Annotated in this window: 45 protein-coding genes, 6 tRNA genes, 1 pseudogene and 1 riboswitch (1 of these 53 cut by a window edge); of the genes and pseudogenes, 22 read left to right on the top strand and 30 right to left on the bottom strand. The window is 69.5% G+C overall.

The window, feature by feature from the left end:
• Positions 1-651: the 3' end of a PrsW family intramembrane metalloprotease gene (locus tag OOK40_RS15135; RefSeq protein ID WP_266480976.1), read on the top strand. Its footprint begins 684 nt before the window's first position; 651 of the gene's 1,335 nt are visible here — the last part of the coding sequence; the start codon falls outside the window, past its left edge; it ends in the stop codon at positions 649-651.
• Between the two features lie 186 nt (positions 652-837).
• On the opposite strand, the gene OOK40_RS15130 is transcribed toward OOK40_RS15135, so the two are convergent.
• From OOK40_RS15130 to OOK40_RS15100, 7 genes are all read right to left on the bottom strand, one after another.
• Positions 838-1,887, bottom strand: coding sequence for a M23 family metallopeptidase (locus OOK40_RS15130; RefSeq protein ID WP_266480974.1), 1,050 nt, complete (start codon positions 1,885-1,887; stop codon positions 838-840).
• Positions 1,888-1,898: 11 nt separating this feature from the next.
• Positions 1,899-2,055: riboswitch (cyclic di-AMP (ydaO/yuaA leader) on the bottom strand.
• A gap of 304 nt (positions 2,056-2,359) precedes the next feature.
• Positions 2,360-3,523, bottom strand: a complete 1,164-nt coding sequence (locus OOK40_RS15125) for a PP2C family protein-serine/threonine phosphatase (protein WP_266480971.1) — start codon at positions 3,521-3,523, stop codon at positions 2,360-2,362.
• 165 nt (positions 3,524-3,688) lie between these two features.
• Positions 3,689-3,762, bottom strand: a tRNA-Met gene (locus OOK40_RS15120).
• Positions 3,763-3,812: 50 nt separating this feature from the next.
• Positions 3,813-5,036 carry a hypothetical protein gene (locus tag OOK40_RS15115; RefSeq protein WP_266480969.1) on the bottom strand — a complete coding sequence of 408 codons (1,224 nt, stop codon included), beginning with the start codon at positions 5,034-5,036 and terminating at the stop codon, positions 3,813-3,815.
• A gap of 305 nt (positions 5,037-5,341) precedes the next feature.
• The gene (locus OOK40_RS15110) at positions 5,342-6,580 is read right to left on the bottom strand and encodes an RNA polymerase sigma factor (RefSeq protein ID WP_266480967.1); all 1,239 of its coding nucleotides are present in this window, start codon (positions 6,578-6,580) and stop codon (positions 5,342-5,344) included.
• Entirely contained in the window at positions 6,577-6,990 is a 414-nt protein-coding gene (locus tag OOK40_RS15105) for a YciI family protein (RefSeq protein ID WP_266480965.1), read from the bottom strand. The genes OOK40_RS15110 and OOK40_RS15105 overlap by 4 nt, the downstream gene beginning before the upstream one ends.
• Positions 6,991-7,349: 359 nt before the next feature.
• On the bottom strand, positions 7,350-8,081 hold the full coding sequence (locus OOK40_RS15100) for a 2OG-Fe(II) oxygenase (RefSeq protein ID WP_266480962.1): 732 nt from the start codon (positions 8,079-8,081) through the stop codon (positions 7,350-7,352).
• A 287-nt stretch (positions 8,082-8,368) separates the two neighbouring features.
• Here OOK40_RS15100 and OOK40_RS15095 point away from each other — a divergent pair, with 287 nt between their 5' ends.
• From OOK40_RS15095 to OOK40_RS15060, 8 genes are all read left to right on the top strand, one after another.
• A complete protein-coding gene (locus OOK40_RS15095; protein WP_266480960.1) occupies positions 8,369-9,307 on the top strand; it encodes an N-acetylmuramoyl-L-alanine amidase in 939 nt (312 codons plus the stop codon).
• A gap of 249 nt (positions 9,308-9,556) precedes the next feature.
• The gene (locus OOK40_RS15090) at positions 9,557-10,783 is read left to right on the top strand and encodes a hypothetical protein (RefSeq protein WP_266480957.1); all 1,227 of its coding nucleotides are present in this window, start codon (positions 9,557-9,559) and stop codon (positions 10,781-10,783) included.
• Between the two features lie 121 nt (positions 10,784-10,904).
• Entirely contained in the window at positions 10,905-12,476 is a 1,572-nt protein-coding gene (locus OOK40_RS15085; RefSeq protein ID WP_266480955.1) for a LuxR family transcriptional regulator, read from the top strand.
• 103 nt (positions 12,477-12,579) lie between these two features.
• Positions 12,580-12,777: a hypothetical protein gene (locus OOK40_RS15080; protein WP_266480952.1), complete on the top strand. Its 198-nt coding sequence runs from the start codon at positions 12,580-12,582 to the stop codon at positions 12,775-12,777.
• 31 nt (positions 12,778-12,808) lie between these two features.
• Positions 12,809-14,251 (top strand): DUF2252 domain-containing protein, encoded by a 1,443-nt coding sequence (locus OOK40_RS15075; protein WP_266480950.1) that lies wholly within the window; start codon positions 12,809-12,811, stop codon positions 14,249-14,251.
• Between the two features lie 116 nt (positions 14,252-14,367).
• Positions 14,368-14,787 carry an SHOCT domain-containing protein gene (locus OOK40_RS15070; protein WP_266480948.1) on the top strand — a complete coding sequence of 140 codons (420 nt, stop codon included), beginning with the start codon at positions 14,368-14,370 and terminating at the stop codon, positions 14,785-14,787.
• Positions 14,788-14,840: 53 nt separating this feature from the next.
• Positions 14,841-15,254, top strand: a complete 414-nt coding sequence (locus OOK40_RS15065) for a hypothetical protein (RefSeq protein ID WP_266480946.1) — start codon at positions 14,841-14,843, stop codon at positions 15,252-15,254.
• 236 nt (positions 15,255-15,490) lie between these two features.
• Complete coding sequence (locus OOK40_RS15060) at positions 15,491-16,330, top strand: DUF4394 domain-containing protein (protein WP_266480944.1); 840 nt, start codon at positions 15,491-15,493, stop codon at positions 16,328-16,330.
• A gap of 403 nt (positions 16,331-16,733) precedes the next feature.
• Here the strand turns inward: OOK40_RS15060 and OOK40_RS15055 are convergent, their stop codons facing one another.
• Both OOK40_RS15055 and OOK40_RS15050 read right to left on the bottom strand, forming a co-directional pair.
• On the bottom strand, positions 16,734-17,477 hold the full coding sequence (locus tag OOK40_RS15055; protein ID WP_266480942.1) for a hypothetical protein: 744 nt from the start codon (positions 17,475-17,477) through the stop codon (positions 16,734-16,736).
• Positions 17,474-18,862 (bottom strand): nitrous oxide reductase family maturation protein NosD, encoded by a 1,389-nt coding sequence (locus OOK40_RS15050; RefSeq protein ID WP_266480935.1) that lies wholly within the window; start codon positions 18,860-18,862, stop codon positions 17,474-17,476. Before OOK40_RS15050 ends, OOK40_RS15055 begins: the two co-directional genes overlap by 4 nt.
• 401 nt (positions 18,863-19,263) lie before the next feature.
• On the opposite strand from OOK40_RS15050, the gene OOK40_RS15045 reads away from it, so the two are divergent.
• On the top strand, positions 19,264-20,187 hold the full coding sequence (locus tag OOK40_RS15045; protein WP_266480934.1) for a Dyp-type peroxidase: 924 nt from the start codon (positions 19,264-19,266) through the stop codon (positions 20,185-20,187).
• Between the two features lie 77 nt (positions 20,188-20,264).
• On the opposite strand, the gene OOK40_RS15040 is transcribed toward OOK40_RS15045, so the two are convergent.
• On the bottom strand, positions 20,265-22,460 hold the full coding sequence (locus OOK40_RS15040; protein WP_266480933.1) for an SdrD B-like domain-containing protein: 2,196 nt from the start codon (positions 22,458-22,460) through the stop codon (positions 20,265-20,267).
• 351 nt (positions 22,461-22,811) lie between these two features.
• Between OOK40_RS15040 and OOK40_RS15035 the strand changes: the two are divergent.
• Positions 22,812-23,072 (top strand): annotated as a pseudogene (locus OOK40_RS15035) (site-specific integrase); the annotation flags it as partial.
• Between the two features lie 34 nt (positions 23,073-23,106).
• Here OOK40_RS15035 and OOK40_RS15030 read toward each other — a convergent pair.
• From OOK40_RS15030 to OOK40_RS14980, 11 genes are all read right to left on the bottom strand, one after another.
• Positions 23,107-23,179 (bottom strand) — tRNA-Lys (locus OOK40_RS15030).
• Between the two features lie 88 nt (positions 23,180-23,267).
• Positions 23,268-24,830, bottom strand: coding sequence for an amino acid permease (locus tag OOK40_RS15025; protein WP_266480932.1), 1,563 nt, complete (start codon positions 24,828-24,830; stop codon positions 23,268-23,270).
• 48 nt (positions 24,831-24,878) lie between these two features.
• Entirely contained in the window at positions 24,879-25,223 is a 345-nt protein-coding gene (locus tag OOK40_RS15020; RefSeq protein WP_266480931.1) for a VCBS repeat-containing protein, read from the bottom strand.
• Positions 25,220-25,369: a hypothetical protein gene (locus OOK40_RS15015; RefSeq protein WP_266480929.1), complete on the bottom strand. Its 150-nt coding sequence runs from the start codon at positions 25,367-25,369 to the stop codon at positions 25,220-25,222. Before OOK40_RS15015 ends, OOK40_RS15020 begins: the two co-directional genes overlap by 4 nt.
• Positions 25,370-25,470: 101 nt before the next feature.
• Positions 25,471-28,521: an FG-GAP-like repeat-containing protein gene (locus tag OOK40_RS15010; protein ID WP_266480928.1), complete on the bottom strand. Its 3,051-nt coding sequence runs from the start codon at positions 28,519-28,521 to the stop codon at positions 25,471-25,473.
• 56 nt (positions 28,522-28,577) lie between these two features.
• A complete protein-coding gene (locus tag OOK40_RS15005) occupies positions 28,578-31,583 on the bottom strand; it encodes an FG-GAP-like repeat-containing protein (protein ID WP_266480927.1) in 3,006 nt (1,001 codons plus the stop codon).
• A gap of 300 nt (positions 31,584-31,883) precedes the next feature.
• Positions 31,884-34,127: a DEAD/DEAH box helicase gene (locus OOK40_RS15000; protein ID WP_266480925.1), complete on the bottom strand. Its 2,244-nt coding sequence runs from the start codon at positions 34,125-34,127 to the stop codon at positions 31,884-31,886.
• A gap of 229 nt (positions 34,128-34,356) precedes the next feature.
• Positions 34,357-34,833: a hypothetical protein gene (locus OOK40_RS14995; RefSeq protein ID WP_266480923.1), complete on the bottom strand. Its 477-nt coding sequence runs from the start codon at positions 34,831-34,833 to the stop codon at positions 34,357-34,359.
• A gap of 158 nt (positions 34,834-34,991) precedes the next feature.
• On the bottom strand, positions 34,992-35,174 hold the full coding sequence (locus OOK40_RS14990; protein WP_266480920.1) for a hypothetical protein: 183 nt from the start codon (positions 35,172-35,174) through the stop codon (positions 34,992-34,994).
• Entirely contained in the window at positions 35,171-35,671 is a 501-nt protein-coding gene (locus OOK40_RS14985) for a CrcB family protein (RefSeq protein ID WP_266480916.1), read from the bottom strand. The genes OOK40_RS14990 and OOK40_RS14985 overlap by 4 nt, the downstream gene beginning before the upstream one ends.
• A complete protein-coding gene (locus tag OOK40_RS14980) occupies positions 35,668-36,018 on the bottom strand; it encodes a metallopeptidase family protein (protein ID WP_266480914.1) in 351 nt (116 codons plus the stop codon). Before OOK40_RS14980 ends, OOK40_RS14985 begins: the two co-directional genes overlap by 4 nt.
• A gap of 74 nt (positions 36,019-36,092) precedes the next feature.
• On the opposite strand from OOK40_RS14980, the gene OOK40_RS14975 reads away from it, so the two are divergent.
• The 8 genes from OOK40_RS14975 (at position 36,093) to OOK40_RS14940 (ending at position 45,245) form a co-directional block, all read left to right on the top strand.
• Positions 36,093-37,688, top strand: a complete 1,596-nt coding sequence (locus tag OOK40_RS14975; RefSeq protein ID WP_266480912.1) for a metallophosphoesterase — start codon at positions 36,093-36,095, stop codon at positions 37,686-37,688.
• A gap of 114 nt (positions 37,689-37,802) precedes the next feature.
• Positions 37,803-37,875, top strand: a tRNA-Glu gene (locus tag OOK40_RS14970).
• A gap of 39 nt (positions 37,876-37,914) precedes the next feature.
• Positions 37,915-37,989: transfer RNA gene (locus OOK40_RS14965), tRNA-Asp, on the top strand.
• Positions 37,990-38,011: 22 nt separating this feature from the next.
• Positions 38,012-38,085, top strand: a tRNA-Phe gene (locus tag OOK40_RS14960).
• A gap of 154 nt (positions 38,086-38,239) precedes the next feature.
• A complete protein-coding gene (locus OOK40_RS14955) occupies positions 38,240-40,333 on the top strand; it encodes a LamG domain-containing protein (RefSeq protein ID WP_266480911.1) in 2,094 nt (697 codons plus the stop codon).
• A gap of 187 nt (positions 40,334-40,520) precedes the next feature.
• Positions 40,521-44,438 carry an ATP-dependent RNA helicase HrpA gene (gene hrpA, locus OOK40_RS14950; RefSeq protein ID WP_266480909.1) on the top strand — a complete coding sequence of 1,306 codons (3,918 nt, stop codon included), beginning with the start codon at positions 40,521-40,523 and terminating at the stop codon, positions 44,436-44,438.
• 119 nt (positions 44,439-44,557) lie between these two features.
• Positions 44,558-44,632 (top strand) — tRNA-Asp (locus tag OOK40_RS14945).
• 430 nt (positions 44,633-45,062) lie between these two features.
• The gene (locus OOK40_RS14940; protein ID WP_266480908.1) at positions 45,063-45,245 is read left to right on the top strand and encodes a DUF6274 family protein; all 183 of its coding nucleotides are present in this window, start codon (positions 45,063-45,065) and stop codon (positions 45,243-45,245) included.
• 371 nt (positions 45,246-45,616) lie between these two features.
• On the opposite strand, the gene bldC is transcribed toward OOK40_RS14940, so the two are convergent.
• Together bldC and OOK40_RS14930 are read right to left on the bottom strand one after the other, a co-directional pair.
• The gene (gene bldC / locus OOK40_RS14935) at positions 45,617-45,823 is read right to left on the bottom strand and encodes a developmental transcriptional regulator BldC (protein ID WP_003949541.1); all 207 of its coding nucleotides are present in this window, start codon (positions 45,821-45,823) and stop codon (positions 45,617-45,619) included.
• Between the two features lie 486 nt (positions 45,824-46,309).
• Entirely contained in the window at positions 46,310-47,149 is an 840-nt protein-coding gene (locus OOK40_RS14930; RefSeq protein WP_266480905.1) for a hypothetical protein, read from the bottom strand.
• A gap of 155 nt (positions 47,150-47,304) precedes the next feature.
• Here OOK40_RS14930 and OOK40_RS14925 point away from each other — a divergent pair, with 155 nt between their 5' ends.
• Both OOK40_RS14925 and OOK40_RS14920 read left to right on the top strand, forming a co-directional pair.
• On the top strand, positions 47,305-48,387 hold the full coding sequence (locus tag OOK40_RS14925; RefSeq protein WP_266480902.1) for a Glu/Leu/Phe/Val dehydrogenase dimerization domain-containing protein: 1,083 nt from the start codon (positions 47,305-47,307) through the stop codon (positions 48,385-48,387).
• A gap of 280 nt (positions 48,388-48,667) precedes the next feature.
• Positions 48,668-48,922, top strand: coding sequence for a DUF3073 domain-containing protein (locus OOK40_RS14920; RefSeq protein ID WP_005315345.1), 255 nt, complete (start codon positions 48,668-48,670; stop codon positions 48,920-48,922).
• Between the two features lie 75 nt (positions 48,923-48,997).
• Here the strand turns inward: OOK40_RS14920 and purM are convergent, their stop codons facing one another.
• From purM to purS, 7 genes are all read right to left on the bottom strand, one after another.
• Positions 48,998-50,092 (bottom strand): phosphoribosylformylglycinamidine cyclo-ligase, encoded by a 1,095-nt coding sequence (gene purM / locus OOK40_RS14915; protein WP_266480897.1) that lies wholly within the window; start codon positions 50,090-50,092, stop codon positions 48,998-49,000.
• Between the two features lie 31 nt (positions 50,093-50,123).
• Entirely contained in the window at positions 50,124-51,641 is a 1,518-nt protein-coding gene (gene purF / locus OOK40_RS14910; RefSeq protein ID WP_266480893.1) for an amidophosphoribosyltransferase, read from the bottom strand.
• Between the two features lie 304 nt (positions 51,642-51,945).
• Positions 51,946-52,770, bottom strand: a complete 825-nt coding sequence (locus OOK40_RS14905) for an META domain-containing protein (RefSeq protein WP_266481747.1) — start codon at positions 52,768-52,770, stop codon at positions 51,946-51,948.
• 66 nt (positions 52,771-52,836) lie between these two features.
• Entirely contained in the window at positions 52,837-53,628 is a 792-nt protein-coding gene (locus tag OOK40_RS14900) for a maleylpyruvate isomerase family mycothiol-dependent enzyme (protein ID WP_266480891.1), read from the bottom strand.
• Between the two features lie 95 nt (positions 53,629-53,723).
• Positions 53,724-55,973: a phosphoribosylformylglycinamidine synthase subunit PurL gene (purL, locus tag OOK40_RS14895; RefSeq protein ID WP_266480888.1), complete on the bottom strand. Its 2,250-nt coding sequence runs from the start codon at positions 55,971-55,973 to the stop codon at positions 53,724-53,726.
• Positions 55,974-56,064: 91 nt separating this feature from the next.
• Positions 56,065-56,745: a phosphoribosylformylglycinamidine synthase subunit PurQ gene (gene purQ, locus OOK40_RS14890; protein WP_266480885.1), complete on the bottom strand. Its 681-nt coding sequence runs from the start codon at positions 56,743-56,745 to the stop codon at positions 56,065-56,067.
• A complete protein-coding gene (gene purS, locus OOK40_RS14885) occupies positions 56,742-56,987 on the bottom strand; it encodes a phosphoribosylformylglycinamidine synthase subunit PurS (RefSeq protein WP_266480883.1) in 246 nt (81 codons plus the stop codon). The genes purQ and purS overlap by 4 nt, the downstream gene beginning before the upstream one ends.
• Before the next feature lie 292 nt (positions 56,988-57,279).
• Here purS and OOK40_RS14880 point away from each other — a divergent pair, with 292 nt between their 5' ends.
• On the top strand, positions 57,280-57,615 hold the full coding sequence (locus OOK40_RS14880) for an Lsr2 family protein (protein ID WP_266480880.1): 336 nt from the start codon (positions 57,280-57,282) through the stop codon (positions 57,613-57,615).
• Positions 57,616-57,671: the final 56 nt, after the last annotated feature.

Here is a 57,671-nt window from a genome sequence, read left to right as displayed (position 1 = left end):
GTACGTGTGGTCATGTCGCCGTTCGCGCATCCGCTCTTCACCGTGCTCACGGGCATCGGCTTCGGGATCGCGGCGCTCGCCGCACGGCGCCAGCGGTTCCGGCGGATCGCGCTGCCGCTGCTGGGCCTCGCCCTCGCGATGGGCATGCACGCGCTGTGGAACGGCTCGGCGTCGCTCTTCGGCCCGTTCGGCTTCTACGCGGTGTACGGGGCGTTCATGGTCCCGGTCTTCGGGCTGCTGACCTGGCTCACGATCTGGACCCGGCAGCGCGAACTGCGCACGATATCCACCGAACTGCCCGCATACGCGGCGGCCGGCTGGCTGACGGCCGACGAGCCGCGCGCGCTCTCCTCGATGCGGGCGCGCACGATGGCCCGCGACATCGCCCGCCGTACGCACGGACCGGCCGCGGCCCACGCCGTCTCGGAGTACGAGCGGTTCGCGACGACCTTGGCCTTTCTACGCCACCGGGCTCACCGCGGAACGGCGGGCCCGGACTTCATGGAGCGCGAGCAGGAGCTGCTGCACCACCTGTGGCAGCGCAAGGAAGTCGCGTCTCCCGCGCTGACCTACGCGGCACGGGCAACGGGCCGGGTACGGACCCCGCCCCCGCACCGCGACTACGGCGGCTACAACCCGTACCGCTCCTAGGCCGGTCCGGCCTGTTCCGTCCGCATGCCGTACGCGACCGGGGGCATAGGGACCGGCAGCCCTGGCGTCGGGGGGTGAGCGCCAGAACTGCCGGCGTTCAGGGGAGTGCGGAGCACTGCGCACATAGGGGCATCCGCAGGACGCCCCCTCGTGCCGAGCGGCGGCGCGAGGGGGCGCACGGAGAAATCAGACGGTCAGGCCCTTGTCCCGCAGCCAGGCCATCGGGTCGATCCCGGTCCCGCCCGCAGTGTGGACCTCGAGGTGCAGATGCGCGCCGGTCACATTGCCGGTCGCACCCACGCGCCCGATCGTCTCGCCCGTCGTCACCTTCTGGCCGACGCTGACCGAGATCGAGGACTGGTGGGCATACCAGATCTCCGTGCCGTCCTCGAGCTCCAGCACCGTGCGGTAGCCGTAAGACCCGGACCAGCCCGCCGACTTGACGGTGCCGCTGTGCACGGCCTTGAGGGGCGTGCCCGTCGGGGCCGCGAAGTCCAGGCCGGTGTGGTAGCCCGAGGACCACATCGATCCGGCCTCGCCGAAGGTGGAGGTGATCGTGTACGAGGAGGTCGGCAGCGCGTAGCTCGCGGCGAGTTTGGCGAGGCGCTCGGCCTCCGCCTTCTCCGCCGCGGCCTTCTCGGCCGCGAGCTTCGCCGCCTCGGCCTCGGCCTCCGCCGCGGTCTGCTGAGCCTTCGCCTCCGCCGCTGCCTTCTCGGCCGCGAGCTTCTCCGCGGCCGCCTTGGCCTCGGCGTCCGCCTCGGCCCGCTGCTGATCGGCCTGCTGGAGGATGCGGGCGCGCAGCGCCTCACCGGCGGAGCCCTGCGCCTCGGCCTCGGAGCCGGTTCCGGTGTCAGCGGCGAGCGTCGCCGAGGTGAGCGGAGAGGTGTTCCCGGTGTCGGCGTCCGAGGAGTCGTCGGACATGAACGAGCCGACGCCGGGAAGGGACTTGGCGTCGGGCAGGTTGTCCGCGATCGAGTCGGGGAGCGATATGGAGACCGGCGGCTTGCTCTGCGCGGTGGCCATGCCGCCCGCGCCGACCGCGGCGATCACACCGACCCCGAGCACCGTGGAGCTGCGGGCGAGTCCGCCGCGCTGCTTCATCACACGGTGCCGGCCGCGCACCGGACGGACGGAGTCCTCGGTGGGGTTCCATTCCTCCCATGCCCGCTCTGCCACCTCGTCGCCGAAGAAGTCAGTTTCGAAGGGTGCTGTCGGGGCAGGTTTGTTGGACGCCACTGAGGCGTGCTCCTTTCCTTCCTTCTCGCCTACCGGGTTAGCTGACGGGTTCGGAGCAGGAAGGTCTCCTACGGGCGCTTCCGCCGCGGACAAGAGCGGCAAAAGGTGCCCGATTCACCCCAATTGGTGGTTCCCCGGTTCCCTTGCGGGATTCGGCGCGTGCGCACGGTGCCGCCTCTTGCGACGACTGGGACGACCGCGCTGCGTTATCGAACGTTAATAGACACCGGGGCCCGATTCCAAGCTGTTCCGACTGATCATTAACAACATCGCCGGGACTTAACCGGACACAAGCGCCCGGAGTGGGGTGAGTTGATCGCCCCTCATGCACCATCCGCCATCTCCCGCCACCTGACAGTGCATCAAATGTTATGCGGAGGGGTGCCTCTCGATTACGTACCGTGCCCATCCGTACAGCCGACGGCCGGCGTCCGGCTTCACAGCGCCGCACGACGCCGAGCCGCCAGAGCCTTCACTCGCCGCCCTGGTCCCCGCCGTCCCGCCCGCCCCCGCCGATCACGGGCACGGTCCTGCGGCGCTCCTGCTGCCCCTCCGCGGGGCGGCTGACCGCAAGCAGCGCCATGTCGTCCGTCGTGCCGCCACCCGTATGGCGTCGTACGTCGTCCACCAAGGCGTCCAGCAGCTCCTCGGGCCCGGGGAACAGCCGCCCCGCCAGCCGCCGGCCGGGGTCGTAGAAAACGCCGCTCGCGTCGCGCGCCTCGGACAGCCCGTCCGTATAGAGAAGGAGCGTGGCCCCGGGGGGCAGCCGGTGCGCGTCGGAGCGGTCCGGCCAGATCCCGAGACCCATACCGAGCGGCAGCGCAGCCTGGGTCGGCTCCAGGATGTTCACGTTCCCGTCCGCGTACAGCAGGAGCGGCTCCGGATGGCCCCGGTTCACGATCCGTACGACGCGATCACCGCGCGGGATCTCGGCCAGTACGGCGGTGGTGAACCCCTCGACCGCGTCCAGGTTGTGCCGCGCGCCCTCGCGCACCAGTGCCCGCTCCAGCCGCGCGGCGACGCCTTCCAGCGAGCTCTCCTGCTCTGCAGCCTCCCGGAACGCCCCGATGACCACGGCCACCGCCTCGACCGCCTGCATCCCCTTGCCCCGTACGTCCCCGACGACCAGCCGCACCCCGAAGGGCGTGTCCTGTACGGCGAAGAGGTCGCCGCCGATGAACGCGTCCGCCTGCGCCGCCTCGTACCGCGCGGCGACGTGCAGCCCCCCGATCCGCTCCGGGGGCGTCGGCAGCACGGCGCGCTGCGCGGTTTCGGCGATCACCCGGGCCGACGCGAGGCGCTGGCTGCCGAGCCGTACGACTCGGTTGATCAGCAGCGCGAGGCCCGCGACGGTGATCACAGTGGTCAGCTCGGTGAACGCCGTGATCTGCGAGAGGGTGTGGTTGTAGAAATGCAGCCCGGTCACGCCGAGGATCGCCGCGATACCGACCAGCAGGGTGCCCACCCAGGTGAAGATGGGAGCCGCGATCAGCGGTGCGGCCGCGAACAGCGGGACCGCGGTGAACCGGGGCGGCGTCGCGAGGTCGAAGATCGCGCCGCCGACGATCATCAGGGCGGGCAGCAGGCGGACGAATCCGCGGGAGATGTCCGCTCCGCCCTGCTCTCGCTCGGCCAAGGGTGCTCTCCTGCCCGGTCCCCACACGGCTGCGGTACCGCGCCCTTCCCAGGCTGGCCGTAGCCGCGCCGGGCGGCGAGTCGCCGTCGGCCAACCGGGCGATGCTCGGAGCCCGTACACGACAGTGGCCCGGCACTCTGTCGAGTGCCGGGCCACTGTCGTCAGTAGCGGGGACAGGATTTGAACCTGCGACCTCTGGGTTATGAGCCCAGCGAGCTACCGAGCTGCTCCACCCCGCGTCGGTGAACACCACCTTACGCCATCCGGAGCAAGATCAAATCCATTTTGTTCAGCGGCGTCGCAGACGCAGTGCGGTGAGGGCTCCGCCGGCCGCGATCAGGGCGGCAGCGGCAAGGGCCGCGTACCGGGTGGAGCCGGAAGATCCGGTGTTGGCGAGGGCGCCGGTGGTGGTGACGGGGGTGTTACCGCCGGCCACCGCCGTGGCCAAGGAGGACGGGGTCACAGAGGGCGTGGCGGAAGCGGTCGCGGACGGCGTCGCTGAGGGCGTCGCGCTCGGCTGGGTGGTGCCGCGCTCGGGGGCGACGGTGATCCTGCCCTCGGCCCCCAGGAACGGATGGGTGTTGCCCTCGGTGAGCCCGGTCGTCGCGCGCAGCGTGAGCTTGACCGGCTTCTGGATGCCCTTGAAGTCGATGACGCTCACGCGAAGCCTGGTGCGCTTGTAGATGTGGCTCTTGCTGACGTCCGCCGGCTGCCACTTCTCCTCGCCCTTGAACTTCTTGACCTTGGTGTACTTGCCGTCCTCGCCCAGCTCCTCGATCACCAGCTCGGGGATCTTCACCGTGGAGCCGGGCTCCTCGGCGACCTCCAGGACGGTCCTCAGGTCGGAGTCGAAGGTCACCCCGCCCTTGAGCTGGTGGACGATGTCGACGGTGCCCGCCGTGCCGGGCTTGATGGGAGCGTTCTCGTCGGTCTCGAGCATCAAGGAGGCGGGCCCTGTGTTGATCTTCGGGCTGGCCTCGAAGACCAGGGTGTCGTCCTGCTCGCGCTTGGTGTTCTCGGCGAGGTCGTCGGCCAGAAACTTCAGATTGCCATTGTTGGAGGGGTAGTTCTTGCCGAGGCCGACGGAGACCTTCCAGCTCAGCTCGCCCTTGGCGGGCACCGAGAAGGAGGCGCTCTTGCCCTTCGCGGCCGGGTAGAACACGCCCTGCGCGCCTGTGCCCTCCTGGCTGACGAACTCGTCGGTCGCCGGGGCGTTCACCGGCTGCACGTCGAAGACGACGTGCGAGGCCGCGATGGGGCTCGCGCCGTCCGTGTCCCCGATCAGCCACGGCTGGAAGTCCACCGGCTTGTCCGCGGAGTTCTTCACGGTGAACGTGAACGTCTCGCTCGCCCCGCCCCGGGTCAGCGGCCCGGTCGGCGCCGGAGTGCCCAGCTCGATGGTGAGGGGCTTCTGGGGGGCCACCGGGGCGGCGTGGGCGCTGAGCGGGACAAGCGTGGTGCCGACGGCGGCGGCGACAGTGAGCGCGGCGGCGGAGGCGAAGCGAGCGGACATGGTGGACTCCCCCCAAGGAATCGACTAGGGGCCTGACTGCCGCTGGATGGGCAGCAGTCGGCCGAGAGACCAGCGCGACAGAGCGCGCCGCGGCAGGCGGTGGTACGGGATGAGAGAGCTCGCGTGGCGAGCCGCATCAGAACTCGCCTTCCGTCCGGCCCTGTTCGGTACCGGCTTGCGGCGATGTGCTCATCCTCACCGCTGAAGATCAGCCGGGCAATCCCCGTACTGTCACCACTCTGCAACAGCGAACGGAAGCCGGAAATCCGCCTCTGACCTGCGGGTTGTCCAGAGGCACGGGGAAGCTACTTCGGGGGCAGCAGCCGGGCCGCCCGCATCTGGAGGTAGCGCGTCTCCGGGACGCTGAGGGTGCGCCGGGCCGCCAACTGGTAGGCGGCCCTGGCTCCTTCGGCATCCCCCGCCTTCTCCAGCAGATGCGCCCGCACGGCGTCCAGCCGGTGATGCCCCGCCAACCGGTCCTCCAGCTCGGCCACTTCGGCGAGCCCGGCCTCGGGACCGTGCACCATGGCGACGGCCACGGCACGGCCCAGCTCGGCCATCGGCTCGGGAGCACGGCGTACGAGCAGGTCGTACAGCGCGAGAATCTGCGGCCAGTCGGTGTCCTGCGCACGCGCCGCCTCGTCGTGCAGGGCCGCGATCGCCGCCTGCAGCTGGTACGCCCCCGCCGGTCCCTCCGACAGCGCCTCCTCCACCAGCGCGGTCCCCTCGGCGATCGCCTTCGCGTCCCACAGACCCCGGTCCTGCTCGTCGAGCGGGACGAGCTCGCCGTGCGGTCCGGTGCGCGCGGCGCTGCGGGCGTCGGTGAGCAGCATCAGGGCGAGCAGCCCGGTCACCGTCCCGTCGCTGGGCAGCAGTCTGCGCACGGCCCGGGTCAGCCGGATCGCCTCACCGGCGAGGTCGGCGCGGTGCAGATCGCGGCCGGAGGTCGCCGTATAGCCCTCGTTGAAGATCAGGTAGAGCACCTGCAGCACGGCGGCGAGCCGCTGATCGCGGTCCTCGGGCCCCGGCTGTCGGAACGCCACGCCCTTGATCTTCTGCTTGGCCCTGCTGATGCGCTGCGCCATCGTCACCTCGGGCACGAGATGGGCGCGGGCGATCTCGGCCGTCGTCAGACCGCCGACCGCGCGCAGGGTGAGCGCGATCTGGGCGGCCGGCGTGAGTGCGGGGTGGCAGCACAGGAAGAGCAGCGTGAGCGTGTCGTCGTCGGAGGGCGCGCGGCTCTCCCCGGGCGCGGGCGCGGTGAACGCGTCCCTGGGGGTGAGCGCGGCGACGGTCTCCTCGCGTCTGCGCCGGGCCTCCTCGCTGCGCAGGGCTTCCGTGAGACGGCGGGAGGCGACCTTGATCAGCCACCCGCGCGGATTGTCGGGGAGCCCCGACTCGGGCCACTGCTGCGCGGCCGCGAGCAGCGCCTCCTGTACGGAGTCCTCGGCGAGGTCGAAGTGCCCGTACCGCCGCACCAGCGCACCGAGGACCTGCGGCGCGTGCAGGCGCAGCAGGTCCTCGATGCCGGACCCACGTCTCACAGATCGCCTCCCTCGTCGAGGATCGGCCGGATGATCACCGGGTAGGCGGGCGTCCCCTCGGGCACGGGGCAGGTCGCGACCCGCGCGGCGATCTCGGTGACCCGTTCCAGGCTCTCGCAGTCGAGCACCCAGTAGCCGGCGAGCAGTTCCTTGGTCTCGCTGTAGGGCCCGTCGGTGATCACGGGCCGCCCGTCCTCGCCGAGGCTGACGAACCGGGTCTTGGCGGGCTCGGCGAGCCCCTGGCCGTCGACGAGCTCACCGGACTCGGAGAGATCGTTGTTGACCTCGCCCATGAAGGCGAACATCGCCTGCAGTTCCTTCTCGCTCCAGCCCGGGCTGGCGCCGGACGCCTGACCGCGCATCGCCTCGTAGTCGTCCTGCGTGCCCTGGATCATCACCAGATACTTCATGACGTGCTCCTTCGGATGCGTCGCCGCCCCTGGTGGGCAACTCTCACAGGGGACGTCGCAGCCGATGCCGGATTCTCGACACCGCGCGGAGAATTCTTTCGAACCACTCGTCGGGAGCACGCGCACAGGCGGGGCCGCCGACGGGACGTGTGTCCGCCGCCCGCCGTGGGAGGGACCGTCGGGCTCGGGTCTACTCGCGGGCTGGCTACCGTCGGGCCGTGATGCCCGAATGAGCGTTTGCCGATGCGGCGGCCCCTCCAGGGATCCTGAGGAGACCTCGGATGTACCGGTAAAGACGTGGCGTACCGCCCGGCGGTTGCAGGCGCGGTCCGATCTGGCCGGTGCGGCAGCGGGCCCCGTCAGGCCGCGTCGTGGAAGACCAGGCCGAGCGTGCGCCTGCGGCCCGAGCGGACGGTGCTCACGCCGTGCCGCATGGGTCCGGCCGACCAGCCGCGCGCCGAGCGCACCGGCCGGTCGCGGGTGGTGAAGACCAGACCGTGGCCCTGGGGCAGCGTGGTCGACGAGCCCCGGGACTGGGCGCGCGGACGCTGCTCGACCATCAGGAATTCGCCGCCGCTGTAGTCGGTCCCGGGGGCGTCCAGGCCGATGACGACCTGGAGCGGGAAGACCGCGTCGCCGAACACGTCCCGGTGCAGGGCGTTCCAGTCGCCGGGTCCGTAGCGCAGCAGGATCTGGGCCGACCTGGACTGTCCCGCGTCATGGCACATGCCCAGCCACTCCTCCAGCAAGTCGGGCCACGGCGCGGGCCGGCGCAGCTTCCCGGCCCAGTCGCGGGCGATCGGCAGCAGACGCGGGTAGAACGCCTCGCGCAGCTCCCGTACCAGGTCCGGCAGCGGATGGGCGAAGTAGCGGTACTGGCCCGAGCCGAAGCGGTGGCGAGCCATGTCGACGGTCGAGCGGAAGCGCTCTTCGTCGTCGTACAGCGCGGCGAACGCCCGGCACTCGGCGGGGTTGAGGATCCGCGGGGTGAGCGCGCTGCCGTACTCGTTCAGCTCGTCGGCGATGCGGTGCCAGTCGCCCGCGCCCACACGCTCGCTCGCACGGCTCGCGGGCAGGGTTGTCGGGGTCATGGTTCGTTCCTCCGTCGGTTACGTAGAGCCTGCGCCGGCCGCGGAGTAGTTTCCGGCGGAATTCGGACGTCGTTTTCGCGAGCACTGCGTCGCGGACCACCGTCGCCAGAGCGGCGGGCGCGTTGGGTCGGCCTGCCGGCGCAGAAGCTCACCACGCCACAGGGCCAATGACGCACAGAAACTGACGCGAAATCAGATGGCGTGGAATCGCCAGTCAGGCGTAACGGCCGCCGGAACAGGGGATCCCGCGAGAGAACGGCACGGCGCAGCTCCTGATGGGAGGACCCATGGCCTGGTATCCCGGCGCCACCAAGTACGAGCTCCAGCCCGAGTCCGACGGTCAACCGGCCATCCGGCCGACGCAGTTCATCGTCCACTCGATCATCGCCCCCTGGACGACGAGGCGTATCTACGAGTACTGGCGCGACAGTTCGAACCTCGAGTCCCACTTCGGCCTCGGATACGCGGGCGATCTCGGCCAGTACATCGGCACGGAGACCCGCGCCGACGCCAACTACCAGGCCAACCGCCGCCCCGACGGGACCGGTGCCGTGTCGGTCGAGACCGCCAGCAACACCAGCGGGACCGACCCGTGGACGGACGAGCAGGTCGCCCAGCTCATCCGCGTCGGCGTATGGCTGCACCAGCACCACGGCGTCCCGCTCAGGATCTGCCGCACCCATGACGACCCCGGCTACGGCTACCACCGCCTCCACGCCGAGTGGGCCGTATCCGGCACCGCCTGCCCCGGCGACGCCCGCGTGAAGCAGTTCCGCGAGGTCGTGTTCCCCGGGATCGTCGCCCGCGCCATCGACACCGACCCGCCCCAGGAGCCGGACATGCCCATCGCGAAGCTGTACGAAGCGAACGCCATCGACGTCGAGCTGCCGTCCGGGGACTGGGTCCCTCTCGCCTTCAAGGACGCCGTCATCCACGCCGGGCCGCGCACCCTGATCGGCCCGGTGTACGTCCAGCTCACCATCACGGGCGCCCCCGCCGGCAGCCGCATAGACGGGCGGTTCTACGCCACCGACGCCGACGGCTCCGGCAAGTCCGGATACGGCGACATCACCATCACGGGCGGCTCGGGCGGCCACCAGTTCCTCCACAACGCCGACGTGCCCGAGGGCAAGCACCTGCGGTTCGAGGTGTGTGTCACCACTCCCGACGGCAGCACGGCTCTCCTCACCCACCGTCTCGTCACCGGCGACTACCTGGCCGCCTGACAGAGGGGACCGGGCTCCCGCGATTCGCTCGTTCGGCCGGTCCGGACGTGCTGTACCCGGGGACATGGGCGGAAATGGACCAGAGGCGTCAGCCCCATGACGCTCATGTCCCTGACGCTGGAGCTACGGATGACGAGCCCGCCGGAACCACCTCAGGAACCACCTCAGGAACCAGCGAGCCCTGCGAGCGAGGGCGCTCCAAAGGGTGGTGGACGGGTTGGCTCCACGGCCGGACGGATCACCAGGAAGGTGTCTTCGGCCGTCCTCATCGTCCTCACGTGCATCCTCGTCCCGCTGTCCGTACTGACGGTCTGGGTGCACGACATCGCGCTCGACACCGACCGGTACGTCGAAACGGTCGCTCCCCTGGCGAGCAATAAGGCGATCGAGGACGCCGCGGTGAACCGCGCGGTCCAGGCGGTGAACGTCCGTTTCGACGCCAAGCAGTTCACCACCAATGTCGCGGACTGGCTCCAGTCGCAGGGGCTGCCTCCCGCCGCCGCGACCGCCGTCAAGGGCTTCGCTCCACAGCTGGAATCGGCCGTGGACAGTGCGGTCGAGAAGATTGCCCGCCGCTTCGTCGAAAGCGACAGGTTCGAGACGATCTGGACCGACGTCAACCGCGCCGGCCACTCGGCCGTCGTCCACGCGCTCACCGGCAAGGGGCGAGGGGCCGTCGGCGTCGAGGAAGGGACCGTCACCCTCAGCGTCGGCACGGTCGTGGAGACCGTCAAGAAGGACCTCGTCGACGCGGGACTGCAGCCGGCCTCGAAGATTCCCGACGTCAACAAGACCCTGGTCCTCTTCAAGTCCGACAAGCTCGCCAAGATCCAGGACGCCGCACACGCGCTCGATGTGCTCGGCAACTGGATGCCGATCATCACTGTGCTTCTCGGCGCGGCAGGTGTGCTGCTCGCCCATCACCGCAGACGCGCCCTGGCCAAGACCGCTCTCGGTGCCGCCGTGGCCTGCCTGATCGTGGCCATCGCCCTGGTGATCGCCCGTCGTTACTACCTCGACCACCTGCCCAATCAGGTGCAGTCCGATGCCGCCGCCGCGGCGATCTTCGACACCCTCCTGCGCTTCCTTCGCGTCACCCTGCGCACGGTGATCGTGCTCGGCGTGATCGTCGCTCTCGGCGCCTATCTGATCGGACCCGGGCGGCTGGCCCGAGCCGTGCGGGACACGGCCGAGCGCACCGCCGACTCCGTGGCCCGCTGGGGCGGCACCCACGGAGTGAACACCGGCCCGGTGGGCACCTGGACGAACAAGTACCGCCACTGGATCACCGTCGGGGTGCTTCTCCTGCTGGCCCTGATTTTCGCCCTGTGGAACCACCCGACCGTGGCGACCGTGCTGCTCCTCGTACTGATCCTGCTCGCGGTCCTCGCCGTGATCTCCCTGCTGGCCGCGACGGGCCGCAACCGGGCGGCCTCCGGCGCGGGCGGCGGTGATCCCCTGCCTGGCGATCACTAACCGCCGCTGTGAAGATTGACGTGTTCTTACGAGTGCCGTCGGCACGATGTCCGACCGCGCCGGCCGGCACGCTCCGTACGGTCGGCAGGACAAGGCAGCCGACAGCCAGAGGGTGGTTGCCATGCCCCCCAACTCCACAGGGTCACAGCTGACTCCGGCCGGCGACCCCCTGTTGGCCGCGAAATTCTCCGTACCCGTGATTCCCGGGACGTTCGTACGCCGCAAGCGCCTGCTGGACCGTCTCACCGAGGGAACGGCGGGACCGCTCACCCTGATCACAGGCCCCGCCGGCGCCGGGAAGACCGTGCTCGCCGCCTCCTGGGCGGCCAGGGCGGCAGCAGCGCACCCCGTCGTGTGGCTGACCCTGGAGGACGACGACAGCGCTCCCGGCGTGTTCTGGACCTACGTCCTCGAAGCCTTCAGACATCACCCGGTGACACTGCAGGCCGCCGTGGGCTCCCCTGCCCGCGCCGACAGCGTGGATCGTTCCCTGCTGGTCCGTTTCGCCTCCGCGCTGGCCCGGCTGCCCGAGCCGGTGGTTCTCGTACTCGACGGCCTCGACCGGGTACCCGACCGCGAGGTGGCCTCGGGCCTGAACTTCGTCCTGCGGCACGCGGGGCCGCAGCTGCGCCTGGTGCTGATCAGCCGGGTCGACCCGCTGCTCCCCCTGCACCGCCATCGCGCCGAGGGCAGCATCTGCGAGATCCGCGGCGCCGACCTGGCGTTCACCCGCCACGAGACCGCGACACTGCTGCGGCGGCACGGCCTCGTCCCGTCGGCGGAGACCGCCGACACCCTCACCCGGCGGACCGAGGGCTGGGCCGCCGGACTGCGGCTGTGTGCCCTGGCCATGCAGCAGACCGACGATCCGGCCGGCTTCGCCCGCTCGTTCGCCCTGTCCCAGAGTGCCGTTGCCGACTATCTGCTCGCCGAGGTCGTCGACGCCCAGCCCGCCGCCACCCAGGACCTGCTGGTGCGTACGAGCATCCTGGACCGGGTGCACCCTCGGCTGGCGAACCTGCTGACCGGACGCGAGGACGCCGAGGGGATCCTGGCCGCCCTCACCCACGCCAACGCCTTCGTGGAGCCGATCGGCAACACCCCCTGGTGCCGCTTCCACCCGCTGTTCGCCGAGGTTCTCCAGGCGTATCTGCGCAGCCATCAGCCGGGCCTCGAACCGAAGCTGCACCGGCTCGCGGCCCGCTGGTTCGCCGAAACCGGCCTGATCGTCGAGGCCGCGGAACACGCGGCCGCCTCAGGGGACTGGGAGCATGCCGCCTCCCTGGTCCTCGACCACGTCGCCCTCTGCGGCCCGCTCAACGGCCCGGACACCCACCGGATGGAACGGCTCTTCGCGGGCATGCCCGCCGACATCCCCGAAGCCTCCCCCTGGCTCCGGCAGCTGCTCGCACACCGGCCCGAGCCGGTCGACGGCCACCCGCCCGAGCTGGTCAACGGCGTGCCGCACCCGGACGGCGGCCCCGCGCACCCGGCTCCCGTCGAGACGCTCAGCGACCGCGAATGCGATGTGCTGCGGCAGGCGGCACAGATGATGTCGACCGAAGAGATCGCCACAGAGCTGTACGTATCCGTCAATACGGTCAAGACTCATCTCAGGAGCATCTACCGCAAGTTGTCAGTTTCCCGGCGCCGCGACGCGGTCCGCCGGGCAAAGGAGTTCCACCTGCTCTGAGCGGCGACGGCGCGCTCACCTTCTCCGGGTGATGCCGCGCCCCTCGCATCTCGGACAGCATGCAGGAAAGACGATCCCCCGAGGACCGATGGGGAGTGCGGGCATGCGTTACGAGTTCCGCGTCACCGGCCGCCTGTCGAGGCCCATCGCAGAGAGCTTCCCCGAGCTGGAGGAGGCCGCCGCCGCGCCGCAGACGCTGCTCTTCGGCCCCGTCACCGACGAGGCGCATCTGTACGGACTGCTCATGCGCTTCCAGGACTTGGGCCTGCACATGGTGGAGATGCGCCGACTGCCGGACTGACCGGTTCCCCCAGAGCGGCAAGGAGTGCGCGATGACAGCCACGACACCGGGCCCGCAGACGACACAGGGCCCCCGTACGACACCGGGCGAACACCTGACACCCCAAGAGCGGGCCGCCATCGGCAAGGCCGCCCGCGCCCGGGTTCCACGATCCAGCCATGCCGAGTTCGATCCGCCGTCGGACCGGACCGGACCCGTCGAGATCATCGAGCGCCAGTCCGCCACGCGCGTCCCGGAGCTCGTGCCCATCCGCTACGGCCGGATGACGGAATCACCGTTCCGCTTCTATCGCGGCGCCGCCGCGATCATGGCCTCCGACCTGGGCGCCGCGCCCCACACCGGGATCTACTCCCAGCTCTGCGGGGACGCACACCTGCTGAACTTCCGGCTGCTCGCCTCCCCCGAACGGCATCTGGTCTTCGACATCAACGACTTCGACGAGACGCTGCCGGGCCCGTGGGAGTGGGACGTCAAACGGCTCACGGCCAGTCTCGTGATCGCCGGCCGCGCCAACGGCTTCTCGGCCAAGCATCGCGGCAGCGTCGTACGGGGCACGGTGCGGGCGTACCGGGACGCGATGCGCGGCTTCGCCGGGATCGGCAACCTCGATGTCTGGTACACCCAGGCCGACACCGAGCAGCTCCGCGGGCTCATGCCCGAGTCGCTGGGCAAGAACGCCCGCGAAAGGATGTCCGAGGCACTGACCACCGCCCGCACCCGCGACGCTCAGCAGGCGTTCAGGAAGCTCACGAGCGTCGTCGACGGCAACCGCCGGATCACGGCCGACCCGCCGTTGATCGTGCCGCTGCAGGATCTGCTCCCCGACGTCGAGCGCCATGTGCTGGAGCAGGAGCTACGTCTGCTCATCCAGCGGTACGGCACCACCCTCCCGTCCGACCGGCGGCATCTGCTCGAGCAGTTCCGGATGGTCGACATCGCCCGCAAGGTGGTCGGAGTCGGCAGCGTGGGCACCCGCTGCTGGGTGCTGCTCATGCTCGGCAGGGACGACGAGGACCCGCTGCTGCTGCAGGCCAAGGAGGCCGACCAGTCGGTGCTCGCCCCATACGCCGGTGTCGGCCAGTACGAGAACCAGGGCGAGCGCGTGGTGTCCGGACAGCGGCTCATGCAGGCCGCCGGCGACATCTTCCTCGGCTGGGAGCACGTCACGGGCATGGACGGTCTGCAGCGCGACTTCTACGTCCGCCAGCTGCGCGACTGGAAGGGCATCGCCCGGCCCGAGCTCATGGACGCGAACCAGATGGAGTTCTTCGGCACGCTCTGCGGTATCACGCTGGCCCGCGCCCACGCCCGCTCCGGCGACCGGATCGCCATCGCCGCCTACCTCGGGAGCAACGACTCCTTCGACCGGGCGCTGGCGGAGTTCGCCGAGCTCTACGCCGACCAGAACGAGCGCGATTTCCAGGCCCTGACCGATGCTGTGCGCACGGGACGGGTCACCGCGGAGACCGTCTGATCCGGGTCGGCAAGTCCTACGGATTCACCCGTGACGGGTGAGGGCTCGCGGGGGGAAACGAGGAGTCTGGAAACAAGCGGACCCCTGGGGTCCGAAAGCGAGGCAGGAGGAGAGCTATGGCTGGCGATCTGGTCCTGGCGTACGACTATCCCGTGCTGGGCGCCTTCTGGACCGTGATGTGGATCTTCCTCTGGATCATCTGGCTGATGCTCCTGTTCCGGATCATCATCGACATCTTCCGTGACCACGAGATGAGCGGATGGGCCAAGACGGCATGGCTGCTCTTCGTGCTGATCATCCCGTTCCTCGGCGTCCTGGTGTACGTGATCGCCCGGGGCAACCAGATGGGCAAGCGCGAAATCCGGCACGCGCAGGAACAGCAGGCAGCCGTGGACACCTACATCCGGGAGACGGCCGGCGATGCCGGGGGCGCCAAGAGCCAGGCGGACGAACTCGCCAAGCTGTCCGAGCTCAAGGCCAAGGGCGATCTGTCCGAGGCCGAGTTCCAGGCGGCCAAGGAAAAGATCCTGCACTGACCCCCTCCGGAGTACGTGACCGATCTCAGAAGTACGGGAGTAGAGGAAACGTCATGACACAGACAACTCACCGCTCCGAGGGAGCACAGGCGGCAGCCGGCGGGCTCGTGGTGTTCGCCGCGGTCATGCTGATCATCACCGGTGTCATGGACCTCTTCCGAGGCATCATGGGCATCGCCGAGGACGACATCTTCGTACGGACACCGAACTACACGTTCCAGTACGACGTGACCGGCTGGGGCTGGTTCCACCTGATCCTCGGAGCCGTAGCCATCCTCGTGGGTCTGAGCCTGTTCAGAGCCCCGCTCTGGGCACGGATCATCGGCATCGCGGTCGCGGGAATGCTCATCATCGCGAACTTCCTGTCGCTGCCGTACTACCCGATCTGGTCGGTCATCTGTATCGCCCTGTACGCGTTCGTCATCTGGGCGCTGTGCGTCGTGAAGCGGGACACGATGACCGGCTGACGGCGGGCGCGGGAGCGGACGACGCCCTGCGACAACAGCCGGGAACGACGCGGCGCCCCGACCGGTGAGGACCGGTCGGGGCGCCGCGTTTGCGGGTAGGCCGCCTCCGAGGGCGGCAACACGGCCGTCTATGCCGCCGTATGGCCGTACTCGATGTGCCCGGGGGATGGCTGGCTGTTTTCGTCGTAGGGGTGGCGCCCCGGCTGAGCGGGCGCCTCGACTCCGTTGGAGATTTCATGCGCAAGGCAGTCCTCGCGGTGGCGCTCACCGCTGCCCTGTCCACCGCCGCTCCCGCCCTGGCCGCTGACCCCGACCTCGGTGACGGCCGCCAAGGTCTGAAGGTGACCGGGCTGACCAGCGACCAGCTTCTGGTGCAGTTCCGCACCAGCAGACCCGGCTCGGTCACCTCGATCGGAACCGTCACCGGCCTGCAGGGCGACACAGCTCTGGTCGGTATCGACTACCGCGTCCAGAACGGCCTGCTCTACGGCGTCGGCAACGCCGGCGGCGTCTACACCATCGATACCTCGAACGCCGTGGCGACTAAGGTGTCCCAGCTGAGCATCGCCCTTCAAGGCGCCTTCTTCGGGGTGGACTTCAACCCGGCCGCGGACCGGCTGCGGATCATCAGCGACACCGGGCAGAACCTGCGCCACAACGTCAACGTCGCCATCGGCGGAACGGTCCCCGACACCGACCTCACCAACCCACCTGCCGTTGGACCGGCCCTCGGCGTGACCGGGGCCGCCTACACCAACAACGATCTCGACACGGCAACAGCCACCAGCCTGTTCGACATCGACACCACCAACGATCGCGTCTCGCTGCAGTCCCCGGCCAACTCCGGCACCCTCGCCCCCACCGGAAGCCTCGGCGTGGACGCCGGGCCCAGCGCCGGCTTCGACATCTACTTCTCGTCCAAGGTGGCCAGCAACCGAGGCTTCGCCGCCCTCGCCACCAACGGCTCCTACCGCTTCTACGAGGTCAACCCGCTCACCGGGGCGGCCACCGACGCCGGCGCCTTCCCCTCCAACCGCCAGGTCTTCGACGTCGCCCTTCCCCTCAATCAGTGGTAGTCCGCCCCATCGGCACCGGGTGAGGCGTAACCGCACGCACGGCAACTCACCCGGTGTTCCGCCCGCCCGCACAGAACCTACGCGGCCGCTCAGGTCGAGCTGGAGTCCGACCGCAGTGCACGATCCGTCCCATGCCGCCGAAGGCCTGACACACAGCGAGCCCCGGTCTGTCTGCGTTCCCCATCGCGGACAGGCCGGGGCTCCTCCGCGTCTTGATCGTTAGCCACTCGGGCCGACAGCCGGGCCGGCAAACGCCCGAATCGGGCTGCGCAACGAGATCAGCCCCAGGTCAGATGTGTTCTGACCTGGGGCTCAGCTGTAGGCCGTGTGGGACTCGAACCCACTGAAGGGCCCTTCAATGTCACCGCCGCCTGCTCGTCCCAGTCTGCGGCAGATACGTCTACTACTTCGCAGCGGAGAGCTTCGCCACCAGCCACCCAGTGCCGGCGCCCAGCCGAGCCGAGAAGCGGCGCAGTCCGCCGTCCGCGTCGATCCAGTAGCGGGTACGGCCCGCTGTGGTGCGGCCCGCACCCGGGGAGGGCTCTTGGGACGTGGTGGTGGACGGGCCCGCGAAGACCGTGACGGGGACTCCTCCTACTTCCTCGTGCCGGAGGCTCCGTGCCCCGCTGTGGAGCAGCAGTTGGGCGTTGTCCGGTCGGTCGGCGGCCAGATTGAGCAGCAGGAGCAGGGCGGTGTCGATGGTGGACGTCTTCGCGGTGAGCGCGCGTTGGGTCCAGCCGTCGCGGGGTGGGTGCGGGGGAAGGGGGCCCGGCCAGTTGCGCTGGACGGAGACGGTGGTCCGGTCCCAGCGCAGTAGGTGACGACCGTGTTCCAGGACACCACCGTTGCCCTGGAGGATGGCGAGTCCCGTTGAGTGGCGCCAGTCGAGGCGGCCGGTGAGCCGAGCGGAGTGCCCTTGGACCGGGATGTCGGCTGTGACCTGGGCGGTGCCGCGCCGGTAGTTGGTGAACCGGGTGAGAGCGAGCAGTTCGGCTTGCCGGGCGGTCAGTGCGGGGGCGCTGGTGGCGGAGGCCGGGGCGGATGGCTTTTCCTGGGTGCAGGCCGTGCCGCCGAGCAGGGTCAGGAGAGTCAGCGCGATGCAATAGGCCGAAACGGCCGGCGAGGTGCGTCGGCGCGGGGGTCTCATCGGACGGTCACACCTTGGCGGGGACGTACGGCGAGCAGATCCGGGCCGGGGAGCGGCACGCGGTCGGGGTCGACGTCACCGGGCAGGCGGACGGCGGGGGTGGCGGGTGCGGATTGCGCGTGCGGGAGTTGCGGCTGGGCGGAGGGCGGGGCGACATCCAGGAAGGGAATCCCGGCCGGTGGCGGGGCGGTGCGTGGGCGCGGCGCCGTGGCGGAGGTCCTGCTGTTTCCCCCAGGACAGGGAGCGGTGTGCGGAAGGTCTTCCGGAAGGGTGCGGTGCAGGGTGTTTCCGCGCAGGCAGTTGCCTTGGCCCGGGGCTCGGGCGGAAGCCTGGTAGGAGATGTCGACCGCGTTCGCGGACAGGTTGTTGTCCTCCAGCCGGTTGTCCAGGGGAGGTACGTCCTCGTGGGAGGCGAGAACGATGCCGGCGCGCGAGTTTCCGCTGACGCGGTTACGCAGCAGTGCGTTGTGCTGCCCGCCGGCGATACCGATTCCGATCCCGAAGCCTCCGTCGGCCTGCTCGGGTGTGTCGGGGGCGTTGTTGTCGGCGACCAGATTGCCGGCGACCACGCCGCCCGTTTGGGGTACGTAGGCCTCCTGGTAGTCGGTGTTGACCGTCAGTCCGACCCGGTTGTGGGCGAAGCGGTTGTGCAGCACCCAGACGGGTCCGCTGGCGTTGGTGCCCTCGTAGCCGACGGCGTTGTGTTCAGCGATGTTGTCCTGGACAAGTACGTGGCAGGGTTTGCACTGGCCCACGTAGAGGCCGGAGTCGGCGCTGCCCGAGGCGTAGTTGCGCTCCAGTACGCCGTGCCGGGCGTTGAACGCGTAGATGCCGTACAGGCCGTTGGCGTGGGCGGTGACATAGCGGACCCGGAAGCCGTCGAGGGGAGGGAAGCGGGCCGGGTCGAGGTGCTGGTAGCCATCGCTCCCGCGGGCCAGTCCGCCGTCGGCGTCGCTCATGCCGGTCACCAGCACGCCGTTGAGGAGGTGGTTGCGAACGGTCAGGTTCTCCACCGAGACGCCCGCGGCGGTGACCACCACGCCGTTGGAGCGCCTGCCCTCGCCGTCGATGACCACGCGGTTGCGGTCGGTGCCGCGCAGCACCACACGGTCGGTGCGCACTGTGACGCTCTCGTGGTACACGCCGGGTGAGACGAGCACCAGGTCGCCGGGGCGGGCCCTGTCGAGGGCGGCGTTGATCGTGGCCGCCTGCCCCGGTACCCGGATGGTGGCGGAACCGGTCGAGCGGGCGGGGCCGTTGCCGTGGCCGGCGGTACTGGTGGACGCTCCCGAGCAGCCGCCGCACAGGAGCACGGTGACCAGCACGCAGCCGAGCGTCGCAGCGCGCCAACTGCCCCCTGCCGGGCGGACGATGTGCGGGGTCATGCGAGGTTTCTTCCGATCCATAAGGACACCGGATCCTAGCTTAAAGTAGTCGAGTGACCACAGAACGTACTCACTTGGGCGAATCAGGCACGGAACAGGGGCTGTCGCGGCGCCGGGTGCTTGTGAGGGCATCGGCAGCCACGGCGGCTGCCGGGATCGCCGGGTATGCGGTCGCCGCGCGGCAACTGCCCACCGATCTCCCGGCCGACGGGTCGCAGGGGGGAGCAGCGTCGGAAGGCTCCCCTGCCGGAGCGCGGTCCGCACCGGGCATCACGGCCGTGTCCGCCCGGGGCAGTCGTCAGGCCGGAGTGGACCGCCCGGTGCAACCCCAGCAGCATTTGGCCCTGTCGGTCCACGACCTGCCCGGCGTGGGCCAACCGGCCGCTGCGGATGCCGGCTTCGTGAGCCGGAACACGCATCTGGTCGCCGGGCTGGGCACCCGTGCCCTCGCGCTGACGCAGAGGGGCGATGCGGCCCTCGGCGGGCTCCCGCCGGGGGACCTGACCGTCACCGTCGGGGTGGGCCCGCGGGTCGTCGCCGCCGTGGACAGGGGCCTGCCCGGGGCGGTCGAACTGCCCGCCTTCGCACGGGAGGAGATGACGGACGCGGCCCGGAGCGGCGACCTGATGGTCCAGGTCTGTGCGTCCGACCCCCAGGTGGTGACCCTGGCTGATGGCGCTCTGAGAACCTGGCTCCGGGAACGCTCGGCGGCTCCGCGCTGGGAGCAGTACGGTTTCCGGTCCCCCGCGCCCCGCGACCGGCCCGGGCCGGTGCGCAATCTGCTGGGGTTCCTGGACGGCATGACAGTGCCGCGCACCCCCCAGGAGCTGGCCCGTGAGGTGTGGCTGCCGGCCCCGGACAGGGTGCGGGGCGGCACCGTCGCGGTGGTGCGACGCCTGAGACTGGACGTGGCACGCTTCCTCGCCCAGGACCTCGACCGGCAGGAACGGGCGATCGGGCGGCGCCGCGAGGACGGTGCGCCGCTCAGCGGCGGCGGCCCGGACGCTCCCCTGGACCTGGGCGCGAAGTCCGCGCAGGGCCGGTACCTGGTCCCGGCGCTGGCACACGCGCGGCGTGCCCACCCCAACGCCACGGGCAGCGGGCTGATGCTGCGGCGCGGCTACAGCTACGCCAACGGGCCGGACGACCGGGGACTGCTGTTCATCTGCTTCCAGCGTGAGCTGCGCACCTTCGTGGCCACACAACAACGGCTGGACGACGGGGACGAACTGTCCGGTTTCGCCACGGCCACCGCCTCCGGCACCTTCCTGGTGCTGCCGGGCTTCTCGGCCGCACGTCCCCTCGGCGCCTCGCTGTTCTCCTGAACTCGGGGAAGGCCAAAGGGCCCGGGCCCCGCTCGTAGCGGCGCGGCCCGGACCCTCCGGTCGGCTGGGGCGGGCGGTCAGGTGCCTGCCCACATGCCGGCGTCCAGATCGTGGTCGACCGTTCCCGGGGGTCCGGTCGTCACCCTCGCCACGGCGGTCGGGGAGGACACGTTGCCGCCGGTCGGCTCGGCGTCGGAGTTGGTCGCCGGGTCGGACCCCGTGGTGGGCGTCCACTTGAGTTTGCTGATGTCCCTGAACTTGAACGGGAGCGTGCTGGTGTTGGCGGTGGTCTTGTCGAATTCCACCGTGTAGTCGGTGTTCGGCTGGAGTCCGTCGCGGTGGTCGAAGTAGTACTCGCCCTTGGCGTTCGTCTTCTTGGTGGCGACGACATTGCCCGCTGCGTCCCGCAGGGTGACCGTCACTCCGGGGAAGCCAAGGGATTCGTAGCCGTCACTGTTCTGGCTGCCGCCGCCATCGTCGACCCACACGCGGTTGCCGATCTGTACCGGTGGCTCGTCACACAGCAGTTCAAGGTCGCCGAGGCCGTGGGCCTTGGCGAAGCCGCCGTCGTTGGCGTAGACGACGCCGAATCCCTGCTGGGAGGGATCGGCGCCGCGGCTGCCCGTCGTACGGTCGAACCATCCGATTCCGCCGGACTGGATGGTACGCACCGGGTCCATGACAGTGCTGGCGATCGTGTCCTGCTGCAGCGGCAGCGCCAGCGCGCCCTGCGCGGTCTCCCGGTGGATGGTCCCGCTGTACCAGTTGTCCCCGGTGAAGAACTCGCTGCCGGCGCGCGGGCAGTCGGCGCTGCCCTCCCAGTGGTAGGTGCCGTCGGACTTGCGGCACACCTTGTTGATGTCGCCGCCGGTGTTGCCGTTTTCCAGCGCCATGCCGGTGGCCGGGTTGGCGTTGGGCATCATCAGACCGGACTGGTCGCCGTACCGGTCACGGAAGCCGAGGACCAGGCCTCCGTCGCGCTCCACCTCGATGTCGCTGAGCATGGGCTGCGGATATGCCTGGATTCCCGTCGGGAACTGCGTCAGGTCGTCCTTCGTCCAGGGCTTCCAGTTGCCCGGGGTGGGGTCGACGGCCGGGTCGCGGGGGAAGTTCAGCGGTGCGTTGACGATCGGCGCAGCACCGAAGGTGCCGGTGGCGGGGTTGTACGTCCACACCACGGCCCGCAGATCGTTCACGTTCTGGGTGCTCTCGGCGGAGCAGACGCCTCCGACGTAGAGCACGCCGTCCCGTACCCCAAGACCCATCGGCCGCCAGTCGCCGGCCGGGGTGCAGGCGGTGTCCGGGATCTTGACCGGCGCCCGCTTGGGGGCGATCGCCGATACCAGTGTGGCGTCGTAGGTGTAGAGGTTGCCGTCGTTCATGTTGACGACGTACAGCTCCGAGCCGTCCGAGGAGATTTCGATGTCTCCGAGGGACTCCTTGCCGGGCACGTTGGAGAAGGGTGCGTCCACGCGGTCGGCCTGATTGTGCGGCGTGCCTCCCGCTGACGGAACGTCGGCGAACACTCCCGTGACGCCGGTGTTCCGGTCGGTGACATAGATCGCGCCCTGGCCGTTGGGGCCGTATTCGGTGTGACGCTTGGCGTAGGCCCCGGAGAAGATCCGCTTGTCCTTCTTGCGGTACGCGAGCCCGTAGAGGGCTCCGGTGTCCGGTACGTGGGCGATCGGCTTCGGATTCGTGTTGTTGCCCAGGGTGTCGCCCCGGGAGTTGTACGGGAAGGTGACCAGGGTCTTGCTGCCCGGATTGGTCGCCGCCTGCTGGCAGGCCGTGGCGAGGGTGGGGTTGTCCTGGCAGTAGTCGTCCGGGGTCCACACGCCCAGGTTGAGCGTGGTGTCCTTGCCCTTCCTCAGGTCCACGTAATTGAGGTGGGAGGAGAGTCCGGAGCCCGCGAACGCCGGATGGAGGAATCCCGTGCCGGTGGCCGGGTCGTACTTGTTCGGCCAGTCGGTCAGCTCGATGCGGTACCTGCCCTCCGAGTCGAGCCAGTCGTCGAAGTCGATGGTGACGGTTCCGTCCGGGCCGACCGGGTAGAACCGCTCCTCTCCCGAGTCGTCGCTGGTGATCCGAATCGTCGCCCCGGCCAGGGCCGTCTGGATCTGCGGGTTGAGATCTCCCTTGGCCGCATACTCCCTGAACACATTGACGGTCAGCTTGCCCTCGCCGGTATCGGCCGAAGCAGGCGCCGCCGGAGCCAGCAGGGCGCCGGCGCAACTCAGCGCCAACACCGCCTGCCAGGTTGCTCGTCTGATCACGTAATTCCCATCCTTGCCTCGCAGTCGCCATGGAGCAGCGCCTTGAGCAGGTTCGGCCCGTGGCGCCGGGTGTGCGGTGGGTGTCGGCATCAGAAACGCAGGTCAGGTCTCGCTCTCCACGCCGGGACATGAGCCCTGGCGTAACGCGACCACTCGCGCCCCATTAGCACAAACTAGCTCAGAGTAACCATTCGAATATGTACTGTGACTACCGACGAATGGGTGACACGGACTCGGGCCGGTACGTCCACGGGGCGCGGCCATCCGCCGTCCCGCGTCAGCAGCGGTCGCCGCCGCCCAACAGTCCGGGATACGAAACCCGTCACGACCGGACCGTCCCGCGTTCCGTACCTGTCAGCGGGCGGCACCTCCACACGATCAAGGAGACGCTGCGGCACTCCACGATCACCCTGACGTCAGACACGTACACGAGCCTGCTGCCCGAGTTCGACAAAGCCGCGGCGGAAGCCGCCGCCACGGTTGGTGCCCCGTGCGCGAAAGGCCGCCTCCGCAGCGGCTGCTGCCGGGCCGTCCGCTCACGCATCGCTCACGCATGAGGCCGGAAACGACGAAGCGCCCCGACCGGCCGAAGCCAGTCGAGGCGCTAAGTAGCAGGTCAGAGGGGTTAACCCCTCGCTGCCGCAGGTAGGCCGTGTGGGACTCGAACCCACAACCAACGGATTAAAAGTCCGCTGCTCTGCCAATTGAGCTAACGGCCCTCGGCACAACATCCCTGAGCATAGCCGGACGGGACCGGTGAGCCGATCGGGTATCGGATCACCGGCCCCGTCGAGGTGCCGCGGCAGGTCACCGACGGGACGTCTCGCGGGCGATGGTCCGGGGGTGGTTGCGGTTGAGGAACCAGTGGCGGGCCGAGGCCAGCCACCAGGCCGCGGCGAAGCCCAGGACGGCCAGCACTGCGACCGGGGCGTAGTTGAACGTCTCCCAGGTGACCGGGGAGACCTGCGGAAGCATGAAGAGCACGGTGATCACCGCGACCCAGATCACCGCCACGATGCCGATCGGGCGGGACCAGCGGCCCAGGTGCCAGGGGCCGCGTTCGAAGCTGTCTCCGCGCAGCAGCCGCAGCAGGGTGGGGATGACGTAGGCGATGTAGAGGCCGATGACCGCGATCGAGGTCACAGCGGCGTACGCGGTGACATTGATCAGATACGGCAGACCGAGGACCAGCGCCCCGATCGCCGCGAGCCAGACCGCTGCGACGGGCGTCCGGGTCCGGGGGCTGACGGTGTGCCAGACGTTCGAGAACGGCAGGGCGCCGTCCCTGGAGAAGGCGTAGATCATGCGGCTGTTCGCGGTGACGGACGCCATACCGCAGAAGAGCTGCGCTCCGATGACGACCAGGAGCAGCAGCTTCCCGGCGGTCGCGCCGAGAGCGTCCAGCAGGATCTGGGCCGGCGGCGCTCCCGTCGGAGAGGTGAGGGCTCCTTCGTACGACTGGATGGCGAAGGTGAAGCCGAGCAGCAGGACGAAGCCTGCGATCCACGAGGTCCAGATGGACTGGACGATGCCGCGCGGTCCTGCGGTCGCGGCGTCGTGGGTCTCCTCGGTCATGTGGGCCGAGGCGTCGTAGCCGGTGAAGGTGTACTGGGCCATCAGCAGTCCGATGAGGACGACGTAGATGCCGCTGCCCCAGCCGGTGTTGTTGACGAACTTCGTGAACACGAAGGACGCGGACTGGTGCGAGTCGGGCGCGAAGGTGAGCGCACCGACGATCAACGCGACGCCCAGCACATGCCACCAGACGCTGACGTTGTTGAGGATCGCGACGATGCGTACCCCGAAGGTGTTGAGGAGGCCGTGCAGCATCAGGATCGCGGCGAACAGCAGGATCGTCCGGCCCGGTGTGACCTCGAAGTCGAACTGGAGATTGAGGTACGCGCCGAGGAAGGAGGCGGCGCCGAAGTCGATGCCCGCTGTGACGGCGACTTGGCCGAGGACGTTGAACCAGCCCGTGAACCAGGCCCAGGCGGCCGCGGTACGTGGCGGTGCCAGCCGGTGGGCCCAGAAGTACAGGCCCGCGGAGGTCGGGTACGCCGAGCAGATCTCGGCCATCGCCAGGCCGACGAACAGGGTCATCAGGCCGACGGCGACCCAGCCCCAGGTGATCACGGCCGGGCCGCCGGTGTTCATGCCGAAGAGGTAGAGGGTGAGACAGCCGGAGAGGACCGAGATGATCGTGAAGGAGACGGCGTAGTTGGAGAACGCCGACATCCGGCGGGCGAGGACCTGGGTGTAGCCGAGCTGGGCCAGGCGCTCCTCGTCGGAGCCCGCGGAGGGTGGTGTGAGGGCGGCTTCGGGAACGGGTGCTGTTGGCGGGGGGCCTCCCGCAGTGGTGTCATCTGTCATGCCCCCAGCAATTCCCTTGCCGGGGGCACCACATGCGCCACCTGTGGCCTAAAACAGCGCCCGGTAGTACTGCCAGCCTCTTCCGATCTGTTCCGTGGAGCCGAACGAGCCCCTGCCGTCGCCCCGGTTGCGCAGCAGCTTGCCGTTCGTATCGCGGGAGAGTAGATCGCCCACACCGTCGCCCGTGATGTCACCGACCGCGATGATGTCCGTGCGCCCCGCGCCCCAGTTGCTGAAAACCAGTGTCCGCGGCTTGAACGAGCCCGTCCCCGTCCCGTCGTAGCGCCACAGCTCACCGCCCGCGTCACGCGCCAGCAGATCGCCGATGCCGTCGCCGGTGAGGTCGTCGGCGCCGATGATCTTCCAGCCCTTCCAGCCCGAGCCGATCTTCACGGCCGGATCCTGACGACCTCTTCCGGCTCGACCTGCCCGGCGGCGACGGCGACACCGCCGGGAGCCAGCCCGAGACCCCCGGCGATGAGGGCGGCGACGGCCCCGAGCACGAGGCTGCGTCTGGTACGTGCGGCGGTGCGGGTCATGCGTACCCCCTAGCGCGGCTCAGCGTCCTGGAACGTACGACTGCCTGAAGTGCCCGCTGGTTGTACCCATATGAGTGACTGCCAGTTTCAGTCCGTTGCGATCAGTAGATCGCCGTGTACCGCTGCCAGCCGGTCCCGATCTGGACGGTGCCCCTGAACGAGCCCCTGCCGTCACCGCTGTTGCGCAGCAGCCGGCCCCCCGTGTCCCGGGAGACGAGATCATTCCTGCCGTCCCCGTCGAGGTCGCCGACGCCCACAAAGGCGTTGCGCCCGGCCCCCCAGTCCCTGAAGACCAGCACGCGGGGCTTGAGCGTCCCGGTCCCCGTGCCGTCGTAGCGCCACAGCTCCCCGCCCTCGTCCCGCGCCAGCAGATCACCGCGGCCATCGCCGTTCAGGTCCCCCGCGCCGATGAGGGTGAGCCCCTTCCAGCTCGCCGTGCCCAGCTTGACGCCCGCCTTCAGGCCACCCGCGCCATTGTCCGCGTACAGGTACAGCGCACCCGTGGCGCGCACGCGGGCCAGCAGGTCGGAGCGGCCGTCGCCGGTCAGGTCGCCGGGCGTGACGAGCGCGTCGAAGGCGTTGAAACCGGAGCCGATCTTCGCCTTGGGGGCACTGGTGGCCGGGATGCCGTGGCACCGCCCGCTGTAGCGGTAGAGGTCACCTGCGGTCGTACGGACGACCATGTCGTTGCAGCGGTCGCCGTCCATGTCACCGAAGGGGAGGACGTGCGTGGTCTCCGCCCAGCCTCCCGACTGGCTCTGGAACGAACCCCCGTCCGCGGACGCGGACATCCCCTCGTGTGCGGTGAGCACCGTCATCCGCTTGGTGAGCAGCTCGGGGACGCCGTTTCCGTCGTAGTCGTGGAAGGAGGTGGCGCCGCCGGAGATCCGGACCTGCCCGGCCTGCACCGCACGTGCGCCCGAGCCGTCACCGGGGTCGACACTCAAGGTCCAGCCATACCGTCCACCGAGCACGACCTTCCCGTCGTCGCCCTTGCCGTCCCAGGTCGCCGTGATCCGCGCGCCTTCGCGCTCGGTGGAGCTGATGGTCCTTACGGCGCGGCCCGCCGCGTCCTTGAAGACGACGCTCCAGCGAACGGCCGGGCGGGTCAGCTGCCAGGAGCCGTCCCACGTGCGGTCCTGGTCGGCGGGCCAGTTGACCACGGCATCCGTGTCCGCCTCGCCCTCGACGACGCCGATCGGGGAGCGCGGGACGGTGACCGGCTTGATGTGAATGCGCTGCTCGGCGTCCGTGTACGCGACATGGCCGCCGAATTTGTCGACGGTCCACTGCCCGTCAGCGGGAACATCGGCGAACTCCGTCGTCTTCAGGGCGGCCGGGTCGCGGACGTCGGTGAGCAGGAGCTTGCCGGCCGCGTTGTCCTTGCGTACGAGGAAGCCGTCGCCGAGCTTGGCCGGGCCGAAGGGGACACGGGTGGTCCGGCGGGTCTTCTGGTCCCACACACCAGCCTTGGAGCGGCTGTCACCGAAGTCGCAGGACCAGTAGATCCAGCGCCCCACGGCTTGCAGATCGGACAGGGAGCATCCGGAGTTGATGAAGAACGTCGGCGACGACTTCTTCGTCTTCACGTCGTACCACGTGATGGTCGACGGGTAGTTGGAGGAGCTCTCCCGCCAGAGTGTGCTGCCCCAGATTGACGCCTTCCTGGAGTCGTTGGGGAGGGTCGCGGCGAGATTGCCGTCGTGGTGCTTCCGCAGGTCACCGACGTACAGGTTCCCCTGGGCGTAAGAGACCGTGTAGCGACCGGTGGCATCGGCCAGGGTTCCGTAGGAGGAGGGCAGGTCCACCGTGTCCAGGGTGGTCGGATCCAGGGGTACCCGCACGCGGGACCCCTCACTGAACGCCGAACGTCCATCGCCGAGTGCGCGCAGATCGGCCGCGCTGCCGGTGGCCTGGGACCGCAGCGTCCGCTCTCCGGCCTCGGGCGTTCCGGTCACCGCCACCTCGTGGTCGTACAGGGAGGGCAGGGGACTGCCGTCGGCCGTACTGATGTAGCTGAGCCTTCCCCCACCCAGCGCAAGCGCTCCGGTCTTCGCCGGGACAGGGGGGACCTCCTTCACCACGGACAGCTGCGGCGTCCCGTCCGGCCCCGTGGTGATCCGGCGCACGGCCCAGTCCTTGGATCCGGTGCCCCCGGTCGCGAGAACGCTGCCGTCGGGCGCGGTCGCGAAGTACTCGTTCGCGTACGGCAGGAGTTCCTTGACCGGTCCGCCGCCGACCGGCATGGCCTTGAGCGGCGTGCCTTGGACGTACTGCTCCTGCTCGAAGGGCTGCAGGCGGTTGAAGACGATCCAGTCACCGACCAGCGCGAACCGGGCGAATGTGCGCTCGTGGCCGGTGGGCGCGGGCATCTGCACGGTGATCGGCCCGGCGGCCGGGTTGTACCGCTCGACGGTGGTCAGCGTGGCGTTCTCGTACGGGTAGATCAGTACGTGCTTGTCGCCCAGGACGACATGGTCTCTGGCCGCCTGGGGGAGCGGCATGAGCCGCGCGTGCTCGTAGTCGATCAGATAGGTGAGGCCGGTGCCGTCGGCCCGCCAGACCTTCAGGATCCCGCCCCTGGTGTCCTGTTCCAAGGTGGTGATGCGCACGGCGTCCGTCGGCAGCCCACTCACCGGCCGCTCGACGACCTGGCCGTCGACGACCCGGAACACACTCAGCGTCGTGTCCCGGCCATCGCTCCCCCGCCGGTAGGCGAGCGCCGAGTCGGAGTTGTACGCGTCCGCCCACCAGTAGTCGAGCGGCAGCGTGATGGACGTGACCTCACCCGTCCCGAGGTCGGTGATCCGCACCACGTCGCTCTGCTCCGGCACACCGTCGCTGTAGGAGGCCCGCAGCCCGGAGTGCCCCCGTTCCTCCAACTGCCCCGCGGGACGGGTCGTCCCCGTCGCGTAGTCCGTCCACAGCTTTCCCGTGGTGCCTTCCTGCTGGTGCAGGAAACCGGCGGCTCCGGCCTCCAGCACCTTCTCGTCGCGCGGAATGAACCGCCCGCCGGCCGGGATGACGACTTCCTGTGCCACCGGGTCGTCGGCGGCGACCGCCGCTGGAGCGGTCACGGCGCAGAGGCCCGCGCCGAGGGAGACGACGACCGCGGTGGCGGCAGCGCGTCTCAGAGTGGGGCGACGTGTCACTGAACTTCCTTGTCGGCTGAAGATGCTTACAAAAGACGCTGGTTGCTGCGGCGGAGCTAGAAGAGCCCCTTGTAGCCCTGCCATCCGGCGCCGATCTTCACGGTCGACCCGAAGGAGCCGACCCCGTTCCCGCTGTTGCGCAGCAGGTCACCCGCCGCGTTCCGCGAGATCAGATCCGCTTTGCCGTCACGGTTCAGGTCACCGACACCGACGAACACATTGCGGCCCGTGGCCCAGTTGCTGCCGAAGACCAACACCCGCGGCTTCACCGTGCCCACCGCCGTACCGTCGTACCGCCACAGCGAATTGGCGCCGTCCACAGCAAGCAGGTCCCCGATGCCGTCACCGTTGAGGTCCCCGGCACCGAACACCGACCGGTACACCTTCCAGTTGGTGCCGATCCGGCCGCGAGACGCGAGCTTGCCGACGCCGTTGTCCGCGTACAGATAGATGTCACCCGTCGACGTCTGGCGCGCGATCAGATCGGGACGACCGTCACCCGTCAGGTCACCCGGCGAAGTCAGCACATTGAACTGACCCCACACCGTGCCCAGCGACGTGTACGCGGTCGTCGGCGTGAGCGCCTTCCCACAACCCGGCCGGTACGCCCGCAGCTCGCCCCCGAGCCGCACCAACACGTCATTGCACCGATCACCGTTCAGGTCGCCGAACGGGACGGCAACAGCCGACGTGGACCAGCCACTGCCCGTCGTCGCTCCCGCCAGGCCGCCCGTTCCGCTGCCGTGCCGGAAAGCGAGGGCGCCGGAAGCGCTCAACGACACCAGATCGGCAACGGCGTCCGGGCCCGTGGGGCCGGCGTGATCACGGCGTACGGCCGCGGCGCCGGTCACGTTCACCGTGCCGGACTTCGCCAGGCTGCCGGCCTGGCCGTTCACCGGCTCGGCGGTGAACGACCAGGCGTACGAACCGTTGGTGACCAGTCGGCCGGCCGCGTCCTTGCCGTCCCAGACCGGGGCGACGAGTCCGCGTGCCGTGTCGCCGCCGTCGAGTGTGCGCACTACGGCGCCGGTCGACGCGTTCCTGACCGTCAGCTGCCAAGAGGCGGCCGGTGATGAGAGCCACCAGCGCGGCCGCCACGGCGCACTGCCCCCGTTCACCGCCTGTGTCAGGGGTACGTCGGAGTCGACGGCCGTAGGCGCGGACACCGCCACCCCGCTGCCGACGAGGTGAACGGCGTTTTTGGTGTCCGTCCAGGCGACGGTGCCGGTGGCCGGGTCGACCGCCCACGGCTGGTAGGACACGCGATCATCGGTGAGGGTGTGCACCGTGCCACCGTCACGCAGGTCCTTCAGCTTCAGGGAGCTGCCGACCGGGTAGACGATGAACCCGTCGCCGAGCCGGGCCCCGGCCCCGTATCCGATGCCGAGCGGGGTGTTCGTGCGGGTCTCGAGGTCGAACACGCCCTCGTCGTTGCGCGATCCCGTGCAGGTCCAGTGCAGCCAGCGGCCGATCGCCTCGGCCGCGTCGAGGAAACATCCCGGCAGGTACGCCGACTTCGTCTCGACACCCGTCCTGATGTCGTAGCCCACGGCCTCGTTGTTGTACCGGGAGGTCCACAGGGTGGTCCCGGACAGGGACAGCGGGTGGACCGGGAGCGTCCTCGCCACCTTGCCGGTGTCGAGGTCGATGATCCGGCTGACGCCCGTGCCGTCCGCCACGGTCGCACGGACCACGGCCCAGCGGCCCCAGCTGCCGACGAAGCCTGCATAGCCGGAACCCGTGTCGATCTTGGTGCCCGGGAGCTGAGCCCCTTCGGCCAACCGGTACAGCGGCACGACGGGATCGCCCCAGATGCGTTCGGCCCCGCCGTACGCGATGCGCCCGTCCCCGGTCTCCTCGACCTTCGGACAGTAGCCGTAGCGGAAGCAGGCCTCGGGCTGGTCGGGCACCCAGCCGCGGTTCCTCCGCTCGCCGTAGGACGGCACGCCGTCGTACTGCTCGGTGGTCCGCGTGTGGAGGCCGACCCGGCCGGCCGCCGCTTCGGCCTCCACGCTCGTCAGCCGTCCCTGCTGGAACGACATTTGGTGGATCGTGTTCGCTACGGCCTTCACTTGGACAGGGGTCTCACGGGACACCGTGGCCTGCCCCGCCGCGTCCGCCTGGAGCAGTTGGACGCCCCACTGGTCGATGCTCGCCCCGCCGTGCACCAGCAGGCCGCCGTTGGGGGTGAACGACGCCCTGCCGCTCGACCTGGCCAGCAGGGTGCGTACGGCACTCCCGTCCAGCGGATGGGCCTCGAGCTGCCACACCGGCAGGTTCTCGTCGGGCCGTCCGAGCGCCGGGTTGTTCCGGGCGACGACGAGCTCTCCGCCCACCATGCCAAGCAGCCGCACGGCGTCGCTCTCGGGGAGCGGCCGCAAGCGCTCCGGCTTGGTGAGGTCGCTGCGCGAGTAGACCGACACCTGGTCGTTCGACCAGATCAGCAGCCGGTCCCGCGTCAGGGCGAAACGCTTCATCGTCAGCTGCGTGTCGGTCAGGATCGGTACGACGCGCCGCTGGGTCACGTCCATCCACACGGTCCCGGCAGAGGGCAGGGACATCAGCAGTCCGTCGGCGTCCCCCACCCCCGGGAGGACGGCGAAGGAGCGGACGCCCGCGGGCACGCCCTCGACGAGCCGGTCACGCAACTGCCCCGTCTCCATGTCGAGCGCATGGAAGCGCATGCCCCCGCCGTCGGGCGAGTCGTAGGTGAGCACGTGCCGGCCGAACGCCCCCACATAGTCGTGGCCGAACGGCAGCGGCAAGGTGAAGGTCTCTCCCGCGACCATGTCCCGCAGTTCGACCTGCCGCGACGACTCCAGGTAGTGGGCGACGACGTCGGAGCCCGTTCCGCGCTGGAAGTTGCCCCCGTCGTATTCCAGGACACTGTCGACCTGGACGTCGGTGGCGGCGCCGTACGCCCGCCAGATGGTGCCGCGCCCCGCCTCGTGGCGCAGATAGCCGCGCGGCCCGGTGTTGAGCAGCGCGCTGCGTACGGGCAGGTCGCTCGTCGTGGCGGGAATCACCACCTCTGCCGTGGGTGCCGCCTGGGCTGTGGACACTGCCGGCCCGGTGGCTGTCGCTGCCGCCACTACCACGGCAGCGGCGATGACACGCAAGGGTCTCTTGCCGTACACGGAAATCCGCACTCCTCGATCGGATGGATCGGGCCTGCGGGGTGGTGCTCACCAAGGCGCGGCTCTTGGCACGCCGCGTACGCGTCGAGATGAACGAGAGCCCCCCGGCCCGGCCTCCAGTGCCCCCCACTGCGAGGTGGACGGATCGTAACAGCGGCCCATCAGCAACGCAGCAGGGCCCGTACCCCTTGTGGGAGGTACGGGCCCTGCTCAGTGCACTACGCGTCAGCCGTTGCGCTTCCAGCGCGGCTTGTCGTCACGCCGCCCGAAGGAACCGGTGTTCGTGCCGGTGCCGGTGCCCCCACGGTGGTCGTCACGACGGCCGTACGGCCGGTCGCCGCCACCGGAGCGGAAGCCGCCCGTGGGGCGGTCGTCGCGGCGGTCGCGGTTGAACGGGCGGTCGCTGCCGCGGTGGCCCGAGGGGCGGTCGTCGCGGCGGAAGCCACCGGACGGACGGTCGTCACGGTTGAAGCCGCCACGGTCGTCGCGACGGTCGTTGCCGCCGGAGCGGAAGCCGCCCGAGGGACGGTCGCCGCCACCGGAGCGGAAGCCACCGGAGGGACGGTCGTTGCCGCCGGACCGGAAACCACCGGACGGACGGTCGTCACGACGCTCGAAGGAACGGCCACCACGGTCGTCGCGACGGTCGTTGCCGCCGGACCGGAAGCCGCCCGAGGGACGGTCGTTGCCGCCGGACCGGAAACCACCGGACGGACGGTCGTCACGACGCTCGAAGGAACGGCCACCACGGTCGTCACGGCGGTCATCGCGACGGAAGCCGCCCGACGGACGGTCGTTGTCACGACGGAAACCACCACGGTCGCCGCCCCGCTCGCCGCCACGGCGCTCGAAGTTGCCCCGGTCGTCGCGGCGCTCGTCACGGCGGTCATCGCGGCGCTCCGCCGACTGCTCCGGCACCGAAGCCGCAACCTCGGCAGCGACCTCCGCCTCGGCGACAGCCTGCACCTCGGCGACCGCGGTCTCCGGGTCGTCTCCCCGCTCGCGCGCCGCGCGCGCCACCAGGCGGTCGGCCTCCTCGCGGAGTTCGGCCGCACGGCGCTGCACGCGCTCCAGCTGCTTGGTCAGGTCGACGACCTCGCGCTCCGCCTGCTTGGCGGCGTTGTTCGCGGAGTCGGCCTGGACCTCGGTCAGCGAACGGGCGCCGGTGATCTCGGCGACCTCCGGGTCGAACGCGCCGGCACCGGCGACGATGTGACGCGAGGCGTCGACGCCCGCGTCCTCCATCAGACGGAAGATCTGGCGGCGCTGGTGCGGCAGGGACAGCGACACGACCGTGCCGGACTTGCCTGCGCGGGCGGTACGGCCCGAGCGGTGCAGGTAGTCCTTGTGGTCGCCGGCCGGGTCCACGTTCAGGACCAGGTCGATGCCGTCGACGTGGATACCGCGGGCGGCGACGTCGGTCGCGACGAGCGCGTTGACGTAGCCCTTCTTGAAGTCGTCGAGGACGCGCGTACGGGCGCCCTGCGTCATGCCGCCGTGCAGTGCGTCGGCCTTGACGCCCGAGTCCTGCAGCTGCTCGGCGATACGGTCCGCGCCCAGCTGGGTGCGGACGAAGATGATGGTGCGGCCCTTGCGGGCGGCGATCGCCGAGGTGACCGGCGCCTTGTCCTTCGGCTTCACGACGAGCACGTGGTGCGTCATGGTCGTGACGTTGCCCTGGGCGCTGTCGACCTCGTGGCTGACCGGGTCGACGAGGTAGCGGCGCACCAGCGTGCCGATCTCGTTCTCCATGGTGGCGGAGAAGAGCATCCGCTGGCCGCCGGCCGGGATCTGGTCGAACAGCTCGGTGACCTCGGGCAGGAAGCCCAGGTCGGACATCTGGTCGGCCTCGTCGAGGACGGCGACCTGGACGTTCTCGAGCGAGCAGGCGCCACGGTTGATGATGTCGCGCAGTCGGCCCGGGGTGGCGACGAGGACGTCGACGCCGCGCTCGAGCGCGTAGATCTGGTTGCCCATGGACGTACCGCCGCAGACGACCTTCATCTTGAGGCCGAGTACGTCGCCGTACGGCTGCAGCGCGTCCGCGACCTGCATCGCGAGCTCACGGGTCGGGGTGAGGATGACGGCGCGGGGCTTCTTCTTCTCGGTGTGGCCGCCGGCCAGCGTGGCCAGGGTCGGCAGGCCGAAGGAGAGGGTCTTGCCGGAGCCGGTGCGGCCGCGGCCGAGGATGTCCTTGCCGGCCAGGGCGTCCGGGATGGTCGCGGCCTGGATCGGGAAGGGGACGGTCACACCGTTCTGCGCGAGCTTGCGGACGACGCCCTCGGGCAGGCCCAGCTCGGCGAAGGTGACGGTCGGCTCGGCGGCCTCGGTGTCGGTGTCGGTGTCGGCGACCGCGTCGGACTCGACGGCCTCTACGGCGTCGGGGGCGTCTACGGCCTCGGCAGCGGAAGCCGCCACGGCCTGGTCGTTCTCGGGCATGACGGCGTGATCAGTACTGAAAGTGGACATGCGAAATGCGAAACCTTCCGGAGTCTCGGCACGCGCCCAAACTCCGTGAATCGCAAATTCGACCGCCTCAATGCGGTCAGCCACGGCAAGGGAGAGTACGCGCCACGCGGCGCTCTTCTTTTTCGGCGCCGGGCAATGGGATCAAACGATCTATAACCATACGCACCCTCCCCCACAAATGGCAAACCGCGTCCGAGTGACTCCGGTTACACAGACATCCGGACGCGCCCTACATGGGTCCCACCTGCGGAGACGCCGTCGGTTCGCCCCGCATCCGCCACCTCTCGGCCGCCCGCATCGCCCCCGCGCGCACCTCCGGCGCCGACGACGCCGAGGGCGGGTCGGTGGGCTCGCTCGGCGGCGGCGTGGGGCTCTCCGGTGGCGGCTCGGACGGCGACGGCTGCGGCGGCGACGGCGGTTCGGAAGGGGACATCCCGCCGCGCGTCGGCTGCGGCAGCCCCGGCGGCTTGGGCCCGGGCCCGCCCCGCGTCGGCTTCGCCGCGGGCCCCACCGAGGCGCTCGGCTTCGGCGATGCCCCCTTGCCGTCCGCGTCCTTGCCGCCGGGCGCGTCCGAGCCGTCGCGGCCGCCGTCGGCATGCCGCCCGCCCGGCGCGACGTGCCCGCCGTCCGAATCGGCCACCGTCCCGTTCCGGTCCGCGGTCGAACGGGGCACCGGCTTCCCGCCCTCGTCGTCGCTCACGCTCATACAGCCTGCCGAGGCTGCGAGCGCCAGCGAAGTGGCGATCCACACAGCCAAACGGCCTGGGGCGGACAACTGGCGCACGAGCAGCACCTCCGGAGCACGGGAAACGAGACGGGTCTCACTGCCCAACTCCCCGTGCCCCACAAGGGACACGCCCCGCGCTACAAGGCCGACACCCCCCAGGCGCCCACCTGGGCCACCGGCCCGCGCGTCAACTCCGCGCCCAGGGACACCGATCCGAGCCCCACCAGCAGCGACGCACCCGTATTCGCGGCCGCCGGAAGCGTCCGGCCGCCCTCGGCCCGGCGCGGCATCTCGTACGAATACGTGGAGCACCAGTTCACTTGGCGACCGTCCGCGCCACGACCGCCCGCGTCGCCGAGGCCCCCAGCCACACCGCGCCCAGAGCCCCCACGACCGTCCCCGCCGCGTAGGCGAACGCCATGCCCACCTCGTCGCGTTCGAGGAGCTTGAAGAGGTCCAGCGCGTACGCCGAGAAGGTGGTGAAGCCGCCGAGTACGCCCACGCCGAGGAACGGCCGCACCAGCGGATGCGCTGGCCTGCCACCACGGCCGACCAGGACCATCAGCACTCCGATCAGCGCGCAGCCCAACACGTTCACCCAGAAGACGGTCCACGGGAACGCGCCCGGCGCCGCCGGCCACAGCAGAGTTGCCCCGTACCGCGCCAGCGATCCCGTCATGCCGCCCGCCGAGATGACGGCGAGCACCGGCCACGTGCGCCTGCCCGCGGCCCCGTCTCGCTGCGCGGGCACATGGAGATCGACATCCGGATCGACGGCCTCGGAGGACGGGCGGTGCGAGTGGTCCGGGTGGCTCATCCGTAGCCCAGCGCGTGAAGCCGCTCGTCATCGATCCCGAAGTGATGGGCGATCTCGTGCACGACGGTGATCTCCGTCTCCTCGACCACGTCCTCGCGGCTCTCGCAGATCCGCAGCGTCGGCCCGCGGTAGATGGTGATCCGGTCCGGCAGCACGCCCGCGTACCACTCGCCGCGGTCGGTGAGCGGAGTCCCTTCGTAGAGCCCGAGCAGCTCGGGGTCGTCGGCGGCGGGCTCGTCCTCGACGAACACCGCGACGTTGTCCATCAGCCGTGTCAGCTCCGGCGGGATCCTGTCCAGGGCCTCGGCGACCAGTTCCTCGAACTCCTCGCGCGTCATCTCCAGCACGTGGCCATTGTCACGTACGCCGACCGGGCGGTCGCCCCGGCATGGCCGCCCGCCGGACTGGGCATACGGGACCAATGGCCCGCGAAGCCCCGGAACCGACCCGATCGATCCGCGCAGCGCTCACCTCGATCCGCACACCGCACACCCGGCTCCAGCGCCTCTACCGCTCACGCAACACCGGACCCACCAGCACCCTGGTCCCCAGCCCGCACCCCTGGACCCGTGCCCTCGGCCTCACCGCCGTGGTCCTCCTCGGCGCCTGGCTCGGGCTCCTGATCGTCGGCAGCGTCCGCACACCGGTCGGCCCGATGGACACGACCATGACCCTGCGCCCGTCCTTCTCCGGCGGTACGAAGATCAACGTCTCGCCGCTGGGGGCACTGGAGCTCGACTCGCATGTCGCCCCCGTCCGCCTCGACGTCGATGTCGACCAGCTCGATCCGCTCCGCTCCCAGGCTCTTGTCGAACACCCCGAACGCCTCTCCGGCCTCCAGGACGAGGTCGTCCACGACGTGACCGACGGCACCACCGAGCTGGCCGTCCGCTCCTGTGTCGCTGCCGTCTCCGGCGCGACCGCACTGGGCCTCGCGGTCTACCGCCGCCCGCGCCGCGCCCTCACCGCCGGCGGCCTCGCGCTCGCCCTGCTGGCCGGGTCCGGCGTCTGCGCGTACGCCACCTGGAACCCGAAGTCCGTCCTGGAGCCGAAGTTCTCCGGGCTCCTGTCCAGCGCCCCCTCCGTCGTCGGCAACGCACGCTCCATCGTCACGGAATTCGACGTCTACCAGCAGGAGTTGGCGCGCCTGGTCACCAATGTCACCAAGCTGTACGACGCGACCTCCACCCTGCCGGCCTACCAGCCGGATCCCAGCACGATGCGGGTGCTGCACGTCTCCGACATCCACCTCAACCCGGCGGCGTGGCACATCATCGGCTCGCTCGTCGAGCAGTACGGCATCGACGTGATCATCGATTCCGGCGACACCATGGACCACGGCACCGCCGCCGAGAACGGCTTTCTCGACCCGATTCCTGATCTCGGCGCGCCCTATGTCTGGGTCCGCGGCAACCACGACTCCAACACCACGCAGACGTATCTCTCCCACCTGAAGAACGTGCACGTCCTCGACGACGGCCGCGCTGTCACGGTCGCGGGCCTGCGCATCGCGGGCATCGGCGACCCCCAGTTCACCCCGGACCGCTCGATCGTCGCCGAGGGCGACCCGGCCGAACGGATGGCGGGCATTCGCCTGGCGTCCGCCCTGCGCGACCAGTCCCGCGCGGGCACCCCCGTCGACATCGCGGTCACCCACAACCCGGTCGCCGCCCGCGAGACCGACGGCGTGGTCCCGCTGGCGCTGGCAGGCCATGTCCACCACCGCGAGACGGAGGTGCTCCCGCACGGCACCCGCCTGAAGATCGAGGGCTCGACGGGCGGTGGCGGTCTGCGCGCCGTACAGAACCGGGAGCCGGAGAAGGTGCGCGCGTCTGTCCTCTATGTGGACCGTACGACGAGACGGCTGCAGGCGTGGGACGAGATCACGCTGGGCGGCCTGGGCCTGGCGACGGCCGAGGTCAGCCGCCATCTCCCGGAGGAGAACCACCCGGGCGCGACCCCATCCCCGAGCGTCTCCTCGCCGTCCCCGACGGCGTTGTCCCCGGGGAGACGCTGACACCGGCGGCTCCGCCGCGGGCCGGCCGCCGTAAACCGTTTTGGCGATAGCTCCCCGCATCCCATATGCTTCTCACGTCCCCGACGCGCTGCAAAGCGCCCAGGTGGGCCCTTAGCCCTCATCGTCTAGTGGCCCAGGACGCCGCCCTTTCAAGGCGGTAGCACGGGTTCGAATCCCGTTGGGGGCACGCATTACTGTGTGCGAGACTCGTGCTCGCACATTGCTTGGTCCTGTGGAGCAGCTTGGAGTGCTCGCCACCCTGTCAAGGTGGAGGCCGCGGGTTCAAATCCCGTCAGGACCGCTGCGGCTCGTAAGAGCTGCGTGGCTGGGTAGCTCAGTTGGTACGAGCGATCGCCTGAAAAGCGATAGGTCGCCGGTTCGACCCCGGCCCCAGCCACAACCCGAAAGCCCCGATCCTGTGCGGACCGGGGCTTTCTCCGTGTGCCGGGAGCTGCGGAAACTCACTCTGCTCTGTCAGTGACCCTTGTTACGCTCCTGCGGCCCGCCACCGGGCGGGCGCCATAGGGGAGGGGCACATCTTGGGAAGACGAATGCGGGGCAGAGCGATGGCGGCGGTGGCCGTCTCGACTCTGGGGATCATGGCCGGGCCGGGGACGGCGGCTGCCGCGGACAATCAACCACCTTCGCAGCCGCTGATCAGCGAGCTCAAGACCGACTTCAAGGCCTGCGCCACCGGTGCCGACGCGCAGTACGTGGGCCAACCGCCCGTTCTCACGGCCGTGCTGCGCGATCCTGACGCCGTTCCGCCCGTCGCAGTCATGCTCACGGCCGAATTCGAGATGTGGTGGCAGGACGCTCAGGGGGAGGAGCAGCGCAGGTCGTTCTCACCCAGCTACCAGTCGCTCTCCGGCAGCGTGCAACGGTGGCAAGTACCCAGCGACATTCCGGCGGACACACCGATCTCGTGGCGAGTGCGTGCTTCCGACGGCACAGCTTGGTCGCCCTGGAGCTCCGACGGCGAGGGTGCGCCCTGCCGGTTCGTGTTCGACAACGAGAGCCCCCTCCCTGCCACCGTGACGTCGACCGACTATCCGGCCGAGGTCTGGAGGGACGGCGTAGGCGTCTACGGCAGTTTCCACGTGGACTCCCCCTCCGACGATGTCGTCGAGTACAAGTACGGCTTCCTGGGCGGTCCTTACGACTCAGCCAAGCCCGACACTCCTGGTGGGCCGGTGACCATCAGGCACCTCCCCCTGCGGTCGGGCCCTGACCGGCTCGAGGTGTATCCAGTTGACCGGTCCGGTCGCCGGGCCGGGCCGACCACCTACACCTTCCTCGTGAACAACGGGCGTGCCCCTGTCGCGCGGTGGAAGCTCGCCGACGCGACCGGCTCCCGTACCGCCGCGGCGGAGAGCGGCCCCGCAGCGCGGGCTGGGACGGGAGTCGCCTTCGGCTCCGCCGCGCCCAGTGGCACCGGGCTGACAAGCACCGCCAGGCTCGACGGCTCGAGTCGCGGCTTCCTGACCCCGAACGCCACCGTCGTCCCGCCCGGAAAGACCTTCGGTGTCGGCGGCTGGGTTCGTCCCGAGCGGACCGACCTCGCCATGCCCGTGGTCAGCCAGGACGCCGGGACGACGGGTCCAGGCTTCACCCTCGGCCTTCGTACGCCCGCTGGCGCCCCGGTCTGGTCATTCGAGATCGGCGGTACGAAGATCAGCGGCGGCGCGCCCGAGGCCGGTGAATGGGCGTATGTCCTCGGGCTGTACGACGCCGAGACCGGCACCGCACGGCTCTACGTCAACGGCCACGAGACCGGCACGGCCGCCAAGGCCACCCCCTGGGCCGAGAACGGGAACCTGCAGATCGGGCGAGCGCGCGGGAAGGACGGCTACCGCAACCGCTGGCAGGGCGAAATCGGGGACGTGCGGGTGTACGACCGGGTCGTCGTGCCGGAAGAACTGACGCGGCTGGCCGGTCGTGCTGCCCAGTCCACCGGCCACTGGTCTCTGGAATCGGCCACGGATGGCGCGTCCCCGGAGGAGCAAGGCGGGCAGGAGCTGCGGCTCGGCGGTGGCTCGTCCATCTTCACCGAGGCGCAGGAGTGCGATCTGCTGGACCCGGACTGCGTACCCGCGCCGTCGCCGCTGAACGGCAAGGGGCATCTGGAGCTCGACGGAAACGACGGGTACGCCGCCACCAAGAACCCCGTCGTCGACACGAGCGACAGCTTCACCCTCGCCGTACGGGTGCGCCTCACCGACCGGGAACCTGCCGGGCCGATGACCGTACTCTCGCAGGCCGGTCAGCATGCCAATGCTTTCAAGCTGCGGTACGTGCCTGCCGAGTACCGCTGGCAGCTGGTCATGACGCACGCGGACGCGCCCGATGCACCGGAGACCGTCGTCGCCTCGATCGCGTCGCCGGACGGTGGCGAAGGACCGGGGCAGCGGCTGGCGATCGTCTACGACGACGCCACCGACCAGGTCCGTCTCTACCTGGACGGGTACACGAACGCCGATGCGACGGCGACCTTCCGTAGTGCCTGGAAGAGCACCGGCGGTCTGCAGGTCGGACGGACCACCGTGGGTGACGGCTGGGGCGAGTATCTGCACGGCGCCGTCGATGAGATCCAAGCCTTCTCCGGCGTGCTGAGCGATCGGGACATTCCCGCGCTCGGTACCTGATCCCGAAAGGCCCGGTCCCCGACGGACCGGGCCCTTCGGCTTCTGCGCCCGCTCCCGTCGGCGCCGGCGATCGGCATGGACATGCTCCCCTGGTTTCGGATCTGGACGGATCTGCTCCGTTCTGCACCGGCTCGTGGGGGAAATGCGTTCGCCAGCGCTTTCCCGGGGGTGCGATCCTGGTCTCCGTATGTCTACTTCCTTCGCAGACCTTCAGACCCTGCTGGCCGGGGCGTCACTCCGCGACGCCCACCGGCTCGGCCGTCGTCTCGAAGGCGCCCGCCGCATCCGTAAGCCCGAGGCGCGGCAGGCCGTGCTGGACGAGATCGCCACCGAAGCCGAGCGGTCCTCCGCCCGCACGGCCCTGCGCGCCACCCGGGTCCCCGAGGTCACCTACCCCGAGCAGCTTCCGGTCAGCCAGAAGAAGGACGTGATCCTGGAGGCGATACGGGACCACCAGGTCGTGATCGTCGCGGGCGAGACCGGCTCGGGAAAGACGACGCAGATCCCGAAGATCTGTCTGGAGCTGGGCCGGGGCGTACGCGGCATGATCGGCCATACGCAGCCGCGGAGGATCGCCGCCCGCACGGTCGCCGAGCGGGTCGCCGAGGAGCTGCGCACCCCCCTGGGCGAGGCGGTCGGCTGGAAGGTCCGGTTCACCGACCAGGTCGGCGGCGACACCTTCGTCAAGCTGATGACGGACGGCATCCTGCTCGCCGAGATCCAGACGGACCGCGAGCTGCGCGCGTACGACACGATCATCATCGACGAGGCCCACGAGCGGTCTCTCAACATCGACTTCCTGCTCGGCTATCTCGCCCAGCTGCTGCCCAAGCGCCCCGACCTCAAGGTGATCATCACCTCCGCGACGATCGACCCGGAGCGTTTCTCCCGCCACTTCTCACAGGCCCCGATCGTCGAGGTCAGCGGCCGTACGTACCCCGTCGAGGTCCGCTACCGGCCCCTCCTGGAGGACGAGAGCGAGGAATCCGACCGCGACCAGATCACCGCGATCTGCGACGCCGTCGAGGAACTCCACGGCGAGGGCATGGGAGACGTCCTCGTCTTCCTCTCCGGCGAGCGCGAGATCCGCGACACCGCGGACGCGCTCAACAAGAAGCAGTACCGCTTCACCGAGGTGCTCCCGCTGTACGCGCGCCTTTCGCACGCCGAGCAGCACCGGGTCTTCCAGCCGCACACCGGGCGCAGGATCGTTCTCGCGACGAACGTCGCCGAGACCTCCCTCACGGTCCCGGGCATCAAGTTCGTGATCGATCCGGGCACCGCCCGTATCTCCCGCTACAGCCACCGCACCAAGGTCCAGCGTCTGCCCATCGAGCGGATCAGCCAGGCCAGCGCCAATCAGCGCAAGGGCCGCTGCGGCCGTACGTCGGACGGCATCTGCATCCGGCTGTACGACGAGGACGACTTCCTGTCCCGCCCGGAGTACACGGACCCCGAGATCCTGCGTACGAACCTGGCGTCCGTCATCCTCCAGATGACCGCGGCCGGCCTCGGCGACATCGAGAAGTTCCCCTTCATCGACCCGCCGGACCACCGCAACATCCGCGACGGTGTCCAACTCCTCCAGGAACTGGGCGCGTTCGACCCGGCGCAGAAGGACCCCAAGAAGAAGCTCACCCAGCTCGGCCGCAAGCTCTCCCAGCTCCCGGTCGACCCGCGCCTGGCCCGCATGGTCATCGAGGCCGACAAGAACGGCTGCGTACGCGAGGTCATGGTGATCGCGGCCGCGCTCTCCATCCAGGACCCGCGCGAGCGTCCCGCCGAGAAGCAGACGCAGGCCGACCAGCAGCACGCCCGGTTCAAGGACGAGACCTCCGACTTCCTCGCCTACCTCAACCTCTGGCGCTACATCCGCGAGCAGCAGAAGGAGCGCGGCTCCTCCAGCTTCCGCCGGATGTGCAAGCAGGAGTATCTGAACTTCCTGCGCATCCGCGAGTGGCAGGACATCTACGCACAGCTGCGTACCGTCGCCAAGCAGATGGGCATCCACCTCAACGAGGAGGACGCGCCCGAGCAGTCCGTCCACACCTCTCTGCTGGCCGGTCTGCTCTCGCACATCGGGCTGAAGGACACCGACAAGAACGAGTATCTGGGCGCACGCAGCGCCAAGTTCGCCGTCTTCCCCGGCTCGGCGCTCTTCAAGAAGCCCCCGCGCTTCATCATGTCGGCCGAGCTCGTCGAGACCTCCCGGCTGTGGGCCCGGGTCAACGCCAGGGTGGAGCCCGAGTGGATCGAGCCGCTCGCGCAGCATCTGATCAAGCGCACCTACAGCGAGCCGCACTGGGAGAAGGACGCGGCCGCAGTGATGGCGTACGAGCGGGTCACGCTGTACGGCGTGCCGATCGTCGCCCAGCGCAAGGTGAACTACGGGCGCATCGACCCCGAGACCTCGCGCGATCTCTTCATCCGCAACGCGCTGGTCGAGGGCGACTGGCGTACGCACCACAAGTTCTTCGCCGACAACCGCAAACTCCTCACCGAGGTCGAGGAGTTGGAGCACCGCGCCCGCCGCCGCGACATCCTGGTGGACGACGAGACGCTCTTCGACTTCTACGACCAGCGCGTGCCCGAACATGTCGTCTCCGGCGCGCACTTCGACTCCTGGTGGAAGCACAAGCGCCAGGACGAGCCCGAACTCCTCGACTTCGAGCGCGAGATGCTCATGACCGAGAAGGCCGGGCAGGTCACCAAGGACGACTATCCCGACTCCTGGCGCCAGGGTCCGCTGAAGTTCCGGGTGACCTACCAGTTCGAGCCGGGCGCGGACGCGGACGGTGTGACCGTCCATGTCCCGCTCCACGTGCTGAACCAGGTCACGAGCGAAGGCTTCGACTGGCAGATCCCGGGGCTGCGCGAGGACGTCGTCATGGAGCTGATCCGCTCCCTGCCGAAGCCGATCCGGCGGCACTACGTCCCGGCGCCGAACTACGCGAAGGCCTTCCTGGAGCGCTCCGTACCGCTCCAGGAGCCGCTGCCCACCACGCTGGCGCGTGAGCTGCAGCGCATGGTCGGCGTGCCCGTCACGGCGGACGACTTCGATCCGACCCGGATGCCGGACCACCTGAAGATCACGTTCCGGATCATCGACGAGCGCCGCAAGAAGCTCGCCGAGAGCAAGGACCTGGACGCCCTGAAGCTCCAGCTGAAGCCGAAGGCACGCCAGGCCCTGTCCCAGGCCGCGGCGGCGACCGCGGGCCCCTCGGGTGAGTCCATCGAACGCTCGGGCCTCACCGACTGGACGATCGGCACGCTCAGCCACGTCTTCGAGACCCGTCGCGCCGGACAACCGGTCAAGGCCTACCCGGCCTTGGTCGATGCCGGCGAGAGCGTCTCCGTACGCCTCTTCGACACCGAGGCGGAGCAGAAGCAGGCGATGTGGCAGGGCACGCGGAAGCTGATCCTGCTCAACATCCCCGTGAACCCTGCCAAGTTCGCCTCCGACAAGCTGACCAACCAGCAGAAGCTGGCGCTGTCACGCAATCCGCACGGCTCGATCCAGGCGCTCTTCGACGACTGCGCGATGGCCGCGGCGGACAAGCTGATCGCCGACCATGGCGGGCCGGCCTGGGACGAGGAGTCGTACCGCAAGCTGTACGACAAGGTGCGTGCCGATCTCGTCGACGCGACCGTACGGACCGTAGGACAGGTCCAGCAGATCCTGGCCGCCTGGCAGGCCTGTGAGCGCCGCCTGAAGGCGACGAACAGCCTGACGCTGGTCAACAACGTCCAGGACGTCCGCGAACAGCTGGCGGCCCTCATGCCGGCCGGTTTCGTCACCAGGACCGGCCTGCGCAGGCTGCCGGACCTGATGCGCTATCTGGTGGCCGTGGACCGCCGCCTCCAGCAGATGCCGACGGCCGTCCAGCGGGACACGACGCGCATGGAGAAGGTCCACGAGATGCAGGACGAGTACGCCTGGCTGCTGGAGCAGATGCCGCAGGGCCGGCCGGTCCCGCAGGAGGTCCTGGACATCCGCTGGATGATCGAGGAGCTGCGGGTCAGCTACTTCGCGCACGCGCTGGGCACGGCGTATCCGGTCTCCGACAAGCGCATCGTCAAGGCGATCGACGCGGCGGCGCCGTGACGCGGCGGGGCGGCTTGCATCGAGTTCGACCGCACCCACTGAGCTGCTGTACAGTCTCTCTCGCAGCCAACGACAGCAGCAATTTGCGGCTCCGCCGCGTGGCACCGGCTGCGAAACCTGGTCCTGTGGAGCAGTTTGGAGTGCTCGCCACCCTGTCAAGGTGGAGGCCGCGGGTTCAAATCCCGTCAGGACCGCAGTGAGATGAAGGCCCGCGCCGTTCGGTGCGGGCCTTCGTCGTGTCCGGGGGATTTCCCCCACCCCGCCCCTTCCCGTAACCGGGGCAAGCCCCCGGACCCCGACGGGGCTTCGCCCCGGACCCCGTATGCGACCTTCGGCCGCATGTCCTCAAACGCCGGACGGGCTGAATAATTCAGCCCCGTGGGGGTCCCCCCGGACGAAGTCTGGGGGAGTTTGAGGAGCGGGGAGGTTGGGGGTCCCCCCGGACGGAGTCTGGGGGAGGGCGGGGTGGGGGAAAAGCCCGCGCAGCGGCCCCGACAGCCGCTCCGGCCGACTCACGTGGCGCTCGCGTCACACCCGCCCCAGCCGTGCCCCCGTCGTCTTGACGCCGTCATCTGCCACCGGTACCCAGTGCATAGAGGACGGCACACACCGGAGGTGACGTGCATGGCGGCGTCCGCAGCGAGGCAGCACGAGACCAAGGCGCTTCTGCGCGCCCATCTGAAGGCCGCGTCCGGCTATCGGCACCGCACTCGGCACTGCCCGATCTGTCATCGCCTCCTGAGGCTCGCCATGGAACCCTCCGCGGACACCCCCCAGCCCGAGGCCGAAGGTTCCGCCCCGGAGTGACCAACACGCCCTGGCACGCGAGTTCGCGCGCGGCACGCTCGTCTTTGGCAAGAGGCGTGCAGTGTGACGGGAGTCACCGAACAGGTTTCCCGAACGGGGGAATTTACCCCCTGCCTACAACCGACCAATTTAATATGTGCAATTGCACCACCTTCCGAGCACCTCCCCACCCTTCCGGCCATCGGGCCCCCAGGGTCCCCCGGCCGGCCACCCGCCACACCTCCCCGGGCACAAAAAAAATCGCGCTGGACCCGGCGGAGTCCAGCGCGATCAATGACGAAGGTGTCCGTTGGGGCAGACGCCCGTCATGTGGAGCTATAGGGGGGCTTACCGGGATGGGGGTCCCGGAAATGCCCGATCAAATGGGGTGTTCAGGCCTCGCTGCGCTGCTGCGGAATACCCGCAAGCAGTGCGCGGACCTCAGCCTCGCGATACCGACGATGTCCACCGAGCGTGCGGATGGACGTGAGCTTGCCTGCCTTCGCCCAGCGGGTCACCGTCTTCGGGTCCACGCGGAACATCGTGGCAACCTCAGCCGGGGTCAGCAGCGGCTCGGCATCAGGGGTGCGAGCGGTCATGAGCGGCCTCCTCGGGAGAACCGAACCTTCTCGGTTCTTTCCTCTAAATTCTGCACCTTGACCCGCGTTGCCCGAAATGGCGGACGCGGGCCGAGTCGGTTATAGGACGAACGGCTTGTCCTCGGCACTACAACTACACCATCTGTCCAGCCACGTCGGCCAAACCGACGGAATTGCCCTCTGAGTGTCCAACAGCGGCGGAAGGCCGATGGACCATGCCATAGCGGACAGTCACGTCACAGTGACGATCAGTCACAGAGCGATCAGGAGTCGTCAGACCCCCCGTAGAGCGCAATGCCGAGTATTCCGCCCATAGTTGGACGGAAGGAGCCCTCCCCGGACTCCTTGTCCTATTTTGACACGAGGGTAGGTGATGGGCGCAAGAGCGCAGTAAGTGCCGTCCGTCACGCTTGAGACAAAGGCCCGGATAGGGACCTACGTCCTGGACCGATGGCTTCCATGAGGCTCAATGGTCCCCAGAAACGCTCAGTTGGCGAACTGAAGGTCCCTCACGGCCCGCCAGCGATCCACAAGGCGCGCGTACGCCTCGCCCGCGCCCTCGCCGTCCCCGGCCCGCAGCGCGGCGATCCCCTCGGCCAGATCCGCGGCCGACCGGTCGTCGGCGAGCTGCGGTCCTGTCAGCGCGTGCACCAGGCCGCCGTAGTCCAGCTCGACCAGGGAACGCGGATGGAATTCCTCCAGCCACCGCCCCACATCTACCAGGCCCTCGGTCAGCCGCCCCTCGTCGAGCGTCTCCCGCAGCGTCTTCAGCGCCCGCGCCACCCGCCGCCTGGCCTGCACCATCGGCGTCCGGTAGCGCAGCACGGCCGCCGCGGGCCCGGCCGGCTCGTACTGGCGCTCGTCGTCCGAGAAGAGCGCGAACCAGCGCACCGGCACCTGCCAGACCGCCGTCCTGATCCACGGCCGCGCGTCGGGGTTGCGCTCGCGCCACTGCTCGTAGTCCGCGGCCGCCTGCCCGCGCACCACCGGGGGCAGCGCCGCGTCGAGCAGCGGCGCGGGCAGCTGCTCCGCCAGTTCCTCCAGCGCCAGCCAGCCGCGCAGCCGCGTCCGCCACGGGCAGACGCAGACCACCCCGTCCACCTCCGTGACGAAGGCGTCACCGCTCTCGTGGACCGGCACCGGGACCGGCGGTGTGGGCAGCAAGTCGGCAAGCGATCTCCGTAGTTCGTCCTGCGCGGTGGGGGTGCGCTCCCGGCGGGCGTAGCGGGCCCAGTGGCCACGCTCCGGCTCGGGAAAGGCCGCCAGCGGCTCGTACACCCGCAGGTAGGCCGCATACGGGACAAGGACCGAGGACAGCGCTGGCATGGGGCAAATCCTTCCACGCCGGTACTCCGCCAGGGGGTGATCCTCAGCACTGGGTCGGATCTACGCGCGCGTAGGACTTACCCTCTGTCCCAACTGGGCCTTCCCCACCCACAGGAAGGTCCGCATCCGCCGCTTCGTACTTGGGAGTCACCACCGTGACCGATGTGACCGACGGCGTCCTGCACACCCTGTTCCGATCGGACCAGGGCGGCCACGAGCAAGTCGTGCTGTGCCAGGACCGCGCCTCCGGGCTGAAAGCCGTCATCGCCATCCACTCGACCGCCCTGGGCCCTGCCCTCGGCGGCACCCGTTTCTATCCGTACGCGTCCGAGGAAGAGGCCGTTGCCGACGCGCTGAACCTCTCCCGGGGGATGTCGTACAAGAACGCCATGGCCGGGCTCGACCACGGCGGCGGCAAGGCCGTGATCATCGGTGACCCCGAAACGATCAAGACTGATGAGCTGCTGCTGGCTTATGGCCGGTTCGTGGACTCTCTCGGTGGCCGTTATGTCACCGCCTGCGACGTCGGTACGTATGTCGCGGACATGGACGTCGTGGCCCGCGAGACGCGCTGGGCCACCGGGCGCTCGCCCCAGAACGGCGGTGCCGGCGACTCTTCCGTGCTGACCGCCTACGGCGTCTTCCAGGGCATGCGGGCCTCGGCCCAGCACCTGTGGGGCGACCCGACGCTGCACGGCCGCAAGGTCGGCATCGCGGGCGTCGGCAAGGTCGGCCACCATCTGGTCGAGCATCTGCTCAAGGACGGCGCCGAGGTCGTGATCACGGATGTGCGTGAGGAGTCCGTACGCCGGATCCTCGACAAGCACCCGCAGGTCACGGCCGTCGCGGACACGGACGCCCTGATCCGCACGGCGGGCCTGGACGTCTACGCCCCCTGCGCGCTCGGCGGCGCCCTGAACGACGATTCCGTGCCCGCGCTCACCGCGAAGGTCGTCTGCGGCGCGGCCAACAACCAGCTCGCGCACCCGGGCGTGGAGAAGGACATCGCGGACCGCGGGATCCTCTACGCCCCCGACTACGTGGTGAACGCCGGTGGCGTGATCCAGGTCGCCGACGAGCTGCACGGCTTCGACTTCGACCGCTGCAAGGCGAAGGCCGCGAAGATCTTCGACACCACGCTTGCAATATTCGCACGTGCGAAGGACGACGGCATTCCGCCGGCCGCGGCGGCCGACCGGATCGCCGAACAGCGCATGGCGGAAGCCCGCCGCCGCTGATCCTCGCCGGACCTCGGCCCGCCGCCCCGGGAGAGAAGACTCACCCCGGTCGGCGGGTCGACTGCCAAGAACAGGTTAAAATCGCAGTTGACCAGCGAGGACGGGGCTCCTCGCGGGTTCTGCGAAGAGGCGCGTCATGCGGGCGGCGTACCGTATGGCCGCGGAAGCAGGTACCGTTGAAGCCCTACGGACCGGTCTCTCCACGGAGAGCCCGTTCCGAATCATGAACGCGTGTCAAGACTCTGGGGCCGTCGAGCCCCGTCACCGAGGGGGTCGAGCCATGGGGCGCGGCCGGGCCAAGGCCAAGCAGACAAAGGTCGCCCGCCAGCTGAAGTACAACAGCGGCGGGACTGACCTGTCGCGTCTGGCCAACGAGCTGGGCGCATCGACTTCGAGTCAGCCTCCGAACGGCGAGCCGTTCGAGGACGACGACGAGGAAGACGACCCGTACGCACAGTACGCGGATCTGTACAACGACGACGAGGACGAGGACGACGAGTCCGGTCCGTCGTCGCAACAGCGCCGCGGCGCTTGACGTTGCACTAGACACACCGACCCGGTCCGGGGCTGCCCTCGGACCGGGTTCTGTGCTGTTCAGCTCGCGGCGCCTTTAGTCCGCATACGTGCCGGTGAGTTCGGCGCCCGTGGTGCGCTCGCCACGGTCGGTGATCTCTCCGGCGACCCATGCGTCGACGCCGCGGTCCGCGAGCGTGGTCAGCGCCGCGTCCACCGACTCCTCGGGGACGACGGCGATCATGCCCACGCCCATGTTGAGCGTCTTCTCCAGCTCCAGTCGCTCGACGTCGCCGGCCGTGCCGACGAGATCGAAGACGGCGCCGGGGGTCCAGGTCGACCGGTCGACGACCGCGTGCAGATTGTCCGGGATCACCCGGGCGAGGTTGTTGGCAAGACCGCCGCCGGTGACATGGCTGAAAGCGTGCACCTCGGTGGTCCGGGTGAGCGCCAGGCAGTCCAGCGAGTAGATCTTGGTGGGCTCGAGCAGTTCCTCGCCCAGCGTCCGGCCGAACTCCTCGACCTGCTGGTCCAGGGACATCTTGGCCCGCTCGAACAGGACATGGCGGACCAGCGAGTACCCGTTGGAGTGAAGGCCGGAAGACGCCATCGCGATGACCGCGTCACCCGTACGGATACGATCCGCGCCCAGCAGGTGGTCGGCCTCGACCACGCCCGTACCGGCGCCCGCGACATCGAAGTCGTCCTCGCCGAGAAGGCCGGGGTGCTCGGCGGTCTCGCCGCCGACCAGGGCGCAGCCCGCCAGCACACAGCCTTCGGCGATGCCCTTGACGATGGCGGCGACCCGCTCGGGGTGGACCTTGCCGACGCAGATGTAGTCGGTCATGAAGAGCGGCTCGGCGCCGCAGACGACCAGGTCGTCGACGACCATGCCGACGAGGTCGTGGCCGATCGTGTCGTACACACCCATCCTGCGGGCGAGATCGACCTTCGTGCCGACACCGTCGGTGGCGGAGGCGAGCAGCGGGCGCTCGTACCGCTTGAGGGCGGAGGCGTCGAAGAGACCGGCGAAACCGCCGAGGCCGCCGAGAACCTCGGGGCGCCGGGTCTTCTTCACCCACTCCTTCATCAGCTCGACGGCGCGGTCGCCCGCTTCGATGTCGACGCCCGCGGCCGCGTAGCTGGCACCGGTGCCCGCGTGCTCAGCACGCTCGGAAGATTCAGCGGTCATTGCTGGGAGCTTTCGTGTCGTACTGCGGGGGTTACGGACGACGGAGCGCGTCGGCGGCATCGGAACCGCCCGCCAGCTCGGTCTCCAGAAGCTGCTTACCGAGCAGCTCGGGATCGGGAAGATCCATCGGGTACTCGCCGTCGAAGCAGGCGCGGCACAGATTCGGCTTGGCGATGGTGGTCGCCTCGATCATGCCGTCGATGGAGATGTACGAGAGCGAGTCCGCGCCCAGCGAGCTGCCGATCTCCTCGATCGTCATGCCGTTGGCGATCAGCTCGGCGCGGGTGGCGAAGTCGATGCCGAAGAAGCAGGGCCACTTCACCGGCGGGGACGAGATCCGGATGTGGACCTCGGCGGCGCCGGCCTCGCGGAGCATCTTGACCAGGGCGCGCTGGGTGTTGCCGCGGACGATCGAGTCGTCGACGACGACCAGGCGCTTGCCCCGGATGACTTCCTTGAGGGGGTTCAGCTTGAGGCGGATGCCGAGCTGGCGGATGGTCTGGGACGGCTGGATGAAGGTGCGGCCGACGTAGGCGTTCTTCACCAGGCCGGAGCCGTAGGGGATGCCGCTGGCTTCGGCGTAACCGATGGCGGCGGGGGTGCCGGACTCGGGTGTCGCTATCACCAGATCGGCCTCGACCGGGGCCTCCTTGGCGAGCCTGCGGCCCATCTCCACACGGGAGAGATAGACGTTCCGGCCGGCGATGTCGGTGTCGGGGCGAGCCAGGTAGACGTACTCGAAGACACAGCCCTTGGGCTTCGCTTCTGCGAAGCGGGAGGTGCGGAGGCCGTTCTCGTCGATGGCGATGAGCTCGCCCGGCTCGATCTCGCGAACATAAGTGGCGCCGCAGATGTCGAGGGCGGCGGACTCGCTCGCGACGACCCAGCCGCGGTCCAGGCGGCCGAGGACGAGCGGGCGGATGCCCTGCGGGTCGCGGGCGGCGTACAGGGTGCTCTCGTTCATGAAGACCAGCGAGAACGCGCCCAGCACATCCGGCAGCACCTTGGCGGCGGCCGCCTCGATGGTGAGCGGCTTGCCGTCGCCGTCGACCTGGCCCGCGAGGAGGGCGGTGACCAGATCGGTGTCGTTGGTCGCGGCGACCTGAGTGGACCGGCCGTTCTCCTTGGGGAGAGCAGCGACCATCTCGGAGAGCTGGGCGGTGTTGACGAGGTTTCCGTTGTGGCCGAGCGCGATCGAGCCGTTGGCGGTGGCCCGGAAGGTCGGCTGGGCGTTCTCCCACACGGAGGCGCCCGTGGTCGAGTAGCGGGCGTGACCGACCGCGATATGACCCTTGAGGGAACCGAGAGAGGTTTCGTCGAAGACCTGGGAGACCAGGCCCATGTCCTTGAAGACGAGGATCTGGGAGCCGTTGCTCACCGCGATTCCCGCGGATTCCTGGCCTCGATGTTGGAGGGCGTAGAGCCCGAAGTAAGTGAGCTTCGCGACCTCTTCGCCCGGGGCCCAGACACCGAAGACGCCGCAAGCGTCCTGGGGGCCTTTCTCACCGGGGAGCAGGTCGTGGTTGAGTCGTCCGTCACCACGTGGCACGGCACCGAGTGTAGGCGAGATCGACCACTGGTCCGAATTGGGGATACGCAGGGGACTCGCGCGGAGGATGGTCCGGCGCGCTGTTCGACCATGCGTCTCTTGGTGACCGGACCGTCACGCTGCCGGAGCGCCGACGCGTTGACCTGGCCCGCGTCGTAGGCGCGACCTGTCGCCGCGACCGGCAGCCCCCGCTCCTCGGCACCGGGAAGGCCGGGATTCGTCTGCGGGGAACCCGCTGCGCGGGAGCCAGGGGCAACATCGGGGTTGCCCATGTCACACCTGGCGCGCTCCCGGACCCGGCTGATCACTTCTCCAACCGGGCGGGCGTCGACGTCGCGGCCAGTCCCTTGCCGTTCTCCGCGGTCAGGGACAGAGTGCGGTAGTCGATCTTGTACGTCACCTTGCCCTTGAGGACCTTCAGCAGGTGGCTCTCCACCATCGCCGCCGTGCCGGTGCACATCTTCCGGGTGGTGGCGAGCCGGTCGAAGGTGATCGTGGAGCCGGAGATCTTCGCGGTACTGGTGAAGGTGTTGCAGCCGAGGCTGCCGCGTACGGAACCGTCCTTGGCGAAGGTCATGTACGCGTTCTTCTCCGTGCCGGCGGGCATCGAGGACGCCGTGTCGCCGGTCACCAGGGAGTTCACGGTCCACTTGGTGCCCACCAGCGGAGCCGGCTTCTGGGCGCTGAGGGCGATGGAGTCGCCCTTGTCGGTGGTCAGGGTGAGCTTCCCGTCTGTGATCTTCGCCTTGAGCTTGCCGGAGAAGGCGGCCCGCAGCGCGTCTTCGAAGGCCATGCGGCCCTTGTCGCAGGCCATCTCGGTCTGCACGGCATTGCCCACGGTGATCGTGTCGCCGGCGACCTTCACGTCGGCGCCGAAGCCGTTGCAGCCGTAGCTGCCCTGGGCGCGGCCCTTGGAGGTGATCTCGACATGCGCGCCCTCGGGGGCAGCGGACTTCTTCCCGTCGACGGTCACGCTGTCGACGGACCAGTGGACGCCGGTGAGCGGCACATCGGTCGAGACCGACGCGCCGGCGTCGCCGGTGCCGGATCCGGAACCCGTTTCCGTGCCGCAGGCCGCGAGGGCGAGCAGCGCCAGGGCGGTGACAGGAATGCTCAGCTGGTTGCGCATACCGATCTGACGGGCCTGCTGTGGCTCTGGTTCCCCCACACCCCCCTCGCCTTCCCCCTGCCGCGTTCAGCCCAGGATCGGGAGCAACCCCGAGAGATCGGCACGCTCGCCGCTCGCGCTGACCTTCGCCGCGTGGAGCGCCTCGGCCCATCCCGTACGCCCGGTGGCGAGACGGATCCAGGTCAGCGGATCGGTCTCGACGACATTGGGCGGGGTGCCCCGGGTGTGCCGGGGGCCCTCGACGCACTGCACGACGGCGAACGGCGGCACCCGTACCTCGGTGGATGCGCCCGGTGCCTTCACCGCGAGCGCGTCGGCGAGCAGCCGGGTGCAGGTGGCGAGCGCCTGCCGGTCGCAGGGGATGCCGAGCCCGGTGGCGTCGTTCAAGTCGTCGGTGTGGACGATGAGTTCGACGGTACGGGTGACCAGGTAGTCGCCGAACCGCATCGCGCCGACGCGGGCGGCGAGCAGCCGGTCGTCGGAGGCGATGGCCAGCAGCTCGGCGAGCCGGGCCGCGGTCCGGGCGTACAGCTCCGGGGGCTCGGCAATCGCCGCGATCTTCTTGGTGTCCTCGGAGACGCTCCCGGCGTGCTTGGCCGTCGCGAACGGCCAGTCCAGCAGTTCGACTTCCACCGCGGCGGGCGCGGGGTTCGCGTAGGTCCGCACGACCGTGTCGACCGCCATGGCGATGTGCCCCGCCAGGTCACGCACCGTCCAGTCCCCGAGCCGGGTGGGCAGAGCGAGCTGCTCGGGCGTGAGAGTGCCGACCGCGCGCTGTACGTGCGCGAACTGGGCGAGAACGGCGCCGCGGATCTTGGCGGAGTCGTAGCTGCGGGTGCGCTTCTTGGCCGGTGGCATGAGACCGACAGTAAAGGGTGGGTACGACAGCCGCACAGGCCGCGAAAGCCCCCGCCCGAAAGGGTCCGGACGGGGGCTCCCACAGCAGTTGTGCGTCAGACCAGCAGACCCGGGATGGTCTCCTCGTGAGCCGTACGGAGCTCGCTCAGCGCGATGCTGAACTCGCCCTGCACATCCACTTCGTCCCCGTCCACGACACCGATACGTGTCACGGGCAGACCCCGCGCCCCGCACATGTCGTTGAAGCGGAGCTCCTCGCTGCGCGGGACGGACACGACCGCACGGCCGGCCGACTCGCTGAACAGGAAGGTGAAGGCGTCGAGCCCGTCCGGGACGATCAGCCGCGCACCCGTGCCGCCGCGCAGGCACGACTCGACTACCGCCTGGATCAGGCCGCCGTCCGACAGATCGTGCGCCGCGTCGATCATGCCGTCGCGGGAGGCCGAGATCAGGATCTCGCCGAGCAGCTTCTCGCGGTCCAGGTCCACGGCCGGCGGCAGTCCGCCGAGGTGGTCGTGGATCACCTGGGACCAGGCCGAGCCGCCGAACTCCTCACGCGTGTCGCCGAGCAGGTAGAGGAGCTGGCCCTCTTCCGCGAAGGCGATCGGGGTGCGGCGGTTGACGTCGTCGATGACACCGAGGACGGCCACGACGGGCGTCGGGTGGATCGCGACCTCGCCGGTCTGGTTGTAGAGGGAGACATTGCCGCCGGTGACCGGGGTGCCGAGCTGCAGGCAGCCGTCCGCGAGGCCGCGGGTGACCTCGGCGAACTGCCACATGACGTCCGGGTCCTCGGGCGAGCCGAAGTTCAGGCAGTCCGAGATGGCGAGCGGCCTGGCACCGGAGGCGGCGACATTGCGGTACGCCTCCGCCAGCGCGAGCTGCGCGCCCGTATAGGGGTCGAGCTTGGTGTACCGGCCGTTGCCGTCGGTCGCCATGGCCACACCCAGGTTCGACTCCGCGTCGATCCGGATCATGCCCGCGTCCTCGGGCTGGGCCAGCACGGTGTTGCCCTGCACGAAACGGTCGTACTGATCGGTGATCCAGGACTTCGACGCCTGGTTCGGCGAGGAGACCAGGGCGAGGACCTGCTCACGCAGCTCCTCGGAGCCCGCCGGCCGGGGCAGCTTGTTCGCGTCGTCGGCCTGCAGCGCGTCCTGCCACTGCGGACGGGCGTACGGACGGTGGTACGTCGGGCCCTCGTGCGCGACGGACCGCGGCGGTACGTCGACGATCTGCTCGCCGTGCCAGAAGATCTCCAGCCGCTCGCCCTCGGTCACCTCACCGATGACGGTGGCGATGACGTCCCACTTCTCGCAGATCTCCATGAAGCGGTCGACCTTGCCGGGCTCGACGATCGCGCACATGCGCTCCTGCGACTCGCTCATGAGGATCTCCTCGGGCGAGAGGGTCGCATCACGCAGCGGGACGGTGTCGAGCTCGACGCGCATACCCCCGGAACCGGCGCTCGCCAGTTCGGAGGTGGCGCAGGACAGACCGGCGCCGCCGAGGTCCTGGATGCCCGCGACCAGCTGCTCCTTGAAGATCTCGAGCGTGCACTCGATGAGGAGCTTCTCCTGGAAGGGGTCGCCGACCTGGACGGCGGGGCGCTTGGCGGGACCGGTCGACTCGAAGGTCTCCGACGCCAGGACGGACACGCCGCCGATGCCGTCGCCGCCCGTGCGGGCGCCGTACAGGATGACCTTGTTGCCGGGGCCCGACGCCTGCGCGAGGTGGATGTCCTCGTGCTTCATCACGCCGATACAGCCCGCGTTGACCAGCGGATTGCCCTGGTAGCACTCGTCGAAGACGACCTCGCCGCCGATGTTCGGCAGGCCCAGGCAGTTGCCGTAGCCGCCGATGCCCGCGACGACACCCGGCAGGACACGCTTGGTGTCGGGGTGGTCGGCGGCGCCGAAGCGCAGCGGGTCGACGACCGCGACCGGGCGGGCGCCCATCGCGAGGATGTCGCGGACGATGCCGCCGACGCCGGTGGCCGCGCCCTGGTAGGGCTCGATGTAGCTGGGGTGGTTGTGCGACTCGACCTTGAAGGTGACCGCGTAGCCCTGGCCGACGTCGACGACACCGGCGTTCTCGCCGATCCCGACGAGCATCGCGTCGCTCTCGGGCTTCTTCTCGCTGAACTGCTTCAGGTGGACCTTGCTGCTCTTGTACGAGCAGTGCTCGGACCACATGACGGAGTACATGGCGAGCTCGGCGCCGGTGGGCCGGCGGCCGAGGATCTCGCGGACACGCTCGTACTCGTCCTGCTTGAGGCCGAGTTCCTTCCAGGGCTGCTCGACGTCCGGGGTCCCGGCCGCGTGCTTGACCGTATCCAGGCTCATGCTGCGGCCCTTTCCTTCGCTTCTCCGCCCGCGCGGCGCAGAGGTGCGGCTTGCTTCTTCGTCTGCAGCCCGGCGGCCACGCGTGCGTCGCTCACAGGGAGACCAGCTTCTTGAGGATCGAGGTGAAGAAACCGAGCCCGTCGGTGCGGCCCGTGCCGATGAGCGGCTCGACGGCGTGCTCCGGGTGCGGCATCAGGCCGACGACATTGCCCGCGGCGTTGGTGATGCCGGCGATGTCACGCAGCGAGCCGTTCGGGTTGAAGTCCAGGTAGCGGAAGGCGACGCGGCCCTCGGCCTCCAGCTCGTCGAGCACGCGCTCGTCGGCGACGTACCGCCCGTCCATGTTCTTGAGCGGGATCAGGATCTCCTGACCGTCGGTGTAGTCCGCGGTCCAGGCCGTCCCGCTCGTCTCCACCCGCAGCTTCTGCTCACGGCAGATGAAGTGCAGATGGTTGTTGCGGAGCATGGCGCCCGGCAGCAGATGCGATTCGGTGAGGATCTGGAAGCCGTTGCAGATACCGAGAACCGGCATGCCCGCCCTGGCCTGGTCGATGATCGTCTCCATCACCGGCGAGAACCGGGAGATGGCTCCGGCGCGCAGATAGTCGCCGTAGGAGAAACCTCCGGCGAGGACCACGGCATCGACCTGCTTGAGGTCCTTGTCGCGGTGCCAGAGCGAGACGGGCTCGGCGCCCGCGAGGCGGACGGCGCGCAGGCTGTCCTGGTCGTCGAGCGTGCCGGGGAAAGTGACGACTCCGATACGAGCGGTCACGATTCCACCTTTACGACGAAGTCCTCGATGACGGTGTTGGCGAGGAACGTTTCGGCCATCTCATGGATGCGGGCGAGGGCGGCCTCGTCGACCGGCCCCTCCACCTCCAGCTCGAAGCGCTTTCCCTGACGTACGTCCGAGATTCCGTCGAATCCGAGACGCGGCAGTGCGCGCTGAACTGCCTGTCCCTGGGGGTCGAGGATCTCGGGCTTGAGCATGACGTCGACTACGACGCGTGCCACGGGCACTCCCGGTGGTGTGTTGCGAGGGCGGTTCCCTCAGCGTACCCGCCCGAAAAATCTACGCGGGTAGATATCCGGAGAACGTCCAGGGAAAATCCCGGGAAAGAATCCCGCACGCCATTGCATCGGACACGCGCATGTAATTGGCTGGGCTTCACAATGCAGTGCGAACCGCTGTACAAAGGAATACAGAGGAAAGCACCATTGCCCCTCACCGGCCGGAAATCCGGTATCACCGCATGTCGGTACGCCTGTCAGAACCGGTGATACCGCAGGGAAAGGACCGATATCCGTGGCTCAGCGAGTAGTGGTCACGCTCTCCGACGACATCGACGGCGGAGAAGCGGCGGAAACGGTCGCGTTCGCACTGGACGGGAAGTCGTACGAGATCGACCTCAACCCCTCCAATGCAAAGAAACTGCGCAAGGCGCTGGCCCCCTACATGGCGGCAGGCCGAAAGCAGACAAACGCCGGGAAGCGTGACAAGTCCCGCGTCTCCTACCGGCACACCTCGCTCGAGCCCGCCCCGGCGGCCGTGCGGGCGTGGGCGCAGTCCAACAAGATGGACGTGCCGGCCCGCGGACGGATCCCCAAGGCGGTCTACGCGGCCTTCCGCGAGGCCAGTTGAGAGGTCGGCCGAGAGCGCTCGCAGATCCGAGTTGCACTGCACCCCCGCTGTTCGGC

Source organism: Streptomyces sp. NBC_01481, assembly GCF_026339995.1.
GTDB lineage: Bacteria > Actinomycetota > Actinomycetes > Streptomycetales > Streptomycetaceae > Streptomyces.
The sequence above is the reverse complement of the archived record's forward strand: the minus strand, read 5'-3'. Positions and strand labels throughout refer to the sequence as shown.

Coding starts and splice junctions, on each gene's coding strand:
- OOK40_RS15115 (WP_266480969.1), bottom strand. CDS start 5,036: ATGTCCGCTCGCTTCGCCTCCGCCGCCGCGCTCACTGTCGCCGCCGCC.
- OOK40_RS15105 (WP_266480965.1), bottom strand. CDS start 6,990: ATGAAGTATCTGGTGATGATCCAGGGCACGCAGGACGACTACGAGGCG.
- OOK40_RS15100 (WP_266480962.1), bottom strand. CDS start 8,081: ATGACCCCGACAACCCTGCCCGCGAGCCGTGCGAGCGAGCGTGTGGGC.
- OOK40_RS15095 (WP_266480960.1), top strand. CDS start 8,369: ATGGCCTGGTATCCCGGCGCCACCAAGTACGAGCTCCAGCCCGAGTCC.
- OOK40_RS15085 (WP_266480955.1), top strand. CDS start 10,905: ATGCCCCCCAACTCCACAGGGTCACAGCTGACTCCGGCCGGCGACCCC.
- OOK40_RS15080 (WP_266480952.1), top strand. CDS start 12,580: ATGCGTTACGAGTTCCGCGTCACCGGCCGCCTGTCGAGGCCCATCGCA.
- OOK40_RS15075 (WP_266480950.1), top strand. CDS start 12,809: ATGACAGCCACGACACCGGGCCCGCAGACGACACAGGGCCCCCGTACG.
- OOK40_RS15070 (WP_266480948.1), top strand. CDS start 14,368: ATGGCTGGCGATCTGGTCCTGGCGTACGACTATCCCGTGCTGGGCGCC.
- OOK40_RS15065 (WP_266480946.1), top strand. CDS start 14,841: ATGACACAGACAACTCACCGCTCCGAGGGAGCACAGGCGGCAGCCGGC.
- OOK40_RS15060 (WP_266480944.1), top strand. CDS start 15,491: ATGCGCAAGGCAGTCCTCGCGGTGGCGCTCACCGCTGCCCTGTCCACC.
- OOK40_RS15055 (WP_266480942.1), bottom strand. CDS start 17,477: ATGAGACCCCCGCGCCGACGCACCTCGCCGGCCGTTTCGGCCTATTGC.
- OOK40_RS15050 (WP_266480935.1), bottom strand. CDS start 18,862: ATGACCCCGCACATCGTCCGCCCGGCAGGGGGCAGTTGGCGCGCTGCG.
- OOK40_RS15025 (WP_266480932.1), bottom strand. CDS start 24,830: ATGACAGATGACACCACTGCGGGAGGCCCCCCGCCAACAGCACCCGTT.
- OOK40_RS15015 (WP_266480929.1), bottom strand. CDS start 25,369: ATGACCCGCACCGCCGCACGTACCAGACGCAGCCTCGTGCTCGGGGCC.
- OOK40_RS15000 (WP_266480925.1), bottom strand. CDS start 34,127: ATGTCCACTTTCAGTACTGATCACGCCGTCATGCCCGAGAACGACCAG.
- OOK40_RS14995 (WP_266480923.1), bottom strand. CDS start 34,833: ATGAGCGTGAGCGACGACGAGGGCGGGAAGCCGGTGCCCCGTTCGACC.
- OOK40_RS14985 (WP_266480916.1), bottom strand. CDS start 35,671: ATGAGCCACCCGGACCACTCGCACCGCCCGTCCTCCGAGGCCGTCGAT.
- OOK40_RS14975 (WP_266480912.1), top strand. CDS start 36,093: ATGGCCCGCGAAGCCCCGGAACCGACCCGATCGATCCGCGCAGCGCTC.
- OOK40_RS14955 (WP_266480911.1), top strand. CDS start 38,240: ATGCGGGGCAGAGCGATGGCGGCGGTGGCCGTCTCGACTCTGGGGATC.
- hrpA (WP_266480909.1), top strand. CDS start 40,521: ATGTCTACTTCCTTCGCAGACCTTCAGACCCTGCTGGCCGGGGCGTCA.
- OOK40_RS14940 (WP_266480908.1), top strand. CDS start 45,063: ATGGCGGCGTCCGCAGCGAGGCAGCACGAGACCAAGGCGCTTCTGCGC.
- bldC (WP_003949541.1), bottom strand. CDS start 45,823: ATGACCGCTCGCACCCCTGATGCCGAGCCGCTGCTGACCCCGGCTGAG.
- OOK40_RS14930 (WP_266480905.1), bottom strand. CDS start 47,149: ATGCCAGCGCTGTCCTCGGTCCTTGTCCCGTATGCGGCCTACCTGCGG.
- OOK40_RS14920 (WP_005315345.1), top strand. CDS start 48,668: ATGGGGCGCGGCCGGGCCAAGGCCAAGCAGACAAAGGTCGCCCGCCAG.
- purM (WP_266480897.1), bottom strand. CDS start 50,092: ATGACCGCTGAATCTTCCGAGCGTGCTGAGCACGCGGGCACCGGTGCC.
- OOK40_RS14905 (WP_266481747.1), bottom strand. CDS start 52,770: ATGCGCAACCAGCTGAGCATTCCTGTCACCGCCCTGGCGCTGCTCGCC.
- OOK40_RS14900 (WP_266480891.1), bottom strand. CDS start 53,628: ATGCCACCGGCCAAGAAGCGCACCCGCAGCTACGACTCCGCCAAGATC.
- purL (WP_266480888.1), bottom strand. CDS start 55,973: ATGAGCCTGGATACGGTCAAGCACGCGGCCGGGACCCCGGACGTCGAG.